The 47,607-nt window shown below is 44.0% G+C and carries 33 protein-coding genes; 13 read left to right on the forward strand and 20 right to left on the reverse strand.

What is annotated here, in order from left to right:
• Nucleotides 1–148: 148 nt before the first annotated feature.
• Complete coding sequence (locus K5Q92_RS16720) at nt 149–313, reverse strand: hypothetical protein (protein WP_220770067.1); 165 nt, start codon at nt 311–313, stop codon at nt 149–151.
• Between the two features lie 572 nt (nt 314–885).
• Here K5Q92_RS16720 and K5Q92_RS16725 point away from each other — a divergent pair.
• Nucleotides 886–1,737 (forward strand): hypothetical protein, encoded by an 852-nt coding sequence (locus K5Q92_RS16725; protein ID WP_220770068.1) that lies wholly within the window; start codon nt 886–888, stop codon nt 1,735–1,737.
• On the opposite strand, the gene K5Q92_RS16730 is transcribed toward K5Q92_RS16725, so the two are convergent.
• The 10 genes from K5Q92_RS16730 to smc all read right to left on the reverse strand — a co-directional run bounded on the left by K5Q92_RS16730 (nt 1,734) and on the right by smc (nt 14,157).
• Nucleotides 1,734–2,000 carry a phage virion morphogenesis protein gene (locus K5Q92_RS16730; protein WP_259649603.1) on the reverse strand — a complete coding sequence of 89 codons (267 nt, stop codon included), beginning with the start codon at nt 1,998–2,000 and terminating at the stop codon, nt 1,734–1,736. The two genes, K5Q92_RS16725 and K5Q92_RS16730, sit on opposite strands and share 4 nt — an antisense overlap.
• A complete protein-coding gene (locus tag K5Q92_RS16735) occupies nt 1,963–2,385 on the reverse strand; it encodes a hypothetical protein (RefSeq protein WP_220770069.1) in 423 nt (140 codons plus the stop codon). Before K5Q92_RS16735 ends, K5Q92_RS16730 begins: the two co-directional genes overlap by 38 nt.
• A 191-nt stretch (nt 2,386–2,576) precedes the next feature.
• The gene (locus tag K5Q92_RS16740) at nt 2,577–3,476 is read right to left on the reverse strand and encodes a PP2C family serine/threonine-protein phosphatase (RefSeq protein WP_259649604.1); all 900 of its coding nucleotides are present in this window, start codon (nt 3,474–3,476) and stop codon (nt 2,577–2,579) included.
• Nucleotides 3,477–3,582: 106 nt separating this feature from the next.
• Nucleotides 3,583–4,215 carry a thiol:disulfide interchange protein DsbA/DsbL gene (locus K5Q92_RS16745; RefSeq protein ID WP_220770070.1) on the reverse strand — a complete coding sequence of 211 codons (633 nt, stop codon included), beginning with the start codon at nt 4,213–4,215 and terminating at the stop codon, nt 3,583–3,585.
• A 52-nt stretch (nt 4,216–4,267) separates the two neighbouring features.
• On the reverse strand, nt 4,268–5,122 hold the full coding sequence (locus tag K5Q92_RS16750; protein WP_220770071.1) for an SDR family oxidoreductase: 855 nt from the start codon (nt 5,120–5,122) through the stop codon (nt 4,268–4,270).
• Nucleotides 5,123–5,225: 103 nt separating this feature from the next.
• Complete coding sequence (locus tag K5Q92_RS16755; protein WP_220770072.1) at nt 5,226–6,422, reverse strand: HD-GYP domain-containing protein; 1,197 nt, start codon at nt 6,420–6,422, stop codon at nt 5,226–5,228.
• 561 nt (nt 6,423–6,983) lie between these two features.
• Nucleotides 6,984–7,466 carry a DUF2919 domain-containing protein gene (locus K5Q92_RS16760; protein ID WP_220770073.1) on the reverse strand — a complete coding sequence of 161 codons (483 nt, stop codon included), beginning with the start codon at nt 7,464–7,466 and terminating at the stop codon, nt 6,984–6,986.
• Nucleotides 7,467–7,644: 178 nt separating this feature from the next.
• The gene (gene ligA, locus K5Q92_RS16765; protein ID WP_220770099.1) at nt 7,645–9,651 is read right to left on the reverse strand and encodes an NAD-dependent DNA ligase LigA; all 2,007 of its coding nucleotides are present in this window, start codon (nt 9,649–9,651) and stop codon (nt 7,645–7,647) included.
• 100 nt (nt 9,652–9,751) lie between these two features.
• The gene (gene zipA, locus K5Q92_RS16770; RefSeq protein WP_220770074.1) at nt 9,752–10,711 is read right to left on the reverse strand and encodes a cell division protein ZipA; all 960 of its coding nucleotides are present in this window, start codon (nt 10,709–10,711) and stop codon (nt 9,752–9,754) included.
• Between the two features lie 23 nt (nt 10,712–10,734).
• Entirely contained in the window at nt 10,735–14,157 is a 3,423-nt protein-coding gene (smc, locus tag K5Q92_RS16775) for a chromosome segregation protein SMC (protein WP_220770075.1), read from the reverse strand.
• A gap of 192 nt (nt 14,158–14,349) precedes the next feature.
• On the opposite strand from smc, the gene cysZ reads away from it, so the two are divergent.
• Nucleotides 14,350–15,123 carry a sulfate transporter CysZ gene (cysZ, locus tag K5Q92_RS16780; protein ID WP_220770076.1) on the forward strand — a complete coding sequence of 258 codons (774 nt, stop codon included), beginning with the start codon at nt 14,350–14,352 and terminating at the stop codon, nt 15,121–15,123.
• Between the two features lie 240 nt (nt 15,124–15,363).
• Nucleotides 15,364–17,700 (forward strand): carbohydrate binding family 9 domain-containing protein, encoded by a 2,337-nt coding sequence (locus K5Q92_RS16785; protein ID WP_220770077.1) that lies wholly within the window; start codon nt 15,364–15,366, stop codon nt 17,698–17,700.
• Nucleotides 17,701–17,793: 93 nt separating this feature from the next.
• On the opposite strand, the gene K5Q92_RS16790 is transcribed toward K5Q92_RS16785, so the two are convergent.
• Together K5Q92_RS16790 and K5Q92_RS16795 are read right to left on the reverse strand one after the other, a co-directional pair.
• On the reverse strand, nt 17,794–19,041 hold the full coding sequence (locus K5Q92_RS16790) for a response regulator (RefSeq protein ID WP_220770078.1): 1,248 nt from the start codon (nt 19,039–19,041) through the stop codon (nt 17,794–17,796).
• A 190-nt stretch (nt 19,042–19,231) separates the two neighbouring features.
• On the reverse strand, nt 19,232–20,473 hold the full coding sequence (locus K5Q92_RS16795) for an RDD family protein (protein ID WP_220770079.1): 1,242 nt from the start codon (nt 20,471–20,473) through the stop codon (nt 19,232–19,234).
• Between the two features lie 237 nt (nt 20,474–20,710).
• Between K5Q92_RS16795 and cysK the strand changes: the two genes are divergently transcribed.
• Entirely contained in the window at nt 20,711–21,679 is a 969-nt protein-coding gene (gene cysK, locus K5Q92_RS16800) for a cysteine synthase A (protein WP_220770080.1), read from the forward strand.
• A gap of 29 nt (nt 21,680–21,708) precedes the next feature.
• Here the strand turns inward: cysK and K5Q92_RS16805 are convergent, their stop codons facing one another.
• Nucleotides 21,709–22,386: a TetR/AcrR family transcriptional regulator gene (locus K5Q92_RS16805; protein WP_220770081.1), complete on the reverse strand. Its 678-nt coding sequence runs from the start codon at nt 22,384–22,386 to the stop codon at nt 21,709–21,711.
• Between the two features lie 172 nt (nt 22,387–22,558).
• Between K5Q92_RS16805 and K5Q92_RS16810 the strand changes: the two genes are divergently transcribed.
• The 3 genes from K5Q92_RS16810 (at nt 22,559) to K5Q92_RS16820 (ending at nt 27,968) form a co-directional block, all read left to right on the forward strand.
• Nucleotides 22,559–23,632, forward strand: coding sequence for a methyltransferase (locus K5Q92_RS16810; protein ID WP_220770082.1), 1,074 nt, complete (start codon nt 22,559–22,561; stop codon nt 23,630–23,632).
• 112 nt (nt 23,633–23,744) lie between these two features.
• Nucleotides 23,745–24,740, forward strand: a complete 996-nt coding sequence (locus tag K5Q92_RS16815; protein ID WP_220770083.1) for a TDT family transporter — start codon at nt 23,745–23,747, stop codon at nt 24,738–24,740.
• Nucleotides 24,741–25,244: 504 nt separating this feature from the next.
• A complete protein-coding gene (locus K5Q92_RS16820) occupies nt 25,245–27,968 on the forward strand; it encodes a TonB-dependent receptor (protein WP_220770084.1) in 2,724 nt (907 codons plus the stop codon).
• A 74-nt stretch (nt 27,969–28,042) separates the two neighbouring features.
• Here K5Q92_RS16820 and yfcC read toward each other — a convergent pair whose 3' ends face one another.
• Together yfcC and panF are read right to left on the reverse strand one after the other, a co-directional pair.
• Nucleotides 28,043–29,587, reverse strand: coding sequence for a putative basic amino acid antiporter YfcC (yfcC, locus tag K5Q92_RS16825; protein ID WP_220770085.1), 1,545 nt, complete (start codon nt 29,585–29,587; stop codon nt 28,043–28,045).
• Between the two features lie 79 nt (nt 29,588–29,666).
• Nucleotides 29,667–31,109: a sodium/pantothenate symporter gene (panF, locus tag K5Q92_RS16830; protein ID WP_220770086.1), complete on the reverse strand. Its 1,443-nt coding sequence runs from the start codon at nt 31,107–31,109 to the stop codon at nt 29,667–29,669.
• Between the two features lie 615 nt (nt 31,110–31,724).
• Between panF and K5Q92_RS16835 the strand changes: the two genes are divergently transcribed.
• Nucleotides 31,725–32,630, forward strand: coding sequence for a LysR family transcriptional regulator (locus K5Q92_RS16835; RefSeq protein ID WP_220770087.1), 906 nt, complete (start codon nt 31,725–31,727; stop codon nt 32,628–32,630).
• A 48-nt stretch (nt 32,631–32,678) separates the two neighbouring features.
• Here the strand turns inward: K5Q92_RS16835 and focA are convergent, their stop codons facing one another.
• The gene (gene focA / locus K5Q92_RS16840; protein WP_220770088.1) at nt 32,679–34,160 is read right to left on the reverse strand and encodes a formate transporter FocA; all 1,482 of its coding nucleotides are present in this window, start codon (nt 34,158–34,160) and stop codon (nt 32,679–32,681) included.
• A gap of 922 nt (nt 34,161–35,082) precedes the next feature.
• On the opposite strand from focA, the gene K5Q92_RS16845 reads away from it, so the two are divergent.
• From K5Q92_RS16845 to pflA, 3 genes are all read left to right on the forward strand, one after another.
• A complete protein-coding gene (locus K5Q92_RS16845; RefSeq protein WP_220770089.1) occupies nt 35,083–36,615 on the forward strand; it encodes a DUF3360 family protein in 1,533 nt (510 codons plus the stop codon).
• A 554-nt stretch (nt 36,616–37,169) separates the two neighbouring features.
• Nucleotides 37,170–39,452, forward strand: a complete 2,283-nt coding sequence (gene pflB / locus K5Q92_RS16850; protein WP_220770090.1) for a formate C-acetyltransferase — start codon at nt 37,170–37,172, stop codon at nt 39,450–39,452.
• A gap of 64 nt (nt 39,453–39,516) precedes the next feature.
• The gene (gene pflA, locus K5Q92_RS16855; RefSeq protein ID WP_220770091.1) at nt 39,517–40,257 is read left to right on the forward strand and encodes a pyruvate formate lyase 1-activating protein; all 741 of its coding nucleotides are present in this window, start codon (nt 39,517–39,519) and stop codon (nt 40,255–40,257) included.
• A 26-nt stretch (nt 40,258–40,283) separates the two neighbouring features.
• On the opposite strand, the gene yfbV is transcribed toward pflA, so the two are convergent.
• Nucleotides 40,284–40,727: a terminus macrodomain insulation protein YfbV gene (gene yfbV / locus K5Q92_RS16860; RefSeq protein WP_220770092.1), complete on the reverse strand. Its 444-nt coding sequence runs from the start codon at nt 40,725–40,727 to the stop codon at nt 40,284–40,286.
• Between the two features lie 195 nt (nt 40,728–40,922).
• Between yfbV and ackA the strand changes: the two genes are divergently transcribed.
• On the forward strand, nt 40,923–42,119 hold the full coding sequence (ackA, locus tag K5Q92_RS16865; RefSeq protein ID WP_220770093.1) for an acetate kinase: 1,197 nt from the start codon (nt 40,923–40,925) through the stop codon (nt 42,117–42,119).
• Nucleotides 42,120–42,225: 106 nt separating this feature from the next.
• On the forward strand, nt 42,226–44,373 hold the full coding sequence (gene pta, locus K5Q92_RS16870) for a phosphate acetyltransferase (RefSeq protein ID WP_220770094.1): 2,148 nt from the start codon (nt 42,226–42,228) through the stop codon (nt 44,371–44,373).
• Nucleotides 44,374–44,695: 322 nt separating this feature from the next.
• On the opposite strand, the gene K5Q92_RS16875 is transcribed toward pta, so the two are convergent.
• Nucleotides 44,696–46,783: a peptidase domain-containing ABC transporter gene (locus tag K5Q92_RS16875; RefSeq protein WP_220770095.1), complete on the reverse strand. Its 2,088-nt coding sequence runs from the start codon at nt 46,781–46,783 to the stop codon at nt 44,696–44,698.
• A 90-nt stretch (nt 46,784–46,873) separates the two neighbouring features.
• Nucleotides 46,874–47,251, reverse strand: coding sequence for a hypothetical protein (locus K5Q92_RS16880; protein ID WP_220770096.1), 378 nt, complete (start codon nt 47,249–47,251; stop codon nt 46,874–46,876).
• Between the last annotated feature and the right edge of the window lie 356 nt (nt 47,252–47,607).

Below are 47,607 nucleotides of genomic sequence, written 5' to 3' on the forward strand. Positions count from 1 at the left end.
AATCGTTATAACCTCTATCAGGCCCAGTAAGCTTTTCAATATCACACCTAGAGATAAATAAGTCTTAGAGAAAACACAAAATAAAAGTTAGTCAAACTTACATTGCATAAACAATACAAAATCATCTCTAAATGCTAGTTTAAAATTTTTATATATCCATCTCTGTAAACGGTAGGTCTGCTGCTTGGCCTTGTACTTGGCCGTCTATGATGTAGACCTTGCCGCTTGTCACTGAGTCGCCAAGAACTGTCTGATAACTACCGTCGGCATGTTGTACAGTGGTGCCATTACTGATTGATATAACTGTTGCCACTGCGCGTTGCTGTTTTGGGTTTAAGTTGCCAAGGCCATTTCATCATTCCCATTTGCTGCTCCTCGTTATTTTTTCTAGCTAAATAGCGGTTAAATCACAAGTCGTAGCCTTTATTTACACTGTCAAAACACATAATAAAAATAAAATGTTATTAACTGTTTTATTAATCGAATAAATACACCTAACAAGCACAAAAATCTAAGCGGTTAAGGGCTTACCACTCTATTTTTCTCGAATCACTTAGAGCTTCTAAAACAATTAGGGTATTTGGAAAAGAACAGTACAGACAAAGTGTGTAACAAGCAGCCAAAGCCGAAGTAAATTGCATCGGCAAATCAGCCAGAAGCTGTTAAGCGCAATCGCTTACAGCCACTGAGTTTTCTCAACACCTCCTATCAAATCTCATTTAATCCCGGTTTAACCCCTTATTCTCATACCTAGCCTAGTGACGGGGTACAAATAACCAGTTCAAAATAAACAGCTCTAAAACCTCCTGAGGCGTTTTAAGTTTTGATCAACCATAAGAGGCATCGTAAAATCAGATAAACTATTTTTGTCCCCATGGAAGGCACATGACAACTAACCCACCCAAGCAAAATAAAACTCAAAGCAAATCCGTTCAAAAGCTCAATAAAGATGTCTCGTTCAAATGGCTTATCATTCTCTTAGCCATCGTCGCTGCGTGCTTAAACGGTTTGTACTTTATAAACTTCAATGGTGGTTGGGGTAACCAAGCTGACTTTGGTGCCTTTGGTGATTTTCTTGGTGGTGTACTCAATCCTATACTCGGCTTTGTCACTGTAGGCTTGCTTATTTGGTCGCTTAAAATGCAATTGGAAGAGCTTTCGCTCTCTCGCAATGAGTTAGCTTTAACTCGTCAAGAATTGGCAGAAACGAAGGAAGAAGCGTCGTTGAGCCGAAGAGCAATGGAGGCTCAAGTTAACCATATAGAAAATGAAGCCAAACTGAGTGAAATTACAAGGTTACTAGAGCGATCTCAAACAAAATATGAAACCTTAATGAGCATGCAATTTCCCTTAACACAGTTCCATACTTCCCCATCAAGCATTAGGATGATAAAAGACAGCTACAGGTCTTTACTTAATCATACAATACTAGATATGGACGAACATACCGCCTTAGCCCTGATGACCGCCTCAACAAAAAATAGTGAAATAAGTGCACATTTCAACTTAGTTAGACGGGAGGTCATACTATTTACGGATCTTGCCCTCAAATATTACTCAATCAACAATAGCACGGAGTTTGCTAGGGCATACTTATTTGATGCTCTAGATATTCTCACAGTTGTAAGCCGTATAGCTCCTAATGACATAACGCAAAATCGCATCGAAGAAATTGCAGATATCTTAGCAAACATCTCAGATATTATAGCTAGAGTCACACAACCGGAAGTGAGCTAATTTTGTAAAACATAATCGCCCAGTATTTCTAAGACAAACCATTCATCTTCTGGCGATAATCCTAAATAGGGACGTGCAGGTATACCCGCTGGACCAGCAGGCATATAATCTGTGCCGCCAAATTGATGCATGGCGGCGTATTCTTCACTACTACCAAACTCTAGGCTGGCACCAGAGAGACTGCTTGTCAGTTGATAGTGTAGGTTATTGGCGATGTTAGCCTCTTTAGTTCGTATGGGGTCGCTGCGCCTTATACGGGTCAACCTGATGCTTTTTGAGTAAAAACCATGATGCCATTAGATAGCAGAGCTCTGCAGGGATCAGTAACAGATAGCCCGTCATGGTTAATAGCTCATCATTAACCGTTTCAATGAAAAGCATTTGAGCAATGATTAATACTGAAAAATATAAAACAATCAGCTTACGCCCAAATAAAAAAGTCACTAACCCTATTAGCCAATACAACAACATATAAAGCTCAATGTCATTAGACCAAAAACCATGACTGACATAGTCACCAGCCATAAATGATGGTCCCACTGGCATTAAAGAGCCATATACCCCTGTATTTCCGGCATCGGCACTCAGATTAAAACTTAATAGAACCCAAAGCCCCAATAACAACCATTTCTTCAAGAGTAGCTTCATGCTTTAAATATCACATCAAAAACAGTGATTTCATTAATCCATTGGCAAGCTAAAAAGCTCATACTATGCAAACCAAATACTAGACAAGTAAGCACTAGACAAAACTGTTGCTAGGCCAGCCATTATAAAATCAACAAGAGAACTATAGTGGTCAGCCTAAGCGACAGAATATTAGCCGTTTTTTGTCATTATTAACCAAAGTTAGCTGGCGCTATCGCTCCGATTAATTGTATCTCACCAAACGAGTCCCAAAGCTTAACCGTACCTGGTGGTAAAGATGTTTTTTCTGGCTGGGAAAAAATTTTCAGCAGATCATTAGCAATTAAAACTGAGGTGTTGTCATAGCCACCACACCACTTTGACACTTGAATAAGTCTGTTACAAAGCTCAGATGCAGATAACTTCTGATTGAGTATTTGCTTAAAGGTATTGGCTTCGATGTAATGGGCACCATCAGAGGTCAAAATGAGTCGCTTAATGTTGCGAAACTTTGGCAACTTTACAAGTTGCGTTTTTAGATCAGGCCCAACTCCGATATATTGCAACAAGCCTTTACTTAAATGTACGCCTGCGGCATCTGCATTCTGCCCTGCAAAAGTATCATCTATCGAATATTGCTTAATACCATGAGCAAAGTTTGCGTATATTCGGCTATCGCCGACATTTATCGCTTCAAATTGTCCTGCTGTATCGTAAAGAAAAGCCGATAGAGTCGCGCCACCATTGCTGTTATACATGGAATAAACATCGGTATTCGCCTCTTCAGCAGCCCCTAACAAGCGCTCCGCCACAGGTAAGTCTAGATTGTTGACGCAACTACTTATAAATGAGGCAATACTCAGGCTGGCACAATTTGCGCCTGACGCCATTCCGCCCATGCCATCACATAAAATTCCCATGACAAAAGCGTCGCAAGCGGTAACTTGTACCTGTACGCATACCACTCTATCTTGATTTTCCGGCCTTATATTGCCTACGTCACAGCCCATTGCGATCGAAGATTCAAACGACTCCCTAACAGCGCCATTTTCAACTGTCCGAGATAACCATAGCTGGATATGTTCTTTTATAGCGTCTTGGTGCATAGCCATTTTCTTTCTAACAAGCCTGTGATTAATTCAATGTTGCCAATATAACGTGCCACTAGCCATTATCATATATCAATGACAATGACTTAAGTGACTTACGTTATTTACGTTATTTAGGCGCCTCAAGTTCACTCAAGTAGCGTACAAGTTCGGCTAGCTCCTTTGGTGTCTTTCCTTGCTCCTTAATGAGGTATTGGCCATTAACCACCAGTGACGGCACACCGCGAATTTCGGCAAGTTGCGCCTGAGTGTCGTAGTTCATTAACGCTAGTTTGGCGTCAGTTGAATTCATTGCGGCCTCAACCTCTTCAACATTAAGTCCTTGGCTTACAAAAAAGTCTTTCAGTTGCTCTGGGCGAGTAAAGGCATTTCCCTTCTCATGAATACGAGTGAAAATATTACCGTGCACCTGCTTAGTCACATTGAACTTTTGCGCCAGATAGTAAGCTTCTTGGCTTAAAATCCAACTGGATCGTCCTGCACCGACAGGTGTTCGCTCAAACTGAATATCACCCTCTAATAGCTGAGCGGTTTGCTCAAAGAAAGGATCTTGACGGTAACAATAGCTACAGTTGTAGGAGAAAAACTCTCTTACCACAGGTTTTTTACTCTCTGGGATCCCAGCAATTTTGACGTAATCTACGCCTTCTTTATATTCTTCTGCCCAAACACTATGCATAGGTAGCATTAGCACAGCAAACAAAATAAAAATCTGACTAACTGATTGTTTGAAAAGCTTCATATCGCTCCTCTCTTGGTTAAATAAATGCATAAGCTAAACATAACTTAATCCGTTAACAGGCTAACAGCATATCCATTGGATCGCTAAATTGATACTCGAAGTTAAGCTCTGAGACGAGTCTTTCACTGCTGATCTGTTTGCCGGTAACGACTCGCCCTTCTGCACCAGAGTCTGTAGTCTGTTCACTTGCTAAAAATTGCGGCTCCACTAAACCTAACTCCCTAGCTGCCTGACGATAAAAGGCCTGACGTGTAGGGTGCAGCGGTGCGCAAACATTATAAACACCGCGTGACGCCTCATTAAATAATAGTGTGGATACCGCAAGGATACAGTCATTGAGATGGACCAGATTGACCGCTGCGCTAGCATCTGGCAAACCTGTTTTGCCAGCAAGGAATCGCCCTGGGTGCCTTTTGGGACCAACAAGCCCAGCAAAACGCACTGTAACGCTATTACCCAAACTGGAGAATAGCGCTTCGGCTTGCAATAACTTATCGCTTACCTCTGAATGAGCACTTGCATCTTGTTCACTAAGCACTTTATCCAGTTGAGGATAAACACCTGTGGTACTCACGAAGACTATCTTCTTATAACTTTTTGCGGCGATAAGCTGTTTTAACTTAGTCAGACGCTGCAAATAGGCATCGGGAGCTTTACGCAGCCCCGGAGGAATATTGATCACTAGGCAATCCGCAGCTAAAGCTTCCTCTACTTCTGTGCGCTCTTGTGAGAGCTGGAGCTCATCGTCTAAATCTAGCCTAAAACCATTGATCCCCAGCTTCTGTAAAGATAACGCTTCTGTTTGCAGCCGCTTACTACCAAACACCTTCACTCCACCTGCGACAAGCGCTTGCGCCAAGGGCAACCCAAACCAACCACAGCCAACAATACAGACAGATTTAATCATGCTTTTGCTCTTTCGCTCATTAATCTAACGATATTCGTATGCAGCATAGTGAAGTGCATCGAGGAAGAAGTAAACTCGGGGTTCGAGCTTATTTATAAATTGGCTACAAACTACTAAAGTAAAAGCTAACAGTTGAGTTACCATCCAGGGTTTTGAGCGCCGAAGATGAGAGTTCCTCAACTTTAAGTACGCCGATAATAGCTTCTGAATCTTCGGCCAAAAAGCGGAGTCTTGCGTTCTGCCCTTCAAGTGTACAACTCCACACTATAGGTTTTTGAACCTGTGAAGTGGTCACCATAACCTTCGCCACTTCACCGTCGCTAAGCTGCACCATTGTGCCTGGAGGATAGATCCCTAATACTTTAACTAAGGTAGAGATCAACTCGGCCTCATGTTTACCGGCCCGATTCTTAAATAAGTATCCCAGCGCTACCTGCGGAGAGAGCCCTTCACCACCTCTAAGTAGGCGATCAAAATCATTAACTAAACTAACAACTTGCGTGGTGATAGCGATCTGCTTTCCCTTTAAACCATGAGGATAACCACTGCCATCAGCCCACTCATGGTGATGCAGTACTATATCTAAGGCCTCACTGGAGAATAACCCCGTTTTGTCGAGCATGTCATAGCCAAAGTTTGGATGCATATTTAGAAAATTAACTTCGTGTTCTGACAAGTTATTTTTCTTACGCCTAATCACATCAGGCACCTTCAGTTTACCTATATCATGGAACAATGAGCCCATGGCGATATCACGTAACTGAGAATGGTTCATGGATAAGGCTTGGCCTATCATCATAGATAACACAGCAATCGATACACCATGTTGATTTACCGAGATATCTTCACCTGGGTTGACCAGTGCTAAATGGGGAGTGTCTGTTTCCTTAAGATGCTCCATCAGCTCTTCGACTAAGCTTGCAGCGCTGCGATAAGCACCTTGGGGATCGGCACCGAGTTTTGAAAACGTCGCCCGACAATCACTGGCGCCTTTGGTAAATCTTTGCTGACCTAACCGAATGGATTTTCTGACTAAAGCGTTGGAGTCTGCAGCTAGCTGCTTCGGCTTGGTTGGGACCTCTTTAACGGCAGGAGTAACCTCATCGGTTAACAGCTCACTGCCGCCAATCAAGGTAACATGAGACACATTTAAGGTCTTAATGAGCTCTATATGAGCCGTTTTTTCGATCTCTATTTGATTAAATAGAAAAGGATGATCCGTCCATGAAAGTGGTAACTTCACTGTCATCCCCACTTTCAACTCTGACAAAGGTATTTGCAACTCTGCCGCCTTTGACATTTATGCCACTCCAACATTATCTTTTAAGCTTATCGTTTAATACTAATCCTGCTAGCTACACCCTTGCGTCATACAAACTGACTCTTCTTGTCAGTAAACCAGTCGACACTTTGTACCGTCAAATAATAGTCTACTCGGCAATAAAGCCATTATCCCTACAGAGTTAGTAGGCTAACCAGTAGTGTCAACTTTATGACAAAAGAAGAAAAAATGACACGTCTAAATGAAAAACAAGACGTGAAAGCCATCTATACGGTTTCAATATAGTCGATATAGAATAAGTTATTCCCTATTTGTATCTTTTTTAGGCCAAATAAGTACAACTTAAAATTGCATACAATATCCAACCGCTCTATACTAAAACTGTTTCTTAAGATCGGTCGCCCCGAAGATGATGTTTAGGAAGCAATACTGTCAATTGTCCTTTAACAAGGTTAGGCCATAATCGCGGTTTGATTATTACCTAGCCTTAGAAGGTTTTTATCGTAAATTTACGGATCACGAATACAGAGTGACTCTCTGTATGAAGGTTCACTTGACGCTGCTTGCAGCGTCTTTTTTTTACTCTTTTGCCTTCAATTCGTTTTCTTTCCAATCACTAAAGTACAGTTTCAAGCGCTTAGACTTATACAGATATAAACTACTCCAAAATAGCAGCAGTGCATCAAGGCCAATACTCCAGCTATACATATAATAAGAGTGTAAGACTCGCTGCAGCAGCAAGCCACCATCTATGATAAGCAGTAACACCAGTAGCCATTTCATATAGGGGAATAGCGGCCTTACCCAATTAGGTGAGCGTTTTCTCTCGGCAATGACCGCACCATAGACGATTAACGCACCAAAACCCGCAGCTAAGGCCATCAAAAAATCGGCCTTTTGCGGGTAAAACAGTTCGACCAAAGCGGCTCTATCGCTAGCCTGAGTCAATGACGCCACAAACACACACCAACCTCGTGCGATAAACACTAACAACAGATAGAGCATTAACGGCGGCTTTACATGACCTTTATCGTCAAGCCAAGTGATATGACTAAAATTCAAACCAATTCCTTTGATTAACTGATTCTGACTAATGTCGAACGGGATGAATTAGATATGGCGACAAATCAACAATTTTCAAGCATTAATACCAATCAGTATAATTTCAGTTGCAGCCAATAAAAAAGCTCCTCGCCAAATAGCGTAGGAGCTTTTAAATTAAGCTAGCTTATACTTTTGCTTACGACAGAATCGCAATAAGCGCTTCTTCATCGATAACCTTTACGCCTAACTCTTGCGCCTTAGCCAATTTTGAGCCTGCGGCAGCGCCTGCAACGAGACAGTCGGTATTTTTAGAAACACTGCCAGCCACTTTAGCCCCTAGAGCCTGCAATTTTGCTTTGGCGTCATTACGGTTAAGTTGAGTTAAGGTACCAGTTAATACCCAAGTCTGCCCCTTGAGAGACAAGTCTTCATCGGCTACTTCTTCGATTGCAGGCCAATGTATACCCGCTTCGATAAGTTTATCGATTACCTCAAGATTATGGGGTTGAGCAAAGAAGTGCGCCAAATGCGCCGCGACGATAGTGCCTACATCATCGACCTTAATAAACTCTTCCTCTTTAGCCGCCTTCAATGCATCTAAAGTTTTAAAATAGGCTGCAAGATTTGCTGCAGTTGCCTCTCCCACTTCCCGAATGCCGAGGGCGTAGAGAAAACGAGCAAACGTCGTTTGTTTCGCTACTTCGATTGCTGCCACCAATTTAGTCGCCGACTTCATTCCCATGCGCTCAAGCATAGTCATGGCCGATGCCGTCAACTTAAACAGATCGGCTGGACTCTCTACCAACTCTTTATCGATAAGTTGTTCAACGACCTTGTCGCCCATTCCATCGATATCCAGCGCCTTGCGTGAAGCAAAGTGCTTAATGGCTTCTTTACGCTGGGCTTCGCAAAATAGACCACCAGTACAACGAGCCACGGCCTCACCTTCGACACGCTCAACTTCGCTGTCGCACACGGGGCACAGCGCAGGGAAAGTGATCTCTTTAGCATCGTCTGGACGTTTTTCGGCTACCACTGCCACGATCTGCGGGATCACATCACCAGCGCGGCGAATAATGATGGTGTCGCCAATCTTTACGCCGAGTCGTGCGATTTCATCGGCGTTATGTAGGGTTGCATTCGATACGGTAACCCCACCTACAAACACAGGTTTTAATCTAGCAACTGGAGTCACTGCCCCTGTACGGCCAACCTGAAAATCAACACCCTCTAACAGGGTCATCTCTTCTTGAGCCGGAAACTTAAACGCAGTCGCCCAACGCGGCGCTTTCGCCACAAAGCCAAGACTCAGCTGATGAGCAATCTGGTTAACTTTCACCACCACACCGTCAATTTCAAACTCTAGGCTGCTACGGCGCTGCTGAATGTCATTGTAATAAGCCATCACCTCGGCTACTGAGCCACATACCTTAACTTCTTGGCTCACAGGTACGCCCCATGAGCGAAGCTGCTCAAGCTGACCGTAGTGACTGTCGGCAAGCTCCCATGTTTCAGGCTCGACTACCCCAAGAGCATAGGCATAAAAACCAAGCGCGCGACTGGCGGTGATCTTGCTGTCTAACTGACGCAGGCTACCGGCGGCGGCATTACGAGGATTAACAAACAGCTTCTCACCTTTAGCTCGAGCGCGCTCATTAAGGGCATCGAATGCCTTATGTGGCATGATCACTTCACCACGCACTTCGACTAGCGGTGGGAAGTTGTCGCCACGCAGCTTTAGCGGAATAGACTTAATGGTGCGCACGTTCTCAGTGATATCTTCACCGGTTTGGCCATCACCACGGGTGGCAGCGCGTTCAAATACGCCATCACGATAAACGATACTCACCGCGAGTCCATCTAATTTAGGCTCACAGCAGTAGCTTAAATCTTTACCTGTCTTATCAACGATACGTTGATTGAATGCCGTGAACTCCTGCTCATCAAACACATTATCTAAGCTAAGCATCGGCTTTAAGTGCTTTATCTGTTCGAACTTGGCAAGCGCTTCACCACCTACCCGTTGAGTTGGCGAATCCGCTAAACAAAATTCTGGGTGCTGCGTCTCTAATGATTTAAGCCTTTTCAATAAACGATCGTATTCGGCATCTGGTATTGAAGGGCTATCGTCAACGTAATAGCGATAGTTATGTTGATTAAGTTCAGCGGTTAGCTGAGCAATTTCATTTTGAACATCTTGCATCATATTATCCGAATAATAACAAAGGCCGCTGCAGCGGCCTTTCAAATGTAATTACGTACAAGCACCTAAATTTAGGTGTTAATTTAGGCTCAATCTAAGCTTAAGCCAACGCCCTGATCCGCTGAATATAGCTTTGCTTAGTGCTTTCTGACCACTCGCCTCTACCACCATCGAGTACCTCGCCGCCTAAATCATCGGCTATTTGATGAGCAGAATTTAGCATGATAGAAAAGTTCATTAAGGCATCGCCATAACAAGGTAGTGTCATAAACAACACCACACCTTGGGTACTAAACTGCTCCATGTTGTCGGGATCGAATACGCCCGGCTTAACCATGTTCGCCATCGAGAATAAGACTTTGCCTGTACCTGCGTTGTCTTCATGACGGTGGAAAATATTCATATCGCCAAACTTAAAGTTAAGCGTCAATAAACACGGTAACAGCTCTGCTCCGCTGAGCGCTTCGCCCTCTTTCGCCACCACATGCAGTACTAATACATCCTGTGGCTCACCTAACTCTTCGACTTGCTCTTGTTTAGGCTCTGAGGCTGGTTCAGGCTTTGTTTCAACAGCCTCTGGCTCGATAGCTTCTTGTTTAACCACCTTCGGGGCAGCCTCAAGAGTAGGCTCGACAATCGTTGGCTCTGCTATCACTGGCTCTTCAGTGGCAAAAAGTGACTCTTGAACAGGCGCTTCTGTAGCCAAAACTGGCTCCTGAGTCATTAAAGAAGGCTCAACTCGGGTCTTAGTCACCTTAGGAGCCGGAGCGTCAGTCAATTCAAACGATTCGGCCGTAGTGCCATTTAACTGAACCTCTCTATGATTATCTTCAACGGCTTTCGTTTCGTTTTCAAAAGCACTATTTTTAACAACTCGTACTTCGCCGATACCATCGTTATCAAAACCATCTGCATCACGACGTTCACGGCTAATATCAGCCATGGGGCTTTGCTTATATCCCTTAGGTTGCTGTTTTCTAATGGACCAAAATCCGTGTACAAGTACGGCGATAATGGCTATCACACCGATAAGAAGCAATACCAGTTGAAAATTTTCCATTGGTTACCCTGTATTTCTTATGTTCATCCTGCGTCGGCTAATGCCACCGCTTCATCTATGTCAACTGCCACGATGCGTGATACACCGGGCTCATGCATAGTCACACCGATAAGTTGATCGGCCAATTCCATGGTGATCTTGTTGTGACTAATATATATAAATTGAACGCTTTGGGACATCTCTTTTACCAAACGACAAAAACGTTCGACATTGGCATCATCCAAAGGCGCATCGACTTCATCCAGCATGCAAAATGGTGCCGGATTTAGCCTAAAAATAGCAAATACCAATGATAAAGCGGTTAACGCCTTTTCTCCACCAGAAAGAAGATGAATCGTACTATTCTTCTTACCCGGCGGCCTTGCCATAATGGTGACGCCTGTTTCTAAAAGATCATCATCGGTCAGGGCTAAATAGGCACTACCACCGCCAAACACCTTGGGAAACAGCACCCCAAGATCGGCATTCACTTTATCAAATGTATCCTTAAAGCGACTCTTGGTCTCTTTATCAATCTTACGAATCGCCTCCTCTAAACTCGAAAGCGCGGCGTTCAGATCGTCATCTTGGCTATCTAAATATAACTTGCGCTGGTTTTGAAGATCAAACTCCTCAATCGCAGCTAAGTTAATCGCGCCTAACTCCTCTATCTGTGACCGTAATCGCTCAAGTTCTTTTTGACGCCAAACCAAGCTCTTATTTTCATCTAATGATAATAAAACCTGCTTAACATCAATATTTTGCTCAAGTAGCAATCGTTGTTGACTGTCAATTTGACCTTTTAATCCTTCACGGCGTAACTTTAACGTGCTTGTGGATTGAGTCAAGCCCTCTAAACTCGCAAGCTGTTGTTTTTTATTCGTTCCTGCACTATCGCACAGTTCCTGAAGTTCTGCTTGCTGCTGCCTTAACGCCGTCAATGCATCCTGCTTAATCTGCTGTGCTTGCAAGGCCTGCTCTAACTGCGCCTTAAGCGGTTGCGACTCCCCTTCTTGCAGTTCACTGTCTTTAAGCTCTAACTGCTGCTTGAGCACAGTTTCGCTCTGCTCAAGCTCCGATAATCGCAACTGATGCTGATTGATCTGTTGCTCGATCAGCATCAGCTGTGTATGCAAATTCTGCTCGCTCGCCGATGCCTGCGTCATCTTAGCGTCTAACTGTTGACGAAGCGGTTTAAGCTTAGCAAGCTTATCCAAGGCTTGCGCTTTCTGCGCTTGACCATCGGCTTTCGCGATTTGTGCTTTCTCTAGAGCATCACTCAGTTGCTGATCCTGTCGCGTACGCTTCTCGACACTATGTTGCAACGCCTGTCGTTCCTGCTTCGCTTCGAGTAAATCTTGCTCGACCTTAGCCAATCTTTGGGCGGTCTGTGTCACCGATTGCTGCTGTGACTCCAGCTGAGACCTTAAGCTTGCCAAGGTTATCTGCTGGCTCTGAATAAATTGCTGCTTTTGCTGGATCTGGCTAACAAGGGGCGCCATGATCTGCTTTAGTTGAGTCAATGACTCACCCAGTGTCTCCAGAGCTGATCGATTCGTCATGACACTTTGCTGTAATGCTAACTGCTCATTTTTAAGCTCAACAATGGAGCCCGCAGCCTGAGTCTTCTCGATAATAAAGTCGACGCCAACTAAGTATCCGTCGGCGGTAGCGATTAGCTGCTCTTGTTTCAAAGAGGCTCTTTGGACAACGGCCTGCTCTTTGGTCTCTAGCCAAGTCACATGCTGCAGCCAAGGTGCAAGATTCACCGGCGCTTTAATCACCCCTAGCTCTGTAACGCCGGACTCAAAGCCAAGTTGCTCTAGGTTGCTATTTAGATCTGGCTCAGACAATATCGGCGTATTTAACAGTCCAGATAGCAGCATGTCCACGGCCGCTTCCCAGCCTGGTGTGACTTCGATAACTTGCCAGAGCTCTTCATTGTCACCCACCTTATCGGCTGGCAATAGCTGAGTCACTACCGATAATCGCCCCTGCTCATCGGCGAGCCTGACCTTTAGATTATCTTGCTCGGCAAATAACTCCTGTTCGCTGAGCAGCTTGCTTTGCAGTTGAAAATTGAGTTCATCGAGCACCTCTTGCTCTTGTTCAATAACCAAGGAAAGCTCACTGACCTGTGTAGCGAAGTCTTGGGCATTTATCTTTTCAAGCTCAGTAGAGGTCGAAACGACTTGCTCCTGTAAACGCTCCACCAGCCTTTGCTTGTTACCAATATCGGATTCATTATGGCTAAGCTGATTGCGGTTCATCTCAAACGCGTGGTGCGCTTGGCTATAGGCTTCATTCAAACCATGCAATTGCTCACTGAGTTGATCCAGTTGCTCATTGGCTAATGAAAGCTCTGCATCATGAGCCGTCAACTGTTGTCGAATCAGGGTAACATCGGGTAGCGCCAACGCTTGTTGCTCAGTCAGCTGGGTTTGCTTAAGCTGTGCTTCGGCTAATCGAGCCCGATAGAGACTAATCTGTTCATCGATTTCCTGCAGGCGCTGAGTTAAGCTCTCATCTTGCTGCTGACGATGCTTAAGTGACTGTTCAAGCTTGGCAATATGCGTCTTAGTAAGATAAAAATCTTCAACTTGATGCGCTTCTTGAGTCTCTAACTCACTTAACTTCAAGCTAAGCTCTGTCAGGCTTAATTCGATGGTTTGCTTCTTAGCCAACAGCTCTGTTTGTTGCAGCTCGAGTTTACTCAACTGCTCATCAATTTTAGTGATTTGCTGCTGCAACTCATCGAAACGTGACACCGACAACTCGGCATCATATTTACGCTCAGATTGCTTAAGCTCACGATATTTACGCGCAGTTTCGGCTTGCTCCGCGAGCTTATCGAGTTGCTTAGTCAATTCAGAGCGAATGTCACCGAGTCTGGCCAAGTTTTCCCGAGTGTGCCGAATTCGGTTTTCCGTTTCACGGCGGCGCTCTTTATAACGCGAGATCCCAGCGGCCTCTTCGATGAAGACCCGCAGTTCTTGAGGCTTGGACTCAATTAACCTTGAAATCGTACCCTGCTCAATAATTGCGTAACTGCGAGGTCCGAGACCTGTGCCCATAAACAAATCGGTAATATCTTTACGGCGGCACTTTTGGTTATTGAGAAAATAGCTTGAGTCACCGTCACGGCTGACTTGGCGCTTAACGGCAATCTCTTGATAACTGGAATACTGACCAGCAAGGCGGCCGTCTTGGTTATCGAATAACAACTCGACACTAGCAACGGATACAGGGCGTCTCGCCGTTGAGCCATTAAAGATCACATCGGTCATGGAGTCACCGCGCAGGTGTTTGGCCGAGCTTTCCCCCAACACCCAGCGTACGGCATCGATGACATTCGATTTGCCGCAACCATTTGGCCCAATAATGGCGCTTAAGGGATTAAGTAAAGGGATTTTAGTTGGATCGACGAATGACTTGAATCCGGCAAGTTTAATCTGTTTAAGTCTCATTGTGCCGTGTAGTCATTTCCTCGCTAAGTAAATAGCGATTGAGTTTGAGGGGATTACTTAGTGGTTAACTTTACCAAAGCTCGCTGTGTTTTGTAACGCTTTTATCGTGCATTAAGCGCTTTTAACTTGTGATTAAATACCGACTGACTCACAATCGTACTAATGCGCAATTTTAATAACCTACATCTATCTATGAATAAAACCAAACAAGTACAAAAAAAAAGCGGCGTAAATTACTTCCTCGATGGCTTTAGCCTCATCAAACAACCAGGATTGAGAAGATTCGTCTTTATTCCGCTCTCAATCAACTTACTGCTGTTTTCGGGTCTTATCTATTTTGCCATTGGCCAACTTGAAAACGTGTTTGCCTGGCTATCGACGCAGCTCCCGGATTATTTAAGCTGGCTTAACTTCATCCTATGGCCTCTGGCTGTCCTTACGCTACTGGTTGTGCTGTCTTTTATCTTTAGCTCCGTCATGAACTGGCTCGCCGCCCCCTTTAACGGTTTGCTTGCCGAAAAGGTTGAACAACAACTCACAGGCAAGCCGCTTAACACCGGTGGCGGTATCGACCTGATAAAGGATCTACCACGGATCATGGGCCGAGAATGGATGAAGCTGAAATACTACCTGCCAAGAGCCATCGTTTTTTTACTGCTGTTTTGGATCCCCTTTGTCGGGCAGACCATAGCACCAGTATTATGGTTTCTATTCAGTGCTTGGATGATGGCGATTCAGTACTGCGATTATCCATTTGATAACCACAAAGTCCCGTTTCAAGACATGAAGTTTGCCCTCAATCAAACCAAGGGCAGTAGCTTTAGTTTTGGTGCCTCGGTCACCTTGTTCTCAATGATCCCAATTTTGAACTTCGTGGTAATGCCGGTAGCGATTTGCGGTGCAACCGCCATGTGGGTCGATAAGTATCGCAGCGCCTATAAGAATGATGTCATAGCGCCTGACTAAATCTAGCTATCATCTGATTACTACTAAAAAGCCATGTCTCGACATGGCTTTTTTGTTAACGCTATAACACCCACCCAGCTTCTCTGACCATGCTTGTTTAGCGTCAAACTGCCTACTACAAGACAAGGGCAAGGCGGCAAGACAAGCTTTGTAACAATATCCTGCAACTTTTGCTGTCCAATTCGAGGGCTAAATCTGGCACAATCTCAATAAATAACAGTGCAGTAACAATTATAACAAATGACAAAAAAAAGCTTTTTACCCTTAGCACTTCTCTTAAGTGCCTTTACCTCGACTCCTAGCCAAGCAGGATTGTCATCGCAATTCAATATTCAGATCCCAACACTTGAAGCCGCTATTGAAATTGATGGCGAATTTGATGAGCCCCAGTGGCAACAAGCTGCGATTGCGAACCTTAAATTTGAGACTCGACCAGGTGAGAACATTGCCGCTCCGGTGCAAACTGAAGTTAGAGTCTACGCCACCCAATCTAGTCTATTTTTAGCCTTTAGCGCACAAGATCCTGCTCCTGAGCAGATCCGCGCGAACTTAAGTGACAGAGACAGTGTTTGGGGCGATGACCTTGTTGGGATAAAGCTCGATACCTTTAATGATGCTAGATTAGCCTATCAATTCTTCGTCAATGCCTATGGCGTACAAATGGACTCAATCGAGAATGAGTTAACAGGCAGCGAAAGTGATGCTTGGGATGGGATCTGGTACAGCGCAGCCAAGCGCACCGAGTCGGGCTACCAAGTCGAGATAGAATTGCCCTTTAGGCTGTTAAACTTTGATAACAATGCCGAACAAAAATGGGGGGTTGAGTTTATCCGTTTCTACCCTCGAAACGAAGAGCACCGCATCTCTAGCCATCAAATCGATAGAAACAACAACTGCCAACTCTGTCAGTTAGGTATCGCCACTGGACTTGCCAATATCGAGCAAGGGAGCGACTTACAAATTACCCCATCTGTTGTGCTTAATCGCAATAGCAAGCGCCCCCATCAAGAAAACAGTGACTGGAATAGTGAAAATAAGATCGAGCCTAGCTTAGACCTGCGTTGGGGGATCACCCCTAGTACTCTGCTTAGTGCCACGATTAACCCCGATTTCTCGCAGGTGGAAGCCGATGCTGGACAGCTGGATATTAATAGTACCTTTGCCCTCTTCTACCCGGAGAAACGGGCGTTTTTCCTAGACAATAAGGATTATTTCGATACCCAGCTTAACTTACTGCACACGCGCAATATTGGCGCACCTGATTACGGACTAAAACTGACCAGCAAAGTGGGTGACCACACTTTCGCGACATTAATAACCGATGACACCAGTACCAACTTTCTAGTACCGGGCAATTTAAGCTCAGATATAGCCAGCATAGATAAGAAAAGCCAAAACTTCGCAGGCCGCTATCGCTTAGATCTTGGCAAACCATTATCCATTGGGGCGTTAGTCACCGCAAAGAAGAGCGATGACTACCATAACTACGTCACCAGTCTCGATGCCAAATACCAGCCAACCGAGCACGATACATTCACGGCGCAATATGTGTTATCTAACACTGAGTACCCAGTTGACCTTTATAGATCTTTTTGTAGTACTGAGGATTGTTTACCGCAAAATAACTGTGACCTTTCTGAGTGCGGGATAAACGAGCGTGTACTGCGTACCAAGAAGCAAGGAGACTTTAGTGATGACATGTATCTAGTGAAATATCAAAGGGAAACCAGAAGCTGGGATCTCTTTGCTCAATACCAATCAATTGGTGAAGACTTTCGAGCCGATTTGGGCTTTATCGAAAGAGTCGATTTTAGCAAATTTGTCACTGGCGGCGGTTATACTTGGTATCCACAGCAGGGGTTCTTCAACCAAGTAGAACTGCGTGGCGATTGGGATATTAGCCATAATCAGGCAGGTGAAAAGCTTGAGCAAGAAATCGAGGCCAAAATGGAGCTCCAAGGCCAATGGCAAAGCTATACCGCCTTTGGTGTGGTAAACCGTGATCGAGTTGGACGTCGCCATAATGGTGCGTCACTAGCGATTGATGGTAACACCCAGATGTTCAACGAGACCATGGGCTGGCTCTACTCTAATATAAAACCTACCCGTACACTGTTTCTAGAGTTAGATATCAACTACGGCGATGATATCGATTTTGCCAACGACCAATTAGGCACTAAGGTGATGTTTAATCCAGGTATAAATTGGAAAGTCACTGACGCAATAGAGTTCGAATTGTCTCATGTTTATCGCACTATGGATGTGGATGATGGACGTCTGTTTACAGCTAACTTAAGCGATCTGCGTCTTAGCTGGTATATCGATATTCACAACTTTATTCGCATATCGAGTGTCTACACCGATATCGAACGCGATGCCAGTTTGTATCAGTACAGTAAGCCAAATGAGCACTATCAACAGCTAGGTAATGAGATCCTCTACGGCTATAAACTCAACCCTCAGAGCGTATTCTATCTAGGCTACTCCGATGGTATAAAGGCCGATGACACCATAGACTCGCTCATGAAAACCGAAGAAAGCTACTTTATGAAGGTCAGCTACGCTTGGCTACTTTAGTGGCTTATCAGGGGAAGTCAGAGAATTGATACTGAGAGATAAAGACCAGCCTTTTGGCTGATTTTTATCTCTGTTATCTGATAGGAAACCAAGTTAACCCTCTACGATACAGACTAAGTTACGTCCGCCCTCCTTCGCTTCATACAAGCCCTGATCCGCTCGATTTAATAGATCATCGACTGTTTCATCATGGTTAAACTCGGCAACCCCTGTGCTCACGCTGATGTTTAACAGCCCCTTTGAGGTCTCAAAAGGGGTTGATTCTAGCTGTATCCTGAACCGATCTAAAAGCACGTAAGCCTTATCAACATTAAGGCCCCTAAACCCGACCACAAACTCTTCGCCACCAATGCGCGCAACCGTGAAGTGGGCAGAGAATGATTGTTGCAATCTGTTAGCAAACTCAATCAGAACCTCATCCCCCACATCATGGCCGTAGGTATCGTTAACCTTCTTAAAAAAATCGATATCCAGCAGTGCCACTGACAGTGAGCCTTGTTTTTGAGCGAGTGCAGTCAGTTTTTCTTCATATAAGTTAAAGAAATAACGTCGATTATAGACATTAGTTAGATAATCTAGATTGGCCTGCTCCCAAAGCCGTATCACCATATCCAGCGCATCGAGAGTGTTCAACACTCGGCAGTGAAACTCTTCATGAACAAAAGGCTTCTGCAGGAAATCGTTAGCCCCATTTTTGATAAAGCGTGCTGAAAGGCTTTCATCGCTGTCACTAGACAAACCAATAATCGCCAACTCTTCACGACTGAGCTGTTCACGAACTTTGATGATCAGCTCAAATCCATCGAGTCCGGGCATATTATAATCTGTGATCAATAACTTAATATCGGGGTTATCATTCAGGGTGTCTAACGCGGAAATACCATCATCAGCCTCGATCACTTGAAACAGATGCTGCTCCAGTAAACTACGGATAAATTTACGGCTCACCAGAGAGTCATCGGCGACTAACACTTTCACGCTTTGATTGCGGCGCAAACGCTTAACCAGCTTGGCGGTATATTCATAGCTAAAACGGTTTTCTTTAAACACGTAATCGACGATCCCAAGCTGCAGCAGACGCTCACGCTGCTCAGCATCCCAGCTCCCTGTCAGTACGATGCAGGGGATCTGTTTTGCCAGTACAAACTTAACTATCTCTCCTTCTTGGGCATCGGGTAAGTTTAAGTCTGTGATTGCTACAAAATATTCATTTTGCGCCAACAGCACCTTTGCGCTTGCCATATCCGGTGCGACATCCACCTCACAACGGAGTTCTTGGGTAAGCAGATGCCGCATCACCCTTGATACCATTTGACTATCTTCAACCACTAAAATTCGCAACCAGCTCTCCTTTCACCTACTCCTTTTATACTCAGTTAACGAGCTTTATATTAGGCTCTAAATCAGTTAACTATTCGTAATTAAAAGGGAAACATAACCCTGTCCCATAATCAGCCTATGCGCTTTTTATGCTGATTGGTTTAATACCGCGAAGCTTAACGCCTGTTAAGATAAAACGGTAGCACAAATGTCAAATAGTTGACCCATTATCGATGGCTAGTTGATTGGATTTGTTATCGATTGGTGCATGTTCTAACGCAACTTCATGGCGTGTTTTACGCACATCGATCACTACAGTTGCGGAAATTTTATCTTGTATTGCCTGTCTATTGGCATCCCAGTAAATCTGAAAGAAACCTAATAAACCAGTGGTAAAGCCTGCCGCATAACCACCGTAGCGGCCAAAAGCATCCCATAGGGAAATTTTGGTGCCATCAAGCTGAATAACACGGATCCCAAATAACTTTTTACCTAAAGTTTGGCCATCAAACCACGCAGTAAATACCGTAAAATAGAAGGCAGCCCAGCCAAAACCTAAGCCAAGATCATTGAGTAAACCATTTATCCATGCCAACGGACTACTGCTCTCATCACTATTTTTACTGATCTCTCTAACCCGCTGCTCGTGGGCTGCACTTTGCTCTTTCGCCTGCTGCTCTAATTTAGCCGCAATAGTTTCAAGTTCTTGTATCCGCGTTTCTAATTCAGAGACAACCGAGCCCCCACTTGAACTTAATTCGGTGACACCGTTTTTGCCTACGGTTTGGTCGTTGAGTTCTGCTTTGCTGTTCGCAATGGCAACGGGGGGCTCTTCACTAACACCCACCTCAGTATAGGACTCATGTAGTTGCTGCTTTTCAGCCATAGTTAATGGCAGATCAATAACGAGATCATTAATAATATTACTCTGCGCTTCAGTATTCAGGCTGGTGTTGGCTAACGCACTCTTCACCTCGGCAATACTCTTTTGCGCACAGGCAAAATCTTCACATTGGCTGGCAACAATCACAGCTGGGATGTAACCGGCCATTTCTGTCAATGTTGCTAAGCCGCCTTGACTATTTTCAGGTAAGACTATGTTGTTAGAATCCAAATCACTGTCTTGAGGTGCCTTAACTGTCACATCGCTAAAATAGCCGACCAGCGATGAGAGCAACACAACTAGCATCAATAGATATAAGCCCCACTTAAACGCCTTCCCCACAGCTTTACTCTGCTTCTGCACCAGCAGCGTTCCTAATACCAACAAGATAAAGAGCCAACCCGCACTTTCAGCTAGAACAGCAACCAATAGGCCATCAATCAACATCGATAGGCCTCTTTTTAATGGGCTGGCTAATGGTAGATACAAAATATTAGGCGCGACATCGAAAGCAAAAGGCGTAACCCAAGTCTTGGGATCATCCTGTTTAGTTATCTGCTGCTGGCTCATCAAGCGTCCTCATAAACCGTGGAAATGACAGGCTTATCCTCATATCGCTGAAGTAAAACTGACAAAACCATTCAAAATAACAACATGTTAACATGTCATTTCAGCAGCAAAACCGCTCTTTATGAATAACAGCAAACGCTTTAATAACCAAAAGGAATAAAGAAGAACAAACTATCACTTCTATTGCGACAAAAGCCTATTATGATTTAGCTGTGCATATAAAGGAGCAAGCAAGCCATGAGCAAAATTTTTGAAGATAATTCACAAACAATCGGTAACACCCCTCTTGTCCGCCTAAACCGTGTAAGCAATGGTCGAGTACTTGCCAAAGTTGAAGCTCGTAACCCAAGCTTTAGCGTGAAATGCCGAATCGGTGCCAATATGATTTGGGATGCTGAGAAAAAAGGCCTTCTAACACAAGAGCAGGAGCTTATCGAGCCAACATCGGGTAACACAGGTATCGCTCTGGCTTATGTTGCAGCCGCTCGTGGTTATAAATTAACCCTGACTATGCCAAATACCATGAGTTTAGAGCGTAGAAAACTACTCAAAGCCCTTGGTGCTAACTTGGTTCTTACCGAAGGTGCTAAAGGCATGAAGGGCGCAATTGACAAGGCTGAAGAGATCAGACTATCAAACCCTGAAAAGTATGTATTGTTACAGCAGTTCAATAACCCTGCGAATCCAGAAATCCATGAAAAGACCACAGGTCCTGAAATTTGGAACGATACCGATGGCGAGGTTGACGTAGTGGTTGCTGGTGTGGGTACTGGTGGCACGATTACCGGTGTTAGCCGTTATATTAAAAACACTCAAGGTAAGGCTATTACTTCTGTCGCAGTTGAGCCAACGGACTCGCCCGTTATCGCGCAAACACTCGCGGGTCAAACGGTACAACCGGGGCCTCACAAAATCCAAGGTATTGGCGCAGGTTTTATTCCTGGCAACTTAGACCTTACTCTTATCGACCGTGTCGAGGCGGTAACCAATGAAGAGTCCATTGAGATGGCTCAACGTTTAATGAAAGAGGAAGGTATTTTAGTCGGTATTTCATCGGGCGCAGCCGTTGTAGCTGCTAACCGCATTGCCGCACTGCCTGAATTTGAAGGTAAAAACATCGTGGTTATTTTGCCATCGGCGGCAGAACGTTACCTTTCATCAGTACTGTTCCAAGGCCAATTTAGCGACGCTGAAAACGTTCAATAACCGAACCGGCCCAATAAAAAAACCAAGCTTTAGCTTGGTTTTTTTATTGCCATCACGATATGGCTAACGGTCGAACCAACTATCAGCAACATCTGCTGTTCATCACACTCCCCCCGAAGAAGGTACTGATACTCTAGAAGTTTAATGATGGCTAACACCTGATGGGCATCTTCATTGGCCGTCGTTGAGCCCATTCCCGCAAAGAACTGCTTGATACTCACTAGAAAGGTTTCATCTAGTACACTAATCGCGGCCGCTAACTGTGGGTTACGCAAGGCTTCTTCATGAAATGCCATCTCGAGCACTCTATCGTCTCGGTGAGCTAACTGCTCTTTAATATGCTCACAGATAAACAGGCTCAAATTCTCAACAATAAAGCTTTTCATCTGTGGCTCATCGGCTGTCTCTTGCTCTAACCTTACACTCTCGACCAAAGCATAACTCTTCTGCTCCAATATCTTATTCATCCACAGCGTTTTCTCGGCAAAATAAGTTAGTGAGTCACTAATCAGGTCTTTAATATCATCGAAGTAATAGGTCGTTGATGACAAGGGTACATTGGCTTCTGTTGCGACGGCACGATGTCGAACGCCGCGGATCCCCTCTTTAACGATTAAGCGTAAAGTTGCTTCTAATATTTCAATACGCCGTGCTTGACCATCGCTACGATTTGATTGACGGCCCACATAGGTCAAAGGTACAAGCATATCTGCTCCCTATAGACTAATAAATATGCTGGTTAAACAGACAAAACCACTTTACATTGGTTCAAATGCGCACTTAACCCTATGAATTAGGATCAAGCTCAAACAATTAACAAACTGTAACATGTAAAATTTCGCTCCACTAATACTCTCGAAGCTTATCTTGGTTTAACTTATGTCTTTTTATCGTTCCCCGCTTTCTATCAGTGCCTTCAATGCTAAATTTGAAGCACAAAAAATCGCTTTTGCTCCCATTAGTTTTCAGGTTGCACGCTGCCTTTTAAAGTTTAACTTACTGCAACTCATCTCCGACAGCGGCAACAACGGAAGCAGTCTTAAGCAGTTAGCACAACAAACAACACTGTCCGAATATGCCGTAGGTGTATTAGTCGATATGGGACTGAGCATGGGGCTGTTATATCTAAATGATGAAAACTATGTGCTCGATAAAATCGGCCATTTCTTGCTGCATGATGATATGGCAAAGACCAACCTCAACTTCACCCACGATGTCTGCTATCAAGGCCTATTTGAATTAGAGGCTTCACTTATCGAAGGCAAACCCAAAGGTTTGGCCTCATTAGGCGATTGGCAAACAATCTATCCCGGTTTAAGTCAACTACCTGAAGAAATTAAGAAAAGTTGGTTTGAGTTCGATCACTACTACTCAGATCATGCGTTTGAGTCTTTACTCCCACTGATTTTTCAAGCTAAGCCTAAGCATATCGTCGACGTGGGTGGCAATACTGGTAAATGGGCATTAGCCTGTACAGGCTTCGACAATCAAGTCAAAGTCACGATTATGGATCTGCCAGGACAACTACAAGTCGCGATGGAAAACGCTAAGGCAGCGGGTGTATCAGCACGAATCAGCCCTTTCGTTACCGATCTGCTCGATGAGAGCAAACCATTTTGTAAGCATGGCGACCTGTATTGGATGAGCCAGTTTTTAGACTGCTTCTCTGAAACAGAGATCCTTAGCATCTTAAAGCGGGCAGCGTCAGTAATGACCCCTAACAGCGAACTGTGCATCCTAGAGACCTTCTGGGATCGACAGCCTTTCGAAGCTGGTGCTTATTGCGTAAATGCCACTTCGCTGTATTTCACCGCTATTGCCAACGGTAATAGCCGCATGTATCACAGTAAAACCCTGCTAAAACTGATCAGCCAAGCAGGCCTGTTTGTCGATGAAGACATAGACAACATAGGTCTTGGGCATACTTTGCTGCGTTGCAAACTCAAACCTTAATGGTAACTTAAGCAGTAAAAAAAACTTAACCAAAGATTAAGTTTAGTTCAGTTTAATTTATTGCGAGTTCATTCTAAACTCATGCCATAAAAACTGGATTTAGGATAATGTAATGACCACCACAAACAACAAACTCAGGCACAGAGTATCACGCCTCCCTAGCCCTATGGCGGGGCTAGCATTAGCTATTGCCAGCTTAGGTTGGGCATGGGAGAGTATGTTACCGAATATGGATGGTCAGGGACAATTGGTCGGCGCATCCATTGCAGCTGTTCTTTTGCTTATGTTAGTCGCTAAATTTGTACTTCATCCACAGGTACTTATTGAAGAACTCACCCACCCTGTCGTTGGCAGTGTGATCCCAACTTTTGCAATGGGGTTAATGGTGGTATCAGCGTCTTTAGGAAAGTTCAATCACGCTGTAGGGGTTGGACTTTGGCTGCTAGCTATCGCTATCCATATTGTATTTCTAGCTATGTTTGTCTACTACCGCGCCATCGACTTTAAGCTCGAGCATATGGTGCCTAGTTGGTTCGTTCCACCCATTGGGATCATTGTCGCGGCAGTGTCTTTCCCTCATGGTTCTGAAATGCAATATCAATGGCTAGCTAATGCAATTCTCACTTTTGGAATAACCAGTTATCTGGTGATGCTGCCAATAATGCTCTACCGTTTGATTTTCTGCGCACCTATTGCCGATGCCGCAAAGCCCACAATTGCGATTTTAGCAGCACCAGCCAGTCTTTCATTAGCAGGTTACTTAACAATATCCACTGATCCATCACTCATTGTTGTTGGTGCTTTACTCACACTTGCACTACTGATGACAAGTGTTATTTATCTCGCTTTCTTTCATTTACTCAGACTACCCTTTTCACCAGGCTATGCGGCTTTCACCTTTCCCATGGTTATCGGCGCAACGGCACTATTTAAAACAGTACATTGGCTGACAGCGACATACGGCTCAAGTGTGCTTTCCTTTGACTTACTTATCACCGCTAAAGTTGAGTTAATTGTGGCAACCTTGGTGGTCACTTATGTTGCAACTCGATACTTACACCATTACAGGGCAAGTATCCTCAATAGCAGAAAGGTATTAAAAAGTTAATGGCTATTATGTACATCAATTTTTGTACAAACACTTGGTAAGAAATAGCCAACCTATTGGCAACATTCCTCAAATTAGATACCGCCCCCAGAGCCTTAAATGTGACAGATTTCACATTTAAGGTTTTTTATACAAGCTCACACTCTACAGAATACTCACCTGTACACACCAGTAAAAACAAACACAAACACCACACCACATTAAAAATATCGCAACACCACACGCTAGTAGCAAAAACACAAAAGCCACAACACCGAAACAACTATAACGAAGCAAGCACAATTAACCACTCAACGTTATAACTAGGATGCAATTCTGTTAACAAAAAGATGTTTTGCAATAAAACAGGCAAATAAAACACCTGTAAACAGCATGTTGCTCCAGTTATTGAGTTGTGCTTACATTCTGCCGAAGGACATCTTTTTACATACATTCGCAACACCTTAAGAAGACGTTACTTAACAAAAAACATAAAACAAATATAAGTTCCAAGGGAGTAATAATATGCAGTTTAACTCAAGATTGGCCAAAGCCGTGCGCTTTGCGTTAGCTACAGGCGCCGCATCTGCAGCGCTTAGCTCGCCAGTTGTTCTTGCAGCAGATGAAGAGAATGTTGAACGTATCCAAGTAACGGGTTCGCGTATACAACGCAGTGATATGGAAACTGCTACACCTGTTACCGTATTAAGTGCAGACGAAATGGCGAAACAGGGTTTCACTAACGTTCAAGATGCATTAGAAAGTCTAACCTCAACCACTGGTGCAATGACAACTCAGTCTGTACATGGTTTTACACCTGCAGCCTCTTCAATTAGCCTTCGCGGCGCTGGCGCAAACCGTACTCTTACCCTAATTAATGGTAAACGCCTAAACCAGTATCCAAAGCCAGCAGGCGGTACAGATAACTTCGTTGATACTGCAAACCTTCCTATGGAAGCTGTACAGCGTATTGAAATTCTACAATCTGGTGGTTCGGCAATTTACGGTGCCGATGCTGTGGGTGGTGTTATTAACATCATCTTGAAAAAAGATTTTGAAGGCGTGGCAATTAAATATCGTCATGGCGATACAACAAACGGCGGTGGTGCCAATGACCGCATAGCCCTATCTCTCGGAGCATCATCTGACAGAGGTAATGTATCGACCTTTATCGAATTCCAAGACAATGAATCTCTAAAAGCGACTGACAGAGAAAACTTTGGTCTTCACACCGACAATGTACCTCATAGCGACTTCTCAGGGTACAGCTCTTACGGTGCGAGAATTGCGGGTGTCACAGTCGATGGCGTAACACCTACTGGCCAACGCGTACTAACCGCTGAAGAATGTGAAGCAGGTGGCTTCCTATGGACAGGCAGTACTTGTGGCTTTGATCGCTCTGCTTGGCGTGACCTTCAACCTGAAAGCTCACGCTTTATCAGCTCGACTAATTTCAACTATGAGCTTAATGATGACACCAGTTTTGTAGGTCGTTTAGATTACTCAGAAGCAAAATCTGTCACTAACATCGAGCCGTCGGCATTCGATGACTATGACATTACTGTTGATGGCGACCAGCTAACCGTAAGTTACGGTAAAGAAGGCGATGACAACTATATGAGCAAGGTGTTTGCTGATAAGTCAACAGCGCTCAATGGTGACTTTGCCAACGCTGAAGACGGCTCATACTACTATGCTCGCCGTTTACACGAGCTAGGCAATCGTACGACTGAAACTAAAACCCGCAACTATTTCTTCACCGCAGGCCTTGAAGGTTTAATTGCCGACGAGTACAACTGGGACGCATCGGTTAACTACGGCCGTACTAGCGTCGATGTGTTTGGCGGCGGTAACGCAACGGTTGGCGGCATGTTTGACTACATCACCGCTGGCGAAAATGGTAACTCTCTACTCGAAAATATCTCGGCTGAAGATGCTGAAAAAACAGCGTACAGTTCATTTGAGCGAGCGCAGTCTACTCAGAAGAACGTACAGGCTAACATCACAGGCTCACTATTTGAGATGGATGCAGGCGATGCCATGTTCGCTTTTGGTGCTGAGTATACAATTCAAAGCTATGAGACAGATTCAGACTCAGAATCTAAAAATGGCAATATCTTAGGCAAAGGCGGTTCATCTGGTGCTGGTGAACGTAAAAACTGGGCAACTTATGCAGAAGTTAGCATTCCAGTACTTGATGACCTAACTATCGATGCGGCGCTTCGTTATGACCACTACGATAACTTTGGTGGCAATCTATCACCACAGATCGCGGTTGAATATCGCCCAGTGAGAGAATTACTCGTTCGTGGTTCTTGGAGTTCTGTATTCCGTGCACCAGACATGCACCGCGTATATGGCGACCCGACTAACGGCTTCAACACCGTTATTGACTTTAAACAGTGTCAGGCTATGGGCGGAACACCAGGTACTAAGTACCCAGATAATAAAACCTTAGATGAGATCTGTAATGAATTACATATCGATACCACTACAGGTTCAAACAAAGACCTAGAAGCAGAAACAGGCTACACAGCCAACCTAGGTGCTGTATGGGGCGGTGATGCATTCGATGCTTCATTCGATCTATGGGAGTGGAAACTTGACGACATGGTGAGCGATATCAGCGCTCAACAAGCGGCACGTGACTATGAACTCTATGAAGACATGATCACCCGTGATGACGATGGCACCATTACCCACATTAACGCTGTTGCACAGAACCTCGCCTATCAAAAAGTCCGCGGTTTAGACTTAACAGCGGGCTACACATGGGATCTCAACAAATTTGGTGAGTTAAAGCTTAACTTTAGCGGTACTTATATTCTCAACTCTGAGTACCAGCTAACCGAGACCGATCCTGTTGAAGATGATATCGACAACGGTGGCTTACCTCAGTACCGCGCGAACTTGATCATTGGTTACTTCATTGAGGACTTCGAAGCGACACTTGGCGCTTACCATACTGCGCGTATGCACGGTATTCAGTATAAGTCATTCAAAGAAGCTGCTATTGAAGCGGGTGAAGAGTTTATTGAAGAAGATCATGAAGTCGCATCACAGACTAAGTGGAACCTAACTGCAGGTTACACCATCTCTGACTCGATTAAAGTGAAAGCTGGTGTTATTAACCTCTTTGACGCGGGCCCGAACTTCGACCCAACTGCAACATCATGGCCTCACTACCCACGCAGCGTGTATAACGCACGTGGACGTGAGTGGTTTGTTGAAGGTGAAGTTAAGTTCTAAACCTTTATTGAGTTAATAAAAACGGCATCCTAGGATGCCGTTTTTTTTGTGAGTAAAACGCATTAATTCAGTGATTAACTAAAGCCCATATAGTGAGCACCAACCACGATTGCACTTGAAACTACAAACAGTACCAGCATAAAACGCCAAATAAACTTTAACCACTGGCCCCAATCAACGCGGCACACGCCCAATGTCGCCATTAATGATGCTGATGTAGGTACTAATATATTGGTAAAGCCATCTCCCAACTGAAAGGCTAACACTGCGACTTGACGAGTGACGCCGACAAGATCTGCAAGTGGTGCCATCAACGGCATGGTCAATGCGGCTTGACCTGAACCCGAGGTGACAAAGAAGTTAAATACGGACTGAAACAGGTACATAAACCAGGCAGACATTACACTAGGAAGCTGACCTATAAACTCCCCTGCCTTACTCAATATGGTATTGAGTACACTTGGCGTTGATGCATCACCACCACCTAGCAACAGCAAAATACCCGATGCACAGCCTACTAGCACAGCAGGCTCTAGCATTGTCGCTGCGCCCTGCTTAAAACTTACAGCAACGGTATTGATATTCATCTTATTAAGCTTAAAAACCACGCCAATAATGCCTACAACAATTCCCATAGTGAAGAACTGGCTTGCAATCTCAGGGATAAACCACGCTTTCGCTATCACTCCCCAAATGATCCATGCAACTGTTGCGAAGATAGTGAGTAATACCAAGATATCTCCGAGATTGAAGCGACTTTCGAGGTTGGATTCTTTTAGGTTGTCTCTAAAGTAGCTATCACTTTGATAACTAAAAGAGTGTGTTGGCAGCGCTTTCACTTTGGCCGCATAACGCATGGTGAAGATAAGACCCATCAGGGTAAAAGCAGACCACATTACAAAACGCATTCCAGAGCCCGATAACACAGGAACTCCTGCAATACCTTGGGCAATAGCCACGCTAAAAGGGTTCATCCAAGAAGAAGCGAAACCAATTTGCGTTGCCACGTAGGTTACCATCACAGTAGTAATGCCATCATAGCCTAAGCGGATCATCAAAGGGCAGATGATAATGGCAAACGCAATCGCCTCCTCCCCCATACCAAAAACCGCGCCACCCAGAGAAAAAAGAATGAAAATCACCGGGATAAACAACACTTCGTTACCGCGGGTGCGATCGATAAGCTTTAAAATTCCGTTATCTATGGTGCCCGTTGCCATCACAATCCCGAAGGCACCACCGATAACTAACATAAACATGATGACGCCAATGGCGCTGCCCCATTTAGAACCGGAAACCAAGCCTTCGAAGGCAAAGTTAAAGAAACCCGCCCCGCCGTGACCTTCAAATAATGCCACAGGCTTTAGGATCGGCTCGCCCTTCTCATCGACTTCATAGGTAAAGGAGTCAGGATCGATAACGCTACGACTCTTCTCTACACCATCAACGACGTAACTTACGTCTTCAGTTTGAAACGAGCCAATAGGCACAAAGTAAGTAAGAATTGCCGCAGCGATTGCGACGAAGAAGATAATGACCAGAGTATCGGGCATTTGCCAGGTTACTTTCTTAGTAACCGCCTGATTATCTAATGTATTAGAACAGCTAACAGGGTCCATTTTGCCACCATTTTATTATTATATGGCGGCAAATATAAACCAATGGCTAACGATTAGCTAGCCAAGTTAACCATCTACATTAACGACTCGCAACAGAGCGCTTAACATAGGCTTGACTAATAAAGTGACTTATTACCAGCATTAACAAGGAAAATAGTAATGCAGGCACAATGGGGTGAATGTTTAAAATCAAGGGCACCTGCCACTGCAACATAAGGTAACTCACCATACCACTGCACATAGCGACTAAGGCTGTGTGGCCACTCACCGAAGGCCAAAACATCCCAGCGATAATCGGCCATAGGAATACAGCCTGCAAAGCGCCAAAGGCTGCAAGGTTGATCCAAACTATCATATCTGGTGGTTTTACAGCCCAAAAGCAGGCTAACGCTGTAATAACCAACATTACCACTTGAGTCATTCGTACTTGGGTTGTCGCACTCATTGTAGGCCTTGCTTTGACCACACCATCACGAACGATACTGACCGCCGATTGCAGCAACATAGAGTCCACCGATGACATCACAGCCGCTATTGGCGCTGCAAGCAACACCCCTGCCCAAAATGGATTCATCAGCTGCCCAATTAAGGTAGGCATGATCTGATCCGGTACCGTAAGGTTTGGAAATAGTGCGCGGCCAAGAAAGCCACATAGATGTGGGATCAACGTCATCAAGAAACAGATAATCGTTCCCCAAAGCATACCGCGCTTTAACGACAGCGGATCTTTAACTGCAAGCAGTCTCACAATGGTATGAGGTAAGCCCATGGTGCCAAAACAGATCAGAACCCAAAACGACAACATCATAGGCCAGCCTAAAAAGTCATCCACCCCATGAGGACTCAGTAGTTCAGGAGTTTTAGCCGTTTCTATCATCAACTTAGCACTTAAATCCGGCTGACTTAATAGGACAATCAGCAAGATGATGACCCCGAGCAGCATCACAACTCCTTGAAGCGCATCGGTGAGCACTACCGCTCTAAATCCTCCGGTTAAAGTATAGGCTAAGACAGTTAACACAAATACGCCTAAACCTAACTCATAACTGATCCCCGTAACGCCAGATAACAGCCTTGCTCCACCGATAAATTGCACAGAGATCATAGCGATAAAGCCAACGACCAAACTCAACATGGCAAGCGTGCTCAACCAACTATTGTTATAACGTTCGTCAAGCCATTCAATAATCGTGCTGTACTGCTTCTTTTGTGCGAGAAATTTAGGCCCTAAAACCCCTAAAGTAAGAATAACCACTGGAACCTGAATCACGGCAAGCCATACCCAGCCGAGTCCAAATTTATAAGCGGCGCCGGGGCCACCAATAAATGAGCCCGCACTTGTGTACGTTGCGACCAGAGTCAATGCTAACAGTGGGCCACTAAGAAAGGCACCACCAATAAAGAAGCGTTTAGCTTTATCATCACAAAACTGCTGAGACTGGTTAGCTTGGCGTGCACTCCAAACTCGGGTGATCACTAAGCTTAACGCTAGATAAATTAATACAGGTAATAGGCTAGTCATGGTCTGCTTCCGCCGCCCCAATAACCTTGGTAAGTAAAAAGCTAAGACTCACAACTAATAAGAGCGGTGCTGCGACACAAGAAAACCAAAACCAAAGTGGCAAGCCATACCAGTTCCCTAGTTCGCTTAACCATAATGGACCGGAGCACCAAAGAAGAAAGTAACTCGATGTGAGTATTAATGAGGTTTTAGTAAGCAAGCTCATAAGTGTGAAGGCCACAGCTAAGAAATTTTTAAGCGCGCAATTTTAATCAATAATAGCTCTGGATGCTAGACACAGCTTAAGAGACCAGGAACTGAGTTCAAAATAACGCAGAGATAATCACTTAAAGTCACAGTTAACCGCTAACGTGCTATACGCTCGACTTATTTCTCTTACGTAATTTAAAACAGAGAAAGCATGTAACCATAGGATAAAAGGGGAAAAACTTAATATAAACTTAAATATATCTCGATATACCTAAAAAGGGTGAGGAGCCTCTAAATTCTACTACAGCAACCCATAGCGCTACTTGTTACGTCTCTATACACACTCTAAAATCGAGTCTTGAACCATCAATTTTATTGATAGTTTCAGTTATCGTTATTTTCATATAGGGAAGCCGCAGGTAACAGATGAAGTATTCACTCAAGCAAATCACCGTTTTTGACGCCGTAGCAAGCCTAGAAAGTGTTAGCGCTGCAGCAAGAAAATTATCGATGACCCAATCGGCAGTCAGTATGTCACTCGCACAATTGGAAAATCTGCTAGGGCGTCCACTTTTTATCCGCCAAGGAAACCGGTTAACATTAAGCCATTGGGGAAACTGGTTACGCCCTAAAGCAAGACGCTTGCTGCAAGAGGCGCAACATATTGAATTTGGCCTTCACGAACAACACCTTATCAGCGGCCAGTTCAGGTTGTGCTCAAGCCAGACTGCTGCAGAACACTTGCTCCCTGAACTTATCAGTAAAATTGATACTGATTTTCCCGAGTTACGAATCGATCTGTCGGTAGAAAACACCGAAAATGTCATTGAAGGCTTACTCAACTATGAGTTTGATCTTGGAATTATTGAGGGGCGCAACGATGACTCCAGATTGCATAAAGAGCGATGGATTGACGATCATCTAGTCGTTATTTCATCTCCCAATCATCCCTATGCAAAATATGAAAGCGCCAGCTTATCTCAACTTGAGCAAGCAAAATGGGTTTTACGAGAACAAGGTGCTGGAACAAGAAGAATATTCGAAGGAGCAATTCACGGCATTATTGAAAAACTTAATGTCTGGAAAGAATACGAGCAGGTATCGGTCTTAAAAGCTTTAGTTAAAAATGGACAGTATATTAGCAGTCTACCCTACCTAGATGTGGAGAAGGAGGTTGCTAATGGTGAGTTGGTGATCCTACCTACCCCTCAAATTAATATGCAACGCCACCTATCTTTCATCTGGCGCGCAGACTCAGGTGAAAACCCTTTACGGGACTGTATTATTACAGAAGCCAAGAGACTAAGCCGTATTCGACAAATGAAAAGCTAAAAAAAAACGGGACGATATCGTCCCGTTTGGTAGTGCTAAATGATAAATTTAGACTCTGTAAACATCACATACTTTTTTAGCTATCGCTTCCCGGGTGATCACACCACATAGTAACCCGTTATCCAAAACAGGAAAGACGCTTGGCTTATCGGCTGACGCGTTGCGTAAACGCTCTTCATAACTCTTAAAGGTATTACCCGTTAAGATCCCATACTCATTTACCGGGAATAGCTTATTACGATCAACAACCATTAACTCGATTAGCTCAGCGACCGAGTCTTGTGGCGATAGCGTCATGACTTCAGTTTGCATCAGATCACTAACCTTATATGACACTCCTCTAGCAAACTCCTCAGACCAAAGGCTGCGCAGTAGATCTTGCTGTGAGATAAAACCAAGCAAACGTTTACTTTCATCGAGAACTGGTGCACTTCGACACTCATTATCAGCAAGTAAGCTCAAGGCGGAATATACAGATAAATCTGAAGAAAGCGTCAATGGAGTTGGGTTCATAAGGTCTTTTACAGATAGTTTCTTAATTATTTTAGGCATTTTAGCAAGTACTCCAGAAGTTGGGATTTGATGTATTTGGGCAGATATTTCACGTTGTGGGGCGCTATGGACTGAGCAAGCATTGACGCTTTGAGCCGACTTTTCGATAAGCCAGTAACCCAAGCCAACAAAAAGCCCACCGCCGACGATATTTCCTAAGGTCACGGGAATGAGGTTATTAAAAATAAAATTGCTAAGAGTCAGATCAGCGAATTTATCGGGACTGATATTCAAGGCTTCAAACCAACTAGGATCGGCAAATTGGTGTATGGTGATCCCTAAAGGCACCATAAACAGGTTTGCAATGCTGTGCTCAAAGCCGCTACTGACAAACATCGCAACAGGCAGCATAAGTAAGATCGCCTTGGTAAGAGCGTCACGACTCGAAAAAGTCATCCACACTCCTAAGCAAACCAACATATTGCACAATATGCCTAGAACGAAGGCCTGCCCCCAACTGTGGTGCAACTTATGCTGTGCAATTTGTAGCGCATTTAGTCCCCACAGCCCGCCATCGAGTTCGTGCATTCGAGCTGACATAATCAAGCTCAACATGATGACGGCCCCAATTAAGTTACCTAGGTATACTCGGCCCCAACATTTAATGAGTTCCCCTGTCGTAACAAGCTTCTGAGCCCAGGCTACGCTACTAAGAACCGTACTGGTAAAGAGCTCCCCACCACAGATAACCACTAACATCAGGCCTAAACTAAATGCTAATCCTCCTGCAAGACGAACTAACCCCCAAGCGCCATCGCTTCCAGTTGTCACCGTGATATAAAAAACAAATGCCAGCGCAATAAAAGCACCTGCAAAGGCCGCTAAACCGAACGATTGCCATGCAGATTTAATCACCTTCGCCTTACCATATTGCTCGGCCTGTTGGTACAAACTCTGTAATTCCGGCTTGGGAGACGCAACACTTTGTTGTATCGGGTTAACTAACATCGGCCCTTTAGCCGCATGATTAGAAGACATTCATTCCACTCCAAATGGAAATGAAGAAATTTGTCATTTTCATTACTCTATTGCCCATTTTTATCTACTAAGTTGTTGTTTTGTAGCTACAACTATAGTGAGTAAAATAACGCAATAAAATTTGATAATAATCATAATCAGTATCAAATTTGCTGATACCACACGGGAAGTTTGAAATATTCAGGAAATAAACTTGGAGTTGCTAATGCATTGTTATTGCTGGATTTAACATCAAGTAGGTACCCCCCATAAATGAACAACAAACTAAAAAGCGACAATAGAGGATAAGGGGACAACTAAAATCTTTAACATAACTAGGAGGGGTTGGCCTTAGGTATCAAGATTCCTGAAACTAAAAGACGGGTGAAAGCAAGACTGAAAAAACCGACTAGCGTCCGCACCATTTTAACTCAGCAAAGCCAAAACATGAGATCCGCAGCACAAAATAAATAATTAACCACCCCACCCCGATCACACTACAATAAGATGTGCAACAAAGAGCAAACAACGACGTGTTATCGCGCCACGACTCACACATATTATAAAATAGTGATCAGCGACCAACGCAATAAATATGCCGTACCCTTATTTGTTTAGCGATCCCTGTATAAGTTGTTAACTGGATCTCAAATAGCTTAATCACCTCATTCAAGAATATTGATACTTAATGAAGACCGCACTGCTATGTGTTAATATTTCAGGGGTAAATTGGTCTTACCAATTAGAAAATAAAATTGTAAAGGAAGACAACTGTATAGTAGACAAAACTAGGAATTCTGTTTTGTTATATCGTGCAGCTAAGTTAACTCTGTAAACAGTGCAGCTAAGTGAGCTCCGAATACTTAAGTTAATACTCAAGGACCACTAAAAGTTGTCATCGAATTAGATGAATCACTATGTTCTTCTCGGAGAATGAGAAACTATGTCAGAAACAGTGAAAAACGAACAAATGGAAGACTCGGCAAAATCTTATCGAGAGCTTCACCGTCCAGCGTCTGAGTTTGAAACTCGTGAAGAGTACTTAGACAATGAACTGAAAATCATGAAGCCTAGACGTTGGGGCCTAAACCTTCCCGGTCGTGATTTCCGTTTTGAATGGGAAGATTTCGTCCCAGCTATCGCAGGTACAATTGGTATTACCGTAATGTACTCAGCCGTTATGGCTGCATGGGCCGCAGGCCTAAGCGAAAGATGGGATCATATTAACCTAGGCGCAGAGTTTGCGACTCAGGTTGTTCGCGTTGAAATGCTTATTCCAGCACTTCTATTCTGTATCCTCAGCTCAGGCTTTTTCAACCCAAAAGCTAACTTAGCCGGTAACCATGGTCCAATGATCCCACTTATCGGTGCGATTGCCTTGGCTGGCGCTCACCCATTAGCTCTTGCGATCTTATTGGGGATGTTCGGTCTCATATTAAGCTACGTAAAAGGTGGCTCTCGCTTAGTCAACTTAACCAGTAGCGGCGTTGCCGGTGGTCTATTAGTCTTCCTTGGCTTTATGGGAGCTGAAGGTCAAATTAGTTCACTGTTTGAATGGGCTGGTAATTTGCAGTCTAAACATAACCTTGATTACAGCCTAGGTTATGTCGCCTTCTTCATCCTTCTTGCCAATGTGATCTTATATGCCGTACTAGCAAAGATCGGTAAGCGTTGGTTAGCAATTCCATTATGCTCTATTGCTGCGGTTGCAATGGCGTTCGGCCTAGGTGCAGGACTAGATCTACAATTTGTAACAGAGCCTGGCATTCCAAACCTAAACCCTGTGTACTGGTGGGGTTCAACGGAACACGGTTGGCAGTTAGGACTACCTAACCTGCAACATTTCATTGCTTCTCTGCCTTTTGCAATCTTAGCTGTAGCTATGTGGTCTCCTGATTTCTTAGGTCACCGCATTTTCCAAGAGCTTAACTACCCTAAAGGTGCAGACAAGGTGTTAATGGATGTTGATGACACTATGACGACTTGTTCACTACGTCAAATCGTTGGTACAGCAGTGGGCGGTGGTAACATCACTTCATCTTGGGGCACTTATATGATCCCTGCTGCAACGGCAAAACGTCCAATCCCTGCCGGTGCAATCCTACTGGGTCTCCTATGTATCATCGTTGCTATCATTGGCTATCCTATGGATATCGCGGTATGGCAACCAGTAATGTCTATCGCACTGCTTGTTGGCGTATTCTTGCCTCTACTTGAAGCAGGTATGCAGATGGTAAAAGACACCCAAAGCAGCCAGTCTGCTGGTATCTGTATTTTTGCCTCTTTTGTTGCCAACCCAGTACTAGCTTGGGCATTAACTATGTTCCTAGACAATAACGGACTGATCGGTGACAAAGAGCGTCCTAAAACGCTATCTGTCGTTGACCGTATCGTTATTCCAGGTCTTGCCTTCGTGATCTGTCTAGCTGCTATGCTTGCAGTTGGTATGATCCCAGGTATCCCTGCTCTTTTATAAGAGAAATAGCGAGAAGAGTCCTCTCTTCTCGCGACCTAACACTCCCATTGATTTTACCAATACTGATAAACAACAGCCTAGAAAATAGCATTGTTGGTTAACTGACTACTTAGCACTTACAGAGTGATTGTTGTTGAGATTAATCAAATGTTTAAATCTTGCTTACTTAATTAGTAACAGCTGTTTCAGTAAAAAACATTAGTGTTAGGTTGAAACATTGCTTTGGTTAAAAATTGATACATGGACGACAGTTTTTAAAATTAGCAGAGCAAACTAAGCGTATTAAGATGCAGGCTATCTCTGCTTATGTTAATATACTTATGGTTAATTGGTCTTACCAATTTATCGATACCGATCTTCTTCGTATACGGATCATTTTTCATATCGGTATCAAATGGACAGAACATTCCGAGATATAAAACTCGGGACCAGTTTCCTCAGCAGATTTGTTTTGAGGGAGCTTTTTAAGACTTAACTATTGGTGTATCGCACGCCTCGTTTTGAGCCTATATCGATACCCAATAACCTTATCTCAAACAGAAGGTAATAGTACGATGACCGAAAAAACTGAACAGTTTGCAGCCGCGTGGGAAGGTTTCACCGCTGGCGATTGGAAAACTGAAGTCAATGTGCGTGACTTTATTCAAGCTAACTACACTCCTTATGAAGGCGATGAGTCTTTCCTTGCCGGCGCTACTGAAGCAACAACCGAACTTTGGGACAAAGTTATGGTTGGTATCAAGGAAGAGAACCGTACTCACGCGCCAGTTGATTTTGATACCAAGCGCGTATCAACTATCACTTCTCATGAAGCCGGTTACATCACTAAAGATCTAGAAACTATCGTTGGTCTACAAACAGAAGCTCCGCTTAAGCGTGCTATGTTGCCAAACGGTGGTATTCGTATGGTTGAAGGTTCTTGCGCTGCATACGGCCGTGAACTAGACGCTGACGTTAAATACGTATACTCAGAACTACGTAAGACGCACAACCAAGGCGTGTTCGATATCTACACTCCAGAAATCATGCGTTGCCGTAAGTCTGGTGTATTGACTGGTTTACCAGATGCATACGGTCGTGGCCGTATCATTGGTGACTACCGTCGTGTTGCACTATACGGTATCGACTTCCTAATGCAGGACAAGTTTGCTCAGTTCACTTCTCTGCAAGCTGATTTCGAAGCAGGTGAAAACTTGTCTTACACTATGCAACTTCGTGAAGAAATTGCAGAGCAGCACAAAGCACTAGGTCAAATGAAGAAGATGGCAGCAAGCTACGGCTTCGACATCTCTCTACCTGCGACTAACGCTCAAGAAGCTATCCAGTGGACTTACTTCGGCTACCTAGCTGCTGTTAAGAGCCAAAACGGTGCGGCTATGTCTTTAGGCCGTACTTCTAGCTTCCTAGATATCTTCATTGAACGCGACATCAAAAATGGCGTGATCACTGAGCAACAAGCTCAAGAAATGGTTGACCACTTCGTAATGAAGCTACGTATGGTTCGTTTCCTACGTACTCCAGAATACGATGAGCTATTCTCTGGCGACCCAATCTGGGCTACTGAGTCTATCGCTGGTATGGGTCTTGACGGTCGTACACTTGTAACTAAGTCTAGCTTCCGTTTCCTACACACCCTATACAACATGGGTCCTAGCCCTGAGCCAAACATCACGGTTCTATGGTCTGAGCAACTACCGCTAAACTTCAAGAAGTACGCGGCTAAAGTATCTATCGATACTAGCTCTATCCAGTACGAAAACGATGACCTAATGCGTCCAGATTTCGAATCTGACGACTACGCTATCGCATGTTGTGTAAGCCCAATGGTTGTTGGTAAGCACATGCAGTTCTTCGGCGCGCGTGCAAACCTTGCCAAGACTATGCTTTACGCTATCAACGGTGGTGTTGACGAAAAACTTAACGCTCAAATCGGTCCTAAGTCTGCTCCAATCACAGACGAAGTTCTGAACTTTGATGACGTTATGGGTCGTTTAGACACTATGATGGACTGGTTAGCAACACAGTATGTGTCTGCACTAAACGCTATCCACTTCATGCACGACAAGTACTCTTATGAATCAGCTCTAATGGCGCTTCATGACAGAGACGTACGTCGTACTATGGCGTGTGGTATCGCAGGTCTTTCTATCACTGCTGACTCTCTAGCTGCGATTAAGTACGCAACTGTTAAGCCAATCCGTGATGAAAACGGCATTGCTGTAGACTTCGACATCGAAGGCGATTATCCAAAGTTCGGTAACAACGACCCACGTGTTGATGATATCGCAACTGAATTGGTTGAGCGCTTCATGGCGAAGATCCGCAAAATGAAGATGTACCGTGATGCGATCCCAACTCAGTCTATTCTTACTATTACTTCTAACGTTGTTTACGGTAAGAAGACAGGTAACACACCTGACGGTCGTCGCGCTGGTGCTCCATTCGCTCCAGGTGCTAACCCAATGCACGGTCGTGATGAAAAAGGCGCAATTGCTTCTTTAACATCAGTTGCTAAACTACCATTTGCTCACGCACAAGACGGTATCTCTTACACATTCTCTATCGTACCTAACGCACTAGGTAAAGATGATGATGCTCGTAAGGCTAACCTAGCTGCGCTTATGGATGGTTACTTCGCTCACAACGATAACCGTGAAGGTGGTCAACACTTAAACGTTAACGTTATGAACCGCGAAATGCTTGAAGATGCAGTGGTTAACCCAGATAAGTACCCACAGCTAACGATTCGTGTTTCAGGTTATGCAGTACGCTTTAACTCGCTAACACCAGAGCAGCAGCAAGACGTTATCACACGTACCTTCACTAAAGGTCTGTAAGTTTAATTAAGTGTCGATTCGGCTGATGCAACGCTAAGCGTTCATCAGCCCCACAGGAGTAAAAATGGCAGTAATCGGTCGTATTCATTCAATTGAATCCTTCGGAACAGTAGATGGGCCTGGCATCCGGTTTATCACCTTTATGCAAGGCTGCTTAATGCGCTGTCTCTACTGTCATAACCGCGACACTTGGGACTTACACGGTGGTAAAGAAATGAAAGTCGATGACCTGATGAGTCAAATCATCGGTTATCGACCTTTTCTCGAAGCCAGCGGCGGTGGTGTAACCGCAAGTGGCGGAGAAGCCATACTACAAGCTGAATTCGTTGCTGAACTTTTTAAAGCCTGTAAGAAAGAAGGTATTCATACCTGTCTTGATACCAATGGCTTTGTTAGAAAGCACACACCAATTATCGATGAATTACTCGATAACACAGATTTAGTGTTACTGGATATCAAACAGATTGATGATGCAAAGCATATCGATCTTACCAATGTCAGTAACCAGCGCACGCTGCAGTTTGCAGAACACTTGCATAAGCGTGGGCAAAAAACATGGATTAGATATGTGGTTGTTGGCGGATATACCGATGATATCCCATCAGCACAGGCTCTAGCCGAATTTGTTAAACCTATGACTAACGTGGAAAAAGTCGAACTATTACCCTACCACGAACTAGGTAAGCACAAATGGGAAGCTATGGGTGTGGACTATGAGTTAAATGATATCTCTCCACCAAGCACAGAAACCATGGAGCAAATTAAGAAAGTCTTTACTGATATGGGAATAAACGCGGTTTATTAACCGCGTTGTAATGCTTATAGCCTAAGCTAAAGCTCTTCCCAGTAACTGGCGTCTAAACGTTCGAAAGCGGCTTTTAATATGAGTGCCATATCGAAGTAACACGCTTTAGCGCCAAGGGGCCGACAATTTACGCCCAATTGCATTAATTTAGTCGATAACTGGTTACCCCAGTCTAGTAATGAGAGCGGTAAAGGATGGCGAGAACGCCAACCGAGCCAGAGTAAGCCTTGAACAGGCAAGCTCATAAAGAACAGTGCGATAGTTATCGCCTGGGGCAGATAGCTCCAGCCATGCAAATACAACTGACTCGCCGCAGCCAAAAGCGCCAGTAATGGCATTAAAGGCAATGCTAGTTTAGTGGCTCGCATAACGCGATACTCAGGAAAGTAATAACTGAGTTGTCGAACCATAGGCCAGGTCTTCATATAACGTCGACCCTCGCCCAATGTTTTGAGAACTTGAATGCTCAACGATGGCACCTATAAATAAAATTAACAGCCTAACTTTAGCATAAACACTCAGTCTGCCCCAAGGGCTAGCACTGAGTATGACACCATTTTGCTCTTTTAAAGAGCATACTTTACGACTTCGGCTATAGTTGCCATATGAAGTTTTGTTATCCGGTGAGTCAAACGGCTTCACCATTTATTGCGAAAGGTTTAAACATGTCAAACAAACTGGTATTGGTGCTTAACTGTGGTAGTTCATCTCTAAAGTTTGCAGTAATTGATGCGCTAACTGGCGATGATCAAATTTCAGGTCTAGCTGAGTGTTTTGGTCTTGAAGATTCAAGAATCAAGTGGAAAGTTAACGGCCAAAAGAGTGAAGCTAGCCTAGGTGCTTTTACCGCTCACAGAGAAGCTGTTGAATACATTGTTAACGACATTCTAGGTGCTTACCCAGAAATCGCTGCTGAAATCCAAGCTGTTGGTCACCGTGTTGTTCACGGTGGTGAAAAGTTCACTCACTCAGTAATTATTGACGAAACTGTTGTTCAAGGTATTGAAGATTGTGCCACTTTAGCACCGCTTCACAACCCAGCTCACTTGATCGGTATTCGTGCTGCACAAGCATCTTTCCCAACACTACCACAAGTTGCTGTGTTCGATACTGCATTCCACCAAACTATGCCAGAAAAAGCGTACATCTATGCGCTTCCATACAAGCTATACCGCGAAAACGCAATCCGTCGTTATGGCATGCACGGTACTAGCCACCTATTCATCAGCCGCGAAGCTGCTGCTGCACTAGGTAAAGACGAAGCTGACACAAACATCATTTGTGCTCACTTAGGTAACGGCGCATCTGTTACTGCTATTAAAGGCGGTAAGAGTGTTGATACTTCTATGGGTCTTACTCCACTAGAAGGTTTGGTAATGGGTACACGTTGTGGTGACGTTGATCCTTCAGTTATCTTCCACCTAGTTAACCGTTTAGGTTACACACTAGACGAAGTTGAGTCAGTACTTAACAAACAAAGTGGTCTACTAGGTATTTCTGAACTTACTAACGATTGCCGTGGCATCGAAGAAGGTTTCGAAAAAGGCCATAAAGGCGCTACTCTAGCACTTGAGATCTTCTGCTACCGTCTAGCTAAGTACATCGCTTCTTACACTGTGCCACTAGAGCGTCTTGACGCTGTAGTATTCACTGGTGGTATCGGTGAAAACTCAGACCTAATCCGTGAGAAAGTACTTAACTCTCTAGCTATCTTCAACTTCAACGTAGACAAAGAGCGTAACGCTGCTGCTCGTTTTGGTAACGGTGGCCAGATCACATCTGACGAAGGTACTGTTGCTTTGGTAATTCCTACTAACGAAGAGTGGGTTATTGCACAAGACGCAATCGAGTTGATCAAGTAACTGACGCTTAACATCGATGCAGCTAATACTTTGTATTAGCTGCTGTTAGCGCAGTTTAGTTTTTAGTCATACAATGTATGACATCATCGAGTTTTAAGAGGTCATTATGTCTCGTAACATCATGCTCATTCCAGTAGGCACAGGAGTTGGTTTAACTTCTATAAGCCTAGGTATGGTTCGTGCACTAGAGCGTCACGGCGTTAAAGTACGCTTTTTCAAGCCTATCGCCCAACAGCGCCCAACTGATACTGGCCCAGAGCGTTCAACAACGATTCTGAGCAAGTCTCCAACGGTTAATCCTCTCGAGCCTTTCGAGATGGAGCACGCAGAAAAGCTGATCCGTGCGGATCAAACTGACGTGTTAATGGAACAGATCATTGCTCGCGCAACTGAGTGTGCTGACGATACTGAAACTTTAATTGTGGAAGGTTTGGTTCAGACTCGTAATCACCCATTCTCTGATGATGTTAACCATGCTATCGCTAAGGCACTCGATGCTGATATCATTTTTGTTGCCACTCCTGGCAATGAAAGCCCAACAGCATTGATGAACCGCCTAGAGATTTCTCATAACTCTTGGGGTGGCAGCGAGAACAAACGTCTAATTGGCGCCATTATCAACAAGATCGGTGCTCCAGTTGATGACGAAGGCCGTGCGCGCCCTGACCTATCAGAAGTTTTTGATCATGACGAAATGCCACGTCCAGATGCGGCAAGCATGTTCCAACTTCCAGGTAAGAGCCCACTACGTATTTTAGGTAGCGTGCCTTACAACCTAGATCTCGTTGCACCACGTGCATCAGATCTTGCTAAGCACTTAAGCGCTAAGATCATCAACGCTGGTGAGATGAACACTCGCCGTATGCGTAAAGTGACTTTCTGTGCTCGCAGCATTCCAAATATGGTTACCCATATTAAAACTGATTCACTACTTGTGACTTCTGGCGATCGCTCTGACGTTATCGTATCTGCATGTCTTGCATCAATGAACGGTGTTAAAGTCGGCGCCTTGCTGCTAACTGGTGGCTATGAACCAGAGCCTCAGATCATGGAGCTATGTGAACAAGCATTCGAAACGGGTCTTCCAGTATTCCTAATCGATACTAACACTTGGCAGACAGCCCTAAACATCCAGCGTTTCGATCACGAAGTGCCTGTTGATGACGCAGTACGTATTGAACAAGTTCAAGAGTTTGTTGCTAGCCATATCGACCAAAGCTGGGTTGAAAGCATCACTAAGAACTCACCACGTGAACACCGTCTATCGCCACCAGCATTCCGTTACAAGCTAACAGAACTTGCTCGTGCTGCACGTAAGACAGTTGTTCTACCAGAAGGTGATGAGCCAAGAACCATCGAAGCTGCAGCTATCTGTGCTGAACGTGGTATTGCGCGTTGTGTACTTCTAGGTAACCGTGAAGAGATCGAGCGTATTGCAAGCCAGCAGGGTGTTGTATTAGGTGAAGGCGTTGAAATCGTTGATCCAGAAGCATCGCGTAGCCGTTATGTTGAAGCTATGGTTGAACTACGCCGCGGCAAAGGCCTAACTGAAGTTGTTGCTAAAGAGCAGCTAGAAGACAACATGGTACTAGGTACTATGATGCTAGCTCAAGGCGAAGTTGACGGTATCGTTTCTGGTGCAGTAAACACCACAGCGAACACCATTCGTCCGCCACTACAGTTAATTAAAACTGCACCAGGTTCTAGCCTTGTATCTTCAATCTTCTTCATGTTGATGCCAGATCAAGTTTACATCTACGGTGACTGTGCGATTAACCCAGATCCAAATGCAGAGCAGCTAGCTGATATCGCAATTCAATCTGCAGAATCTGCAATTGCATTCGGTATTGAGCCACGCGTTGCTATGATCAGCTACTCTACAGGTAGCTCAGGTACGGGTTCTGACGTTGATAAAGTACGTGAAGCTACACGTATCGCTAAAGAGAAGCGTCCTGATCTGATGATCGACGGTCCACTACAGTACGATGCGGCAGTTATGCCAAACGTTGCTCGCTCAAAAGCGCCTGACAGCCCTGTAGCAGGTCAAGCGACTGTATTCGTATTCCCAGATCTAAACACGGGTAACACGACATACAAGGCGGTACAGCGTAGTGCAGATTTGATCTCTATTGGCCCAATGCTTCAAGGTATGCGTAAGCCAGTAAACGATCTATCTCGCGGTGCATTAGTTGACGATATCGTTTACACCATCGCTCTAACAGCGATTCAAGCTGCTCAAAACGAACAAGCTTAATTAGCGTTTAGCTAAATCCATTAAAAAGCCTGCTATCGCAGGCTTTTTTGTATCTATCGCAAACGTATTCGTTACTGATAAGTTGAGCTAGCATAATGATGAGCATCATAGCTATAAAGCTACGTTCATCACCTCCCCCACTACACTGTTTCCCCCTAAGAGGTGGTTACACAGAAGCGTTGAACTTGCTTTATTCCATGCCCCCACAAACCTTGCGCCTCGCAAACCTGTTAAACACTACTAGCTAATCATATCTCTTATGCAAAAAGCTAAGGTGAAATTTGTCCATAAGACTCGGGGCAGTCCACGTTAGAAAATACAACTAATAATTCCTTAGCAAACCATTAGTATTTAAATTATAAACTTTATCCACATGCTCCAAGGTCGATTCCCTGTGGGTAACAATAATTCTTGTAACAGGAAGGCGATCAATACTTGCATTAACTCGTTGCTCATTATCAAAATCCAAGTTACTTGTGGCTTCATCTAATACTAATATGTAAGGTCTTTGGTAAATCGCTCTTGCCAATAAAACTCGTTGTACTTGTCCACCAGATAATTGAACTCCCATATCTCCAATTAAAGTCTGGTATGCCATAGGTAGCGCTTCAATTTCATTATGTATTGATGCAAGTTTACATGATTGCTCAACTTTCAAAGGATCATACACTTCATCAAAAAATGAAATGTTGTCGGCTAAAGTTCCTGATAATAAAGTATCATTTTGCATAACGCTGCCAACTAGTTTCCTATATTTTACCAAACCAATTTTTCTGATATCAACACAATCAAATAATACTCGTCCTGTCGTCGGCTCTAGTAAACCTAAAATTATTTTTAACAACGTCGTTTTACCGCTTCCTGAAACCCCTGTTATCGCAATATTGTCACCAAATTCAATAGTAAGATTTACATTTTCAAACAATACCGGAGATTTAGCCCCGTATCTAAAGCTAATGTTTTCAAGCTCGATACGCCCAGCCACTTTATTTGCGAGCCCCAAGCCCTTACGATTAGCCTCTGTCGATTCCAGAGCGATATCCGATAGCCTAGATAGGTGAATATCCAGCATTTTGAATGAAACAAAGCTATCTATCAGACCGCTAACTCTTGAAGAAAATTGACCTTTATATGCAATAAAAGCCATCATCATTCCTATTGATAGAACTCCTTCCATTACAAAGTTGGCAGCCAAATAGATAACAAGCATATTTTCAACGGCAAGCACTATGGTATTAACCGATGAAAAGCCTAGGGACCACAAAGACCCCCTTATCCCTAAATTAACCACATCCGAATATAGAGACAGCCATTCATTTTTACGTTTGTCTTCATGCCCGTGTAATCGTATCGCTTGAATCGAGCGAACTCCTTCAAGAAAAAAACTATCTTCCTTTGCTGATGCAGCAATGAATTCCTCAGAGTTCCGCTTAAATGGGCGATAGAAGGCCCACCTTAGAAGTGCATATATCAAAACAGCCAAAATTGCTATAAATGTCAGTTTTGGACTATATACGTACATCATAATCAACGTTGTCATCACCATTAATCCGTCTAGCACTACGCTGACAAACGTTGAAGTAATAAAAGACTGAATAGCACTTTGAGAGCCAAAACGGCTGACAATATCACCAATATGGCGCTTTTCAAACCAAGTTATTGGCAACCTAATTAAATGAGAAAACAGCCCAGAGCTCCACTGGATATTTAGGTGACTTTGTATATGTAAACCAATTAAGTCTCGTAAAATACTGGTTACGAGTGATACAACTGCCACCATTAAAAAGGCAATAAACAACAGCACAAGTAGCTCTCTATCTTGATTGACTATCACATCGTCAATAACCAATTGCATGTAGTAAGGTGAAGCGAGAGCAAAAAGCTGCAACAGTGCAGAAGCCACAAATATTTTGAATAGCCCCGATTTCAAACCCACACTAGCTTTCCAAAAAGGGCTTAATCTTAAACCTGAAACTCGTGACTCTTTAGTGAAATTAACTGTAGGAAAAAACTCCACAGCTATTCCTGTATAATGTTTTTTAAACTCTTCAATAGAGTAAGTTATCTTGCCAATAGCTGGGTCATGAATAACAACAGATTGCTTACGGTATTTTGTTAAAACAACGAAGTGATTCAAATCCCAATGTAAAACACAGGGTAAACGAAGTTGACCAAGCTCGCTGACAGCAGCCTGCAATGGTCTGGAGTCTAACTCAATCCGCTCGGCATACTCACATAGTGTCCGAACAGACATACCTGACTCACTATAACCAAGCTCTTTTCTTAAAGTAATCAAGTTAGTTTTTCGCTGATAAAAACTTGATATCATTGCAAGGCAGGCTATCCCACACTCGCTACTTTCAGACTGGTAAATGACAGGGCATTTTTTTGTTGTCAAAAGGGAAAACATTACATTCCAAAACCAATACTTTTCTACTAAAAGAGTTAAGCTCTTTAAACTACTGTGAATGGCTTAAAGAGCTTTATTGAATATCAATAACTAGAATGGCAATAAACTCTTGGGCCAACTACTCCCTCCACCCAAATTCCCCCCTCTGGAGAAAGGAGACGGCCAATACCGATTAAGCCCTGATGGCATGCCAGATTCACTTGGGGAGCCAGCCGGGTAACCTGGTCGATTATTACATGCGTCAGTTACGGCACTACCAACTATTGTTCCAGCAGCTGCTGCCCCGCCAATAGTGATAGGGTTAGAACCACCTACTGAAGCAACAGCCCCTCCAGCAATAGCGCCTAATGCTGCGCAACCAGGTGAGCCACTTCCGGAAGTAACAGCTGCACCAACAGCTCCACCGACAACATTACTGACTCCCCCCCCGCAAATAATATCTTGTTCTTGTTTACTTAGTTCTTTCATTTTACTTCTCCTTGGTAATCATTATTTTTATGTGTATTGAATAAATACATAACGCCTTTACAAGGCAACACCAACCAACACACATTTAATGATAATCATTTAAAATAAACAAATTAACTATTTGTAACCAAATACATTCCATTGCGGAATGCATACCACATAAAAATAAACTGCACTTAACACCGTTATTAATAGTGGCTTTCCAAAACATAAAACAAGCCCTTATTTATAACTGCACTCACCTCCTTAAGTTTTATCACGACCGCCTTATTTAATTACATCTCAAACCATATTTATAAACATAAGCAAACTCAACAAAAGAAAAAATAACAAGCGGAATACAAAACAAATTTATA

The sequence above is a fragment of the Shewanella sp. MBTL60-007 genome (genome assembly GCF_019654915.1).
Classification (GTDB): domain Bacteria; phylum Pseudomonadota; class Gammaproteobacteria; order Enterobacterales; family Shewanellaceae; genus Shewanella.

Excerpts from the sequence above, each read along its gene's own strand:
- K5Q92_RS16805 (WP_220770081.1), bottom strand. The coding sequence starts at position 22,386 with ATGCTTGTACCTTTGACCTATGTGGGCCGTCAATCAAATCGTAGCGAT.
- K5Q92_RS16835 (WP_220770087.1), top strand. The coding sequence starts at position 31,725 with ATGAAGTATTCACTCAAGCAAATCACCGTTTTTGACGCCGTAGCAAGC.
- zipA (WP_220770074.1), bottom strand. The coding sequence starts at position 10,711 with ATGGAAAATTTTCAACTGGTATTGCTTCTTATCGGTGTGATAGCCATT.
- K5Q92_RS16745 (WP_220770070.1), bottom strand. The coding sequence starts at position 4,215 with ATGAAGCTTTTCAAACAATCAGTTAGTCAGATTTTTATTTTGTTTGCT.
- K5Q92_RS16795 (WP_220770079.1), bottom strand. The coding sequence starts at position 20,473 with ATGAGCCAGCAGCAGATAACTAAACAGGATGATCCCAAGACTTGGGTT.
- cysZ (WP_220770076.1), top strand. The coding sequence starts at position 14,350 with ATGAATAAAACCAAACAAGTACAAAAAAAAAGCGGCGTAAATTACTTC.
- ligA (WP_220770099.1), bottom strand. The coding sequence starts at position 9,651 with ATGCAAGATGTTCAAAATGAAATTGCTCAGCTAACCGCTGAACTTAAT.
- K5Q92_RS16810 (WP_220770082.1), top strand. The coding sequence starts at position 22,559 with ATGTCTTTTTATCGTTCCCCGCTTTCTATCAGTGCCTTCAATGCTAAA.
- focA (WP_220770088.1), bottom strand. The coding sequence starts at position 34,160 with ATGTCTTCTAATCATGCGGCTAAAGGGCCGATGTTAGTTAACCCGATA.
- K5Q92_RS16820 (WP_220770084.1), top strand. The coding sequence starts at position 25,245 with ATGCAGTTTAACTCAAGATTGGCCAAAGCCGTGCGCTTTGCGTTAGCT.
- cysK (WP_220770080.1), top strand. The coding sequence starts at position 20,711 with ATGAGCAAAATTTTTGAAGATAATTCACAAACAATCGGTAACACCCCT.
- pta (WP_220770094.1), top strand. The coding sequence starts at position 42,226 with ATGTCTCGTAACATCATGCTCATTCCAGTAGGCACAGGAGTTGGTTTA.
- ackA (WP_220770093.1), top strand. The coding sequence starts at position 40,923 with ATGTCAAACAAACTGGTATTGGTGCTTAACTGTGGTAGTTCATCTCTA.
- K5Q92_RS16880 (WP_220770096.1), bottom strand. The coding sequence starts at position 47,251 with ATGAAAGAACTAAGTAAACAAGAACAAGATATTATTTGCGGGGGGGGA.
- K5Q92_RS16875 (WP_220770095.1), bottom strand. The coding sequence starts at position 46,783 with ATGTTTTCCCTTTTGACAACAAAAAAATGCCCTGTCATTTACCAGTCT.
- K5Q92_RS16815 (WP_220770083.1), top strand. The coding sequence starts at position 23,745 with ATGACCACCACAAACAACAAACTCAGGCACAGAGTATCACGCCTCCCT.
- K5Q92_RS16785 (WP_220770077.1), top strand. The coding sequence starts at position 15,364 with ATGACAAAAAAAAGCTTTTTACCCTTAGCACTTCTCTTAAGTGCCTTT.
- yfcC (WP_220770085.1), bottom strand. The coding sequence starts at position 29,587 with ATGGACCCTGTTAGCTGTTCTAATACATTAGATAATCAGGCGGTTACT.
- panF (WP_220770086.1), bottom strand. The coding sequence starts at position 31,109 with ATGACTAGCCTATTACCTGTATTAATTTATCTAGCGTTAAGCTTAGTG.
- pflA (WP_220770091.1), top strand. The coding sequence starts at position 39,517 with ATGGCAGTAATCGGTCGTATTCATTCAATTGAATCCTTCGGAACAGTA.
- pflB (WP_220770090.1), top strand. The coding sequence starts at position 37,170 with ATGACCGAAAAAACTGAACAGTTTGCAGCCGCGTGGGAAGGTTTCACC.
- K5Q92_RS16755 (WP_220770072.1), bottom strand. The coding sequence starts at position 6,422 with ATGTCAAAGGCGGCAGAGTTGCAAATACCTTTGTCAGAGTTGAAAGTG.
- K5Q92_RS16845 (WP_220770089.1), top strand. The coding sequence starts at position 35,083 with ATGTCAGAAACAGTGAAAAACGAACAAATGGAAGACTCGGCAAAATCT.
- K5Q92_RS16725 (WP_220770068.1), top strand. The coding sequence starts at position 886 with ATGACAACTAACCCACCCAAGCAAAATAAAACTCAAAGCAAATCCGTT.
- K5Q92_RS16740 (WP_259649604.1), bottom strand. The coding sequence starts at position 3,476 with ATGGCTATGCACCAAGACGCTATAAAAGAACATATCCAGCTATGGTTA.
- K5Q92_RS16735 (WP_220770069.1), bottom strand. The coding sequence starts at position 2,385 with ATGAAGCTACTCTTGAAGAAATGGTTGTTATTGGGGCTTTGGGTTCTA.
- K5Q92_RS16750 (WP_220770071.1), bottom strand. The coding sequence starts at position 5,122 with ATGATTAAATCTGTCTGTATTGTTGGCTGTGGTTGGTTTGGGTTGCCC.
- smc (WP_220770075.1), bottom strand. The coding sequence starts at position 14,157 with ATGAGACTTAAACAGATTAAACTTGCCGGATTCAAGTCATTCGTCGAT.